The 57,671-nt window shown below is 40.5% G+C and carries 42 protein-coding genes (2 of these 42 cut by a window edge); 24 read left to right on the forward strand and 18 right to left on the reverse strand.

Annotated features, from left to right (window positions below; all coding sequences use genetic code 11):
• The 9 genes from BLS33_RS21355 to BLS33_RS21395 all read right to left on the reverse strand — a co-directional run.
• Positions 1–1,162 carry the 5' portion of a sulfatase-like hydrolase/transferase gene (locus BLS33_RS21355; RefSeq protein ID WP_089894892.1) on the reverse strand. Its footprint begins 344 nt before the window's first position, so the window shows 1,162 of its 1,506 coding nt (coding positions 1–1,162); its start codon is at positions 1,160–1,162; its stop codon lies off the left edge, out of view.
• Between the two features lie 90 nt (positions 1,163–1,252).
• Entirely contained in the window at positions 1,253–3,547 is a 2,295-nt protein-coding gene (locus BLS33_RS21360; protein WP_089894772.1) for a sulfatase-like hydrolase/transferase, read from the reverse strand.
• Between the two features lie 60 nt (positions 3,548–3,607).
• Positions 3,608–4,765 carry a galactonate dehydratase gene (dgoD, locus tag BLS33_RS21365; RefSeq protein WP_089894775.1) on the reverse strand — a complete coding sequence of 386 codons (1,158 nt, stop codon included), beginning with the start codon at positions 4,763–4,765 and terminating at the stop codon, positions 3,608–3,610.
• Positions 4,766–4,770: 5 nt separating this feature from the next.
• Entirely contained in the window at positions 4,771–5,397 is a 627-nt protein-coding gene (locus BLS33_RS21370) for a bifunctional 4-hydroxy-2-oxoglutarate aldolase/2-dehydro-3-deoxy-phosphogluconate aldolase (RefSeq protein WP_089894779.1), read from the reverse strand.
• A 112-nt stretch (positions 5,398–5,509) separates the two neighbouring features.
• The gene (locus BLS33_RS21375) at positions 5,510–6,232 is read right to left on the reverse strand and encodes a FadR/GntR family transcriptional regulator (protein ID WP_089894782.1); all 723 of its coding nucleotides are present in this window, start codon (positions 6,230–6,232) and stop codon (positions 5,510–5,512) included.
• Positions 6,233–6,479: 247 nt separating this feature from the next.
• Positions 6,480–8,159: a sulfatase family protein gene (locus BLS33_RS21380; protein WP_089894785.1), complete on the reverse strand. Its 1,680-nt coding sequence runs from the start codon at positions 8,157–8,159 to the stop codon at positions 6,480–6,482.
• A 164-nt stretch (positions 8,160–8,323) separates the two neighbouring features.
• Positions 8,324–9,427 (reverse strand): twin-arginine translocation signal domain-containing protein, encoded by a 1,104-nt coding sequence (locus tag BLS33_RS21385; RefSeq protein WP_089894787.1) that lies wholly within the window; start codon positions 9,425–9,427, stop codon positions 8,324–8,326.
• Between the two features lie 61 nt (positions 9,428–9,488).
• Positions 9,489–11,000, reverse strand: a complete 1,512-nt coding sequence (locus BLS33_RS21390) for a DUF1501 domain-containing protein (RefSeq protein ID WP_089894789.1) — start codon at positions 10,998–11,000, stop codon at positions 9,489–9,491.
• A gap of 21 nt (positions 11,001–11,021) precedes the next feature.
• Positions 11,022–14,264, reverse strand: coding sequence for a DUF1553 domain-containing protein (locus tag BLS33_RS21395; protein ID WP_089894791.1), 3,243 nt, complete (start codon positions 14,262–14,264; stop codon positions 11,022–11,024).
• A gap of 192 nt (positions 14,265–14,456) precedes the next feature.
• Here BLS33_RS21395 and BLS33_RS21400 point away from each other — a divergent pair, with 192 nt between their 5' ends.
• The 5 genes from BLS33_RS21400 to BLS33_RS21420 all read left to right on the forward strand — a co-directional run bounded on the left by BLS33_RS21400 (position 14,457) and on the right by BLS33_RS21420 (position 20,117).
• Complete coding sequence (locus tag BLS33_RS21400; protein ID WP_089894793.1) at positions 14,457–15,326, forward strand: helix-turn-helix domain-containing protein; 870 nt, start codon at positions 14,457–14,459, stop codon at positions 15,324–15,326.
• A 133-nt stretch (positions 15,327–15,459) separates the two neighbouring features.
• On the forward strand, positions 15,460–16,221 hold the full coding sequence (locus BLS33_RS21405) for an NIPSNAP family protein (RefSeq protein WP_089894796.1): 762 nt from the start codon (positions 15,460–15,462) through the stop codon (positions 16,219–16,221).
• Between the two features lie 31 nt (positions 16,222–16,252).
• Complete coding sequence (locus BLS33_RS21410; protein ID WP_089894894.1) at positions 16,253–17,569, forward strand: PQQ-dependent sugar dehydrogenase; 1,317 nt, start codon at positions 16,253–16,255, stop codon at positions 17,567–17,569.
• A 4-nt stretch (positions 17,570–17,573) separates the two neighbouring features.
• Positions 17,574–18,557, forward strand: a complete 984-nt coding sequence (locus BLS33_RS21415) for an aldo/keto reductase (RefSeq protein WP_089894799.1) — start codon at positions 17,574–17,576, stop codon at positions 18,555–18,557.
• A 273-nt stretch (positions 18,558–18,830) separates the two neighbouring features.
• Complete coding sequence (locus tag BLS33_RS21420; RefSeq protein WP_089894801.1) at positions 18,831–20,117, forward strand: mechanosensitive ion channel family protein; 1,287 nt, start codon at positions 18,831–18,833, stop codon at positions 20,115–20,117.
• On the opposite strand, the gene BLS33_RS21425 is transcribed toward BLS33_RS21420, so the two are convergent.
• Complete coding sequence (locus BLS33_RS21425) at positions 20,078–21,271, reverse strand: CynX/NimT family MFS transporter (protein ID WP_089894803.1); 1,194 nt, start codon at positions 21,269–21,271, stop codon at positions 20,078–20,080. The genes BLS33_RS21420 and BLS33_RS21425 overlap by 40 nt on opposite strands.
• A 268-nt stretch (positions 21,272–21,539) precedes the next feature.
• Here BLS33_RS21425 and BLS33_RS21430 point away from each other — a divergent pair, with 268 nt between their 5' ends.
• From BLS33_RS21430 to BLS33_RS21485, 12 genes are all read left to right on the forward strand, one after another.
• Complete coding sequence (locus BLS33_RS21430; protein WP_176801478.1) at positions 21,540–22,565, forward strand: phosphotriesterase family protein; 1,026 nt, start codon at positions 21,540–21,542, stop codon at positions 22,563–22,565.
• 84 nt (positions 22,566–22,649) lie between these two features.
• Entirely contained in the window at positions 22,650–23,369 is a 720-nt protein-coding gene (locus tag BLS33_RS21435; protein WP_089894805.1) for a class I SAM-dependent methyltransferase, read from the forward strand.
• 566 nt (positions 23,370–23,935) lie between these two features.
• Positions 23,936–24,496: a sigma-70 family RNA polymerase sigma factor gene (locus BLS33_RS21440; protein WP_089894807.1), complete on the forward strand. Its 561-nt coding sequence runs from the start codon at positions 23,936–23,938 to the stop codon at positions 24,494–24,496.
• Positions 24,497–24,574: 78 nt separating this feature from the next.
• Positions 24,575–25,738, forward strand: a complete 1,164-nt coding sequence (locus tag BLS33_RS21445) for a FecR family protein (RefSeq protein ID WP_089894809.1) — start codon at positions 24,575–24,577, stop codon at positions 25,736–25,738.
• A gap of 160 nt (positions 25,739–25,898) precedes the next feature.
• Positions 25,899–29,315 carry a TonB-dependent receptor gene (locus BLS33_RS21450; protein WP_218129624.1) on the forward strand — a complete coding sequence of 1,139 codons (3,417 nt, stop codon included), beginning with the start codon at positions 25,899–25,901 and terminating at the stop codon, positions 29,313–29,315.
• Between the two features lie 9 nt (positions 29,316–29,324).
• Positions 29,325–30,896, forward strand: a complete 1,572-nt coding sequence (locus tag BLS33_RS21455) for a RagB/SusD family nutrient uptake outer membrane protein (protein WP_089894812.1) — start codon at positions 29,325–29,327, stop codon at positions 30,894–30,896.
• 5 nt (positions 30,897–30,901) lie between these two features.
• Positions 30,902–32,209: a Gfo/Idh/MocA family protein gene (locus tag BLS33_RS21460; protein ID WP_089894813.1), complete on the forward strand. Its 1,308-nt coding sequence runs from the start codon at positions 30,902–30,904 to the stop codon at positions 32,207–32,209.
• Between the two features lie 43 nt (positions 32,210–32,252).
• The gene (locus tag BLS33_RS21465; protein ID WP_089894815.1) at positions 32,253–33,221 is read left to right on the forward strand and encodes a sugar phosphate isomerase/epimerase family protein; all 969 of its coding nucleotides are present in this window, start codon (positions 32,253–32,255) and stop codon (positions 33,219–33,221) included.
• Between the two features lie 33 nt (positions 33,222–33,254).
• Positions 33,255–34,028: a 3-keto-disaccharide hydrolase gene (locus tag BLS33_RS21470; protein ID WP_089894818.1), complete on the forward strand. Its 774-nt coding sequence runs from the start codon at positions 33,255–33,257 to the stop codon at positions 34,026–34,028.
• Positions 34,029–34,048: 20 nt separating this feature from the next.
• Complete coding sequence (locus BLS33_RS21475) at positions 34,049–34,663, forward strand: 3-keto-disaccharide hydrolase (protein ID WP_089894820.1); 615 nt, start codon at positions 34,049–34,051, stop codon at positions 34,661–34,663.
• Between the two features lie 57 nt (positions 34,664–34,720).
• Positions 34,721–35,989, forward strand: a complete 1,269-nt coding sequence (locus BLS33_RS21480) for a nucleoside permease (protein WP_089894822.1) — start codon at positions 34,721–34,723, stop codon at positions 35,987–35,989.
• Positions 35,990–36,035: 46 nt separating this feature from the next.
• Complete coding sequence (locus tag BLS33_RS21485) at positions 36,036–37,121, forward strand: amidohydrolase family protein (protein ID WP_089894824.1); 1,086 nt, start codon at positions 36,036–36,038, stop codon at positions 37,119–37,121.
• Between the two features lie 208 nt (positions 37,122–37,329).
• Here BLS33_RS21485 and BLS33_RS21490 read toward each other — a convergent pair whose 3' ends face one another.
• From BLS33_RS21490 to BLS33_RS21505, 4 genes are all read right to left on the reverse strand, one after another.
• A complete protein-coding gene (locus BLS33_RS21490; RefSeq protein WP_089894826.1) occupies positions 37,330–37,914 on the reverse strand; it encodes a peroxiredoxin family protein in 585 nt (194 codons plus the stop codon).
• A gap of 412 nt (positions 37,915–38,326) precedes the next feature.
• A complete protein-coding gene (locus BLS33_RS21495; protein ID WP_143017666.1) occupies positions 38,327–39,466 on the reverse strand; it encodes an NHL repeat-containing protein in 1,140 nt (379 codons plus the stop codon).
• A 648-nt stretch (positions 39,467–40,114) separates the two neighbouring features.
• Positions 40,115–40,330, reverse strand: a complete 216-nt coding sequence (locus tag BLS33_RS21500; RefSeq protein ID WP_089894830.1) for a DUF6500 family protein — start codon at positions 40,328–40,330, stop codon at positions 40,115–40,117.
• Between the two features lie 107 nt (positions 40,331–40,437).
• Complete coding sequence (locus BLS33_RS21505; RefSeq protein WP_089894831.1) at positions 40,438–42,054, reverse strand: glycoside hydrolase family 31 protein; 1,617 nt, start codon at positions 42,052–42,054, stop codon at positions 40,438–40,440.
• 262 nt (positions 42,055–42,316) lie between these two features.
• On the opposite strand from BLS33_RS21505, the gene BLS33_RS21510 reads away from it, so the two are divergent.
• The 7 genes from BLS33_RS21510 to BLS33_RS21540 all read left to right on the forward strand — a co-directional run bounded on the left by BLS33_RS21510 (position 42,317) and on the right by BLS33_RS21540 (position 55,484).
• The gene (locus tag BLS33_RS21510; RefSeq protein ID WP_089894833.1) at positions 42,317–43,771 is read left to right on the forward strand and encodes a hypothetical protein; all 1,455 of its coding nucleotides are present in this window, start codon (positions 42,317–42,319) and stop codon (positions 43,769–43,771) included.
• A 38-nt stretch (positions 43,772–43,809) separates the two neighbouring features.
• Positions 43,810–45,291 (forward strand): hypothetical protein, encoded by a 1,482-nt coding sequence (locus BLS33_RS21515; RefSeq protein WP_143017667.1) that lies wholly within the window; start codon positions 43,810–43,812, stop codon positions 45,289–45,291.
• A gap of 74 nt (positions 45,292–45,365) precedes the next feature.
• Positions 45,366–48,440, forward strand: coding sequence for a PVC-type heme-binding CxxCH protein (locus BLS33_RS21520; protein WP_089894838.1), 3,075 nt, complete (start codon positions 45,366–45,368; stop codon positions 48,438–48,440).
• Between the two features lie 144 nt (positions 48,441–48,584).
• Positions 48,585–51,725: a PVC-type heme-binding CxxCH protein gene (locus BLS33_RS21525; protein ID WP_176801479.1), complete on the forward strand. Its 3,141-nt coding sequence runs from the start codon at positions 48,585–48,587 to the stop codon at positions 51,723–51,725.
• Positions 51,726–51,829: 104 nt separating this feature from the next.
• Positions 51,830–53,191, forward strand: a complete 1,362-nt coding sequence (locus BLS33_RS25085; RefSeq protein ID WP_218129625.1) for a 3-keto-disaccharide hydrolase — start codon at positions 51,830–51,832, stop codon at positions 53,189–53,191.
• Positions 53,192–53,295: 104 nt separating this feature from the next.
• A complete protein-coding gene (locus tag BLS33_RS21535; protein WP_245731585.1) occupies positions 53,296–54,381 on the forward strand; it encodes a Gfo/Idh/MocA family protein in 1,086 nt (361 codons plus the stop codon).
• Positions 54,382–54,485: 104 nt separating this feature from the next.
• Positions 54,486–55,484, forward strand: coding sequence for a 3-hydroxyacyl-CoA dehydrogenase family protein (locus BLS33_RS21540; protein WP_089894842.1), 999 nt, complete (start codon positions 54,486–54,488; stop codon positions 55,482–55,484).
• Between the two features lie 309 nt (positions 55,485–55,793).
• Here the strand turns inward: BLS33_RS21540 and BLS33_RS21545 are convergent, their stop codons facing one another.
• The 4 genes in view from BLS33_RS21545 to BLS33_RS21555 are tightly spaced (at most 36 nt apart) and all read right to left on the reverse strand, a layout consistent with a single transcriptional unit that may run on beyond the window.
• A complete protein-coding gene (locus BLS33_RS21545; protein ID WP_089894844.1) occupies positions 55,794–56,465 on the reverse strand; it encodes a hypothetical protein in 672 nt (223 codons plus the stop codon).
• Between the two features lie 15 nt (positions 56,466–56,480).
• The gene (locus BLS33_RS24975; RefSeq protein ID WP_176801480.1) at positions 56,481–56,651 is read right to left on the reverse strand and encodes a hypothetical protein; all 171 of its coding nucleotides are present in this window, start codon (positions 56,649–56,651) and stop codon (positions 56,481–56,483) included.
• Positions 56,652–56,687: 36 nt separating this feature from the next.
• Entirely contained in the window at positions 56,688–56,936 is a 249-nt protein-coding gene (locus BLS33_RS21550; protein WP_089894846.1) for a hypothetical protein, read from the reverse strand.
• A 3-nt stretch (positions 56,937–56,939) separates the two neighbouring features.
• Positions 56,940–57,671 carry the 3' portion of a hypothetical protein gene (locus tag BLS33_RS21555; protein ID WP_089894848.1) on the reverse strand. The gene runs 48 nt beyond the window's last position, so only the last 732 of its 780 coding nucleotides appear in the window; its start codon lies beyond the right edge, outside the window; the stop codon is at positions 56,940–56,942.

Consider the following 57,671-nt stretch of genomic DNA (forward strand, 5'->3'; position numbering starts at 1 on the left):
CCACAAAAGCATCGGCCGATGGTGTATTTGGCAAATCGGTATAAAAATTACGAATATATTTATGGGTTTTGGTACGGATAGCTCTCGTATAGTCTTCATAATCGTGCCAGTGATCTTCAGCATAAATTTCATCCCTGACATTTTTTTCAGGGTCGGTCAATAGTTCGGAGAAATCAACACCCTCGAACGAGGGAATCGATTTCAAACCCGCCAGTTGCATAAATGTCGGCGCTATGTCTACGGAACTCACCAAACTCTCGCTCACCGAGCCAGGTTTTATCTTCTTTGGCCATTTCATTATCCAGGGTGTTTTTATAGCGCCATCATAAAGCGTGGTTTTATCTCTTGGAAAAGGTCTTCCATTATCACTAATAAAGAGTATTAATGTGTTTTCTGATATATCTTGCGCATCCAACTCTGCCACAACCTTTCCAACATAATTATCCAATCGGGTAATTTCGTTATAATAGTGAGCAAAGTCTTTTCGCACTTCTTCTGTATCTGGAAAATACGGGGGAAGTACCACGTCTTCTAACCCATGAGGATTTTCAATAATACCTTCGCTATACGGGCGATGTGGATCTACCGCGGCCAACCATAGAAAAAAGGGTTGGTTTTCGGGCCGTTCTTGCATAACAGGCACCCAATTCTCGCAGCCGCTACCGTCTCCAATTTGAGCCGTTTTTTTCCCCGTGGGAGATAATTGAAACCCGTGAGTACCCACATCTTTAACGAGGTCGAATCGGTCTTTGACAGCCTCGCCCATATGCCATTTTCCCGCTTGTGCCGTCCAATAGCCTGATTTTTTCAAATGTTCCACAAAGGTTATTCGATCGGCAGGTAAGGGCCAGTGTAATTGTTCTGCATCAGTATTATGCGGATACATACCCGTTATGATACTGGTTCTGCTCGGGCTACAAGAACTTGTCGTTAAAAAAGCATTGTCGAAACGCATACCTTGAGCAGCAAGTTTATCAATGTTCGGTGTCTGAATATATGGATGCCCATAAGCACCACTATCATCCCAAGCCATGTCGTCTGCAATAATAAAAACGATGTTCGGTCTTTCTTCGCCAGCTTTATTTTCTTCCTTTTTCGAGGCGCATGAAGTCATGAACAATCCTTGAAGCACTAAAACGAATGCGACTATAAATATTTTCATTTGATTGATTTTAATTCCATTTAACAATGGATTCTATTTTATTGCTGCCGTCAAATTTTTATGCACCCCACGAGCGGCTATTCCTCCATTTTATTTGGAGTACGGAAGTAAATTTACACGCAATAGATAATCATCAGCCGTAATAAACAAGTGCCTGCCGTCATCACTGAACTCACAATTACCTGTTTTCTTATCTGTTCTGATAGTACCCAAATGTTTTCCTTTTGGTGAAATCACCAGCACGCCATCGGGTCCCGCCAAAAAGATATTCCCATTTTTGTCGATTTTCATGCCATCAGGTGATTGTTTACTGACACTGGCTTCCCGCAATTGTGTAGCATCAAAGAATGCTCTTTTGTTTTTAACATGCCCCTCACCGACAATATCATAGGCCAAAATTTTTGGGGAGCTGACATCGGAATCGGCTACATACAGCGTTTTGTTATCATTCGAGATAGCAATACCGTTCGGGGCTTTTACACTCTCATCCAAAAGGGTCAAGGCTCCATCCTTACTGAAGAAATAAACGCCATTAAACCCTATTTCACTCTGTTTGTCGCCCAACCCGAAAGAAGGATCTGTGAAATACAAATTACCGTTTTGGTCATAAACCAAATCGTTCGGTGAATTTAATTTTTTTCCCTTGTAATGGGATACTAGCGATTGAAATTTTGGATGTAACACATCGGGCAAACTTACTAACTTGCTAATTGTGCGATCGCCTTGCTGGCATAGAATCAAATTACCATCGGAGTCCAATGTCAAACCGTTCGAGCCTTTTCCTCCTTTTTGATTTTTATCGATTGAAGGCCCCGTATAACCTGAAGGAGTCATATAAAGTTCGAGTCCACTTATATCGTTCCATTGGTATATTTTGTTTTCGGGCACATCTGAAAATAGGAGTTTCTGACCTTGTGGCTGCCAAACGGGACCTTCGGACCAGTTAAAACCCTCCGCGACCAATTCGATCCTGGCATGTTCGGAAACAACCGAATCAAATTCAGGAGCCAAACGTTCTATCCAGCCATAGCTGGGATACTTTTTTAAAGAATCTATAATGACCCTAAAATGCTTTTTTGTTATTTTAGTTTGGTCATCGAGTAAGGTAGAGGGTATGGAATCTTGTTCTAATTCATCCTCCTCGATATTATAGAACCTGCCGTCGCCATATAATTTATAGGTGCTATTCATAACAAATTCCGAACGGGCAAATTGATCTTTATCCCACCCCGGTTTCGGGTTGTAATCCATATAAATCCAATCTCTTCGATGTGATGGCTTCCCTTCCAGAACAGGCAAAAAACTTTGCCCATCGGTGTGAAAATCTTCGGGAATCGGTTTTCCACCAGCCTCAAGTATCGTAGGTAAAAAGTCAATAGCGGAAATCAATTCATCGGTTGTAGACCCTTCTTTGATTTTACCAGGCCAATTCGCAATAAAAGGAACCTTAATACCAGCTTCGGTAGTCAATCCTTTACCACCTTGAACTACCTTTCTACCCATATTCGAGTAAATTTCGCGATTGGTGCCATTGTCGGAATAGAATAAAATCATAGTGTTTTCCCGCAATCCTTTTCTCTCGAGATTATCCACAATGTCTCCCACAATTTTATCGGTATATTCCACCATATCCTTAAAATAGCCCGGATTTTCATCAAATCTTTTTGTGGAGTCTTTCCATGTCATACTATTAGGAGTTGGCGAAAAGGGATTATGTGTAAGCACCATCGGATAGTATACAAAAAAAGGCTTCTCTCGCTGACGACTTACATATTCATTCAAATAATCACTGAATATATCTGGACCATATTTATCCTCGGTATTTTTCAAGAATTCCCCATTTTGAAAAATAACGGGATCGGCGTAACGCGAGCCTTTATCTTCTGTATGCCCCACATGCCAAGTGCAATATTGATCAAAACCCGCCATATGGATTTTCATACCCGTATCGCGTCTGAATTCAGAACCCGGATAATCAACGGGATCGTAACTCTGCAACTGCCATTTTCCAATGATACAGGTGGCATAGCCTGCATCTTGCATAAGATGCCCAAAAGTTTTCTCCCTGGGATCTAGAATGCCGAAGGAAGTCCAATTTCGATAGGTATATTTTCCCGTCATAATTTCTAAACGGGTAGGAGAACATAAGGGCTGGGCGTAGGCTTGGTTGAATTGCATACCGCCTGCCGCCAATTTATCGATGTTTGGTGTTTGATAGGAAGTACCACCATAACAACCCACAGCTTCATATCCCAAATCATCGACCATAATCAGAATTATGTTGGGTCTTTCCGAGGTATTGCCTTGGGCGTTTAAGGGACCAAAGCACAAAAGAAAACCTGCTAAACAAAGAATTCCAATCAAAAAGTTAGGGGTTCGTTCCATTGGGAAATTTATTATAGCGCTGGTTCTAAGATATTTCAATTATCTTTTTATAAGATTTAATTACCACTCCGAGAAATTCCCATCTTCGTTACGCCAAATAGGATTGGCCCAATTGTGGCCTACTTTCTGTCCTTCCAATAGTTTTTCTTCGTTGATTTCTACGCCTAGCCCTGGTTTCTTGAATAAATCGATATGTCCGTCTTTGACATCAAAAATTTCAGGATTCAGCACATAATCCAATATATCATACCCTTGGTTATAATGAATTCCCAAGCTACTTTCTTGAATAATGGCATTCGCAGAGACAAAATCTATGTGTAATGCTGAAGCCAAAGAAATCGGGCCCAACGGACAATGGGGCGCGATGGTCACATCATAAGCTTCGGCCATAGTGGCAATGCGTCGCACTTCGGAAATTCCCCCGGCATGACTAAGGTCTGGCTGAATAATATCGACTACGCCTTGATGTAATATTTCTTTAAAATCCCATCTAGAGAACATACGTTCCCCTGTCGCTATTGGAATATTGGTGTATGGGTAAATGTGTTTTAGGGCATCGTTATTCTCCGAAAGAACAGGTTCCTCGATAAACATTGGCTCATAAGGTGCCAGTTCATCGATTAATTTTTTTACCATCGGCTTATGTACCCTGCCGTGAAAATCAAGTCCGATATCTAGGTCATAACCAAATTCTTCCCGCAGCAGTTTAATATTGAGTGCAACTGTTTTAATGTCTTTTAGAGAGGAAACCCACTGCATTCCACCTGTTGCGTTCATTTTAACCGCTTGATAGCCCGCCTTGACTTTTTCATGTGCCTGCTCTAAAACAACATCGGGGTTATCTCCCCCGATCCAACAATACATTTTCATTTTATGGCGGACTGCCCCACCCAACAATTCGAACACGGGAACATTCAAAAATTTACCCTTAATATCCCATAAAGCCTGATCAATTCCCGATATGGCACTCATCAGAATAGGGCCTCCACGGTAAAAACCTCCACGGTATAAAATCTGCCAGATATCTTCAATGTCATTGGCATTTCTTCCGATAACATATTGCTCTAATTCTTTGACACAGGCTGCGACGGTATCGGCCTTGCCTTCAACAACGGGCTCGCCCCAACCTACAATACCACTTTTGGTAGTTACCTTAAGGAACAACCATCTGGGTGGCACTTTAAATAGTTCTATTTTCTCAATTCTTGAATCGTCCATTGCTTTTATTTAATTCGTTCTACAAATTGTCGAGCGGTATGTTTAATGGTTGCAATATCTTGCGCTGTGGTACCTGATTTGGTCAATACGCTTCCGATTCCCAAACCGGAAGCCCCAGCAGCCATCCAGTCGCGAGCATTTTCTAAATCAATGCCTCCAACAACAAAAAATTTGGTCTCTGACAATGGGCCTCGAATTGCTTTAAAATAATCAAAACCCATATTGCCTGCTGGAAAAAGTTTTACGATATCGGCACCATTTTCTACGGCCACACATACTTCCGTGGGTGTCAAAGCACCCATTAAAACAGGAATATTGTTTTTATGAGCCAATTTTATCACCTCCGCATTGGTATTGGGTGTTACCAAAAATTGGGCCCCTGCCTTTATAGCATCAGCAGCGATTTTCGTATTGGTCACCGTGCCTGCACCGATAAGTGCTTTATCATAAAGTTCTCTGCCTTTTGAAATTTCCTCTAAAAAACCAGGTGTATTCGATGTGATTTCCAGCACTTTGATTCCCCCAGAAACAAGTCCTTTTAATACATTTTTCACCTCATCTTGCTTGCGCAAACGAATAATGGCAACAATTTTTTCACGCTCGATAAGCGCGGTTATTTCATTTCTTTTCATCGCAGTATGTGTCAGGAAATTTAACCCTCCATTATAGAACAAATTTGTTTTTCGTTACTAGTATGCCGATCAACATATAAGGTACGCCCTAAGGCTACGGCAAAACTTTTGGTTAATTTATTGACCGTACATAGTTTGCCCGTGTTTCCAATAAGTGATTTTTCATAGCTTCTGATGCCGTTACCGCATCTTTTCGTTCAATCGCCTCTAGTATATTTTGGTGATGCTCGAGCATGCTATTTTTAGCCTCCAAAAGGTTGCCACTAGTAGGTTTGGCGAAGACACTGGTTTTAAATTTTGGCATCAGGGAAAAAATAGGCCCGAGCAGCAATTCTAACACTTCGTTACCTGTTATAGATAGCAGTGTATTATGAAAATCATTGTCTAACTCCGCTTCCCTTTTTTTGTCATCAAGCGCGCAACTACGCATATTCTTCATATTCTTTCTAAGCAAATCAATATGATGCTCGGTTCTACTTTTAGCAGCCCTCGCCGCCAACATAGGTTCTATAATCTGTCTGGCGTCGATTGTATGCAAAACAAGATCTTCGTTAGATGACAACTCAAAAAACATGTTCAATATTTCCGAAGCATTTTGCACGCTTACTTCAGAAACATAGGCGCCACTGCCCTTTCGTACTTTAATAATGCCACGGGCGCTCATTTTTTTAACGGCTTCCCGAACCGCCGTTCTACTCACATTAAATATTTGACAGAGTTCGCTCTCGGTCGGAATTTTTTGACCTGGCAGATACTTGCCAGCGCGTATCGCCGCGGTAAGCTCTTCTTCAACTTGTTCGGTAAGTGACTTTCGTTGTCCTAATTTTGAAAACATGTATAAAAACTATAAACACAAATATATAATTTATCAGACATCATACAAATTTACGACTAGAAATTTATTCAGTGCAAAGTTCAATTGCATTGCAAAACAACAGTAAATTTTGATTTGAAGTTAATCGCGCTTTATCTCGAAAATAAAAATCTGTCGACCCTATCGTCATTCCTGATTGGTGAAAAAGAATTGCTATGAACCCAGTTCTATACCAAAAAAACCATTCTCAACAATAGCAACGAGTTAATCAATCTTCCCAATGTGCATCGATTACTTTCTGAATATGTGGATAATTGGCATCGGTCTCATTAAGATTTTCCCGAAGTTTCACCAACCGGTCCTTTAAATTAGAGATAGTTTCCTGATATGCCGGATCGTCGTAGGCATTGTTCATTTCCTTTGGATCATTTTTTAAATCATAAAACTCCCAAGCTGGGGGCGTATGGTTCGTAAAATCGTTGCCCCAGCTATCTTTGTTCCATTCGGCATTCGGGTCATCTGTATCTACCCAGTACCGGCCGTAGAAAAATATCAATTTATAATCTTTGGTCCGAATTCCGAAATGAGCAGGATTTTGGTGCTTGTGCGCCATGTGCATCCAATACCGATAATAGGTCTCCTTTTGCCAATCGGCAGGTTCTTCACCGGTTTCCAATATTCTTTTAAAACTTTTCCCTTGCATATAATCGGGTGTTTCACCGCCAGCCAATTCTATAAGCGTGGGAGCAAAATCAGTATTGTTAATAATAGCATCGGTACGGCTTCCCGCTTGTATCGATTTTGGATACCTTACGAAAAAGGGCATTCGCATCGACTCATCATACATCCATCTTTTATCAATATAATCGTGTTCGCCGAGCATAAAACCTTGATCCCCTGTATAGACGATAATCGTATTCTCTAGAAGACCTTCGGTCTCGAGATAGTCCAATAATCGCTTTACGTTGTCATCGACGCCTTTGACGCAGCGAAGGTATTTCTTGATATAATCTTGGTATACCTTACTGGTATAATCCTTCTCTTCAGGTGACATTTCCCATTTCACATATTCTTCTGGCCGAATATCCTTCGCTTCCCGGTATTTTCGATATATCGTACTATCCTTAGTATATATATTCATGGCCTGATTACGAATAAGGTTGCGATGCGAAACCGAAGACCCAATGATTCTAGTCAACGAATCGTTTTTACCCCGCATAGCCACCGATCCATTGTTTCCGTTATCATACAAACTTTCAGGTTCAGGAATAAAAGTATCCGCTAAATAGTCGTCGTATCGGGGTGCATTTTCAAAATCATCATGAGGGGCCTTAAAATGATGCATTAAGAAAAAAGGTTTATTCGGGTCTCTATTATTTTTTAAATAGTCTAAGGTTGCATCCATAATCATGTCAGAGGAATGTCCTGTGGTTTTTACCACATTTTTTGGCCAAGGTTTTTCGCCCTGAACCCGAAATTCGGGATTAAAATATTTTCCTTGCCCGGGCAGAACGTGATAATAATCAAAGGAAGCAGGCTCTTCATGCAAGTGCCATTTACCGACAATCGCAGTCTGGTAACCCAATTTTTTCATTTCTTGGGGCAAGTATTGTTTTTCTATCGGTAGTATACCTTCTAAATCAAGCACACCGTTGGCCTGTGAATTCTGGCCGGTCATAATCGCAGCGCGACTAGGAGTACATATGGCGTTGTGAACGAAACAATTTTCGAAAATCATGCCCTCTTTTGCAATTTGATCTAAAACAGGAGTAGGGTTCAAGCCCGCCAAACGACTTCCATAAATACCGAAACCTTGTGTGGTATGGTCATCGGACATAATATAGATGATGTTGGGTTTTTTCTCGACGGTTTCCTGTTTTTCATTACAGGAGGAAAAAGCCATAAGAACCAATAGAAGATAGAGCGACCCGTTTTTATAAGATAACATATAAGAAATGATTTTGTCGGTTGGTGAACATAATTATTTGGTGTGAAAATACATATTATTGTACTACAGGAAAACAAGATATGTGTAATTATATACCACAAATGGTCTTTTTCAACAAGACAAACCACACTAAAGTATAAAACCTTCGCAAATCAAACTTGAAACTACACTCTTTCCAATTTTATCGGAGGCGTGTGGTGGGCGTTCCATTGACAGACATACAGATTCTTATCTTCATCTACAAAAACATCATGCCCGTGATTGAAAGTGGGTATTTCAGCCTGATACATTTTCTGAAGTTTTCCGTTTTTGTATTGCGGAGCTTTACCCCCGGGATTGGAGACCACTTTATTTTCCGCGTCTAAAATTGTCACGAAACCAGAGTCGCCAAACCTTTGTCCCGCCTCATTCTCAGACCAACAAACACCAGAATATATATTACTATCATCCAATACCGGACGACATACATATGCACCAGGTAAGTTGACTGTCTTTATATACTTTCCTTGCAAGGTGAAAAACTTAAAACTATTGGTGGCACGAGAAGTAATAACCAAAACAGGATTGGTTTTATCTCGGTAATCAACGGCCACCCCATGGGCATTGCTTAAGTTGTAATTTTCATCGGAATTGTCGTGCCCTCCCCATTTGCGTATAAATTCCCCTTGGGGACTGAACTGCAAAATAAAATCCGATCCATAGCCATCGGCCACATAAATATCCCCCGTAGGCCCTACTGCAGTCTCCGTTGGCAAATACTCCTGTTCTTTTTTGTACAAGCCGATTGTGTGTGGATCCGGTAGCATAAAAAGCAACCTACCATCGATTGTTGTCTTGCTTACCGTTCCTGCCTGTTTCTTCCATTTGCCCGTGCGGTCTTGAAACCACCCGCAATCAACGATATACAGCATATCTTCACCTCCTTCATCATGCAATGTCAATCCGTGCCCACCGGGATAACGGGTTCCCCAATAGTCCAACAATTTACCGGATTTATCGAAAACCAATATGTTGTTATCGGTATGATCGCCGAGCATAATAAGACGTCCCTTACTGTCCATTTGCATTTCATGGCAATTAAGAATGGGGTTATGCCCCACGCTCATTTTTGCCCAATCTTTAATCACTTTATACCTAAAATCACCATGGCCGATAATTTCATCTTTGGGCAGGTTGTTCTTAAGGATATTGAATCCGAATGATGGAGTTGCGGCTAAAGCGGCCCCCGCAATGGCGGTTCTTTTTATAAAATTCCTTCTATTCCCCATAAAATTTTCGTGCCTTTCAAGGTTAACCTATAAGATAGGTGGTATTTCGTAATGGATTTAACTAAGTCAATAGATCTTTCACTACATGACCATGAACATCGGTCAGACGGAAACGCCTTCCTTGATGCTTAAAAATCAAGCGTTCATGATCTATTCCGAAAAGATGTAGCAAGGTGGCATGAAAATCGTGTACATGAACAGGGTCTTTGACCACGTTGTAACTAAAATCATCGGTCTCCCCATAAATAAATCCTGGTTTTACTCCAGCACCTGCCATCCACATGGTATAAGCCTTAGGGTGGTGATCTCGACCATAATTTTCAGGGGTCAACTGCCCTTGGGAATATACGGTACGCCCAAATTCACCTCCCCAAATGACCAGGGTATCTTCTAACATACCTCTTTGTTTTAAATCTTTGATCAAAGCTGCATTGGCTTGATCTGTTCTTTTACATTGCGCCCTGACCCCACCGGGACAACCAATATGCTGATCCCACCCCTGATGGTACAACTGTACAAATTTCACATCTTTCTCAAGAAGCTTTCTTGCCATTAAACAGTTGGCGGCATAGGTGCCGGGGTCGCGACTGTCTTCCCCATACATATCAAAAATATAATCGGGTTCGTCAGACATATCGGTAACTTCGGGTACCGAAGTCTGCATTCTAAAGGCCATTTCATACTGCGCCATACGCGCATTTATTTCGGGGTCTCCGTAGGCGTCATGCTGAATACCGTTGAGTTTCCCCAAATAATCTAACATTTTTCGGCGATCGGTACCATCATAATTTTCGGGATCGCTCAAATATAATACGGGGTCTTTGCCAGAACGAAATTGTACCCCTTGGTGTTCTGTCGGTAAAAATCCATTACCCCATAGCCGGGAATACAGGGGCTGCCCCCCCATGTTTTTGGTAATCAGCGTAATAAAAGTGGGTAAATTTTCATTATCGGAACCTAGACCATAGCTCAGCCAAGAACCGATAGAAGGGCGCCCTGGCAATTGATTCCCGGTTTGCATAAACGTAATGGCAGGATCGTGGTTTATGGCGTCGGTCTGCATTGATTTTATAAAACAGAGGTCATCAACTACCTCGGCGGTATAAGGCATCAACTCACTCACCCATGCCCTAGATTCACCATATTGTTTAAAATTCATTATGGAAGGTGCAATGGGAAATACGGTCTGCTCGGCGCTCATCCCAGTCAAACGCTGTCCTTGGCGTACAGAGGGCGGTAAATCTTTACCGAACATATCTTTTAATTTGGGCTTATAATCAAACATATCCAATTGCGAAGGCCCACCACTTTGGAACAAATAGACAATACGTTTTGCTTTGGGCATGTGATGCGGCAAACCCAACCGATTTTTATTGTAAGCTTTTAAAACAGCATCGGCACTTGAACTTTTATTCACTGCACCAAATGCCTTTTCGGTATTGAGTAAAGAACCTAAGGCCAAAGCCCCCAATCCCATAGAGGTTTTAGTCAGAAAATTTCGCCTGTCCCACTGCTTCTCTATTTGTTGAAGGTCTTTATTGTTTGATTTTAGAATGTCATGATTATGGCACATAGACTATTAATTTTATTGACACTATCGTTTTGTAATTGCGGCATCGGAGTTCATAATGGCACTTGCTACGACCGCATTTGCTGCGACCATCGCACCATCATCGGCATTTGAGATTCGAAATTCCCCTGTATTGAGCCATCCTTCCGTCTTAGCTTTGTTCTTCTTAAATTTTTGATATTCCCCCTCGCGTAGGTCGGCTAGAAGTTGTAATTCTTCAGTCTCGATCTTTCTTCCTGTTAGCTTTCTAAAAACAGTCGAGATGCCTTCTTTGGGGTCTGAATAGGAGAGCATGCTTCCACCCAAAACACGAGACGCTTCAATATAAGTGGGATCGTTCATCAGCACTAATGCCTGCAATGGGGTGTTGGTCTCTTGTCGACGTACGGTACAGAAAGAGCGCTCGGGCGCATCAAAAGTGGCAATGGTCGGATGCGGCACAGACCGTTTCCAGATGGTGTACATACTTCTTCGGTACAATTTCTCACCCTTATCCTCTTCATAAGCTGCTCCGTTTATCTTCCAAAGACCTTCGGGCTGATATGGTTTTACGCTTTCTCCACCAATTTTAGGATTTAACAAACCCGATGCGGCCAAGGCATTATCCCGCAACATTTCACCCGTCAACCGTTTGGAAGGACCTCTTGCCAACAACCGGTTTCTTTTATCATTCTTCAACATTTCTTCGGAGGCTTTTGAGGATTGTTGATAGGTATTCGACATAACCATTAACTTATACAGTGCCTTTACATCCCACCCAGATTCCATAAAATGGATGGCCAACCAATCTAGCAATTCAGGATGACTTGGCAGCTCTCCTTGATTTCCAAAATCTTCCGTTGTGCGAACGATTCCCGTACCGAAAATATTCTGCCAATACCGATTTACGGCTACTCTAGCCGTAAGCGGATGCTTCTTGTTAGTCAGCCACTGGGCAAGCCCCAGTCGATTTTTGGGCAAGCTGTCAGGATACGCGAATATTCGCTCGGGAGTGCTGGGAAAAACCTGTTCTCCGTAGGCATCGTACTGACCCCTCTCGAGTAAAAAGGTCTCCCGTGGCTCTGGCATTTCTTTCATGACCATGATTTCTTTTATCTGATCCATGCTATCGACCATCGTACTGCGCACTTTCGCCAATTCTTTGAGCGCCTTTTTCACTTTTGGTGAATGCGTATGCACATAATAATCGGTTAGCATGTTTTGCTCTTCCGAAGTAAGATCGTCGGGCGATTTTACTACTATTTCTTTTAGTTTTTCAGGATTGGAAATCTGAGCGACTTCCAATGCTGTTAGTTCCTTATCAAATACCAAAATATCATCGGCTTTGCCGCCCCCGATACCTTTTCCGCGCCAAATAGCCCCTATTTGCAACCCGGGCTCAATAGGGTTTTTATAAATAATATCGGTGTAGCTATTGAAAATGATGTCTTTATATAAATTATCATTCACAATGGTGGTTTTCTGTTCCACACCATCCATGTAAATCTTTACACCTTTGGCCTTACTAGAGCCATCATAGGTCATGGTCAATTGCACCCATTTGTTTTTGGGCATATCATTCAAGGTTCGTTCAACAATGGCATTATCGGGCCAAACATGGGCTAACAAAACCTCTATTTTATTGTCTTTTACACTTACATGGTAGCCCCGATAACTATGTAGCTGTGTCGAATTCTGCTTGTGGAAGATGACCCCGTTTTCCAAATCCTCAGGAATAAATACACGAATACCAATACTGAAGGGATGACTTCGTTGAAAAATTGCCAATTTCCCCATATCGAGCCACGTATCGCCGTCGAACGAAATACCTTTGCCCGTAAAACCTTCGGTCAATATCACTTTTTGGTTTTCGGCGTATTGTTGCTTCATTTCCCCTTTATGATAGGGCGGCACTGAACTGTTTATTTGTCCATCGTTAAAATCAACCTTACCAATAAGGTTTTGGGGTAACGTTTTTGTATCGATTTTCTGATATTGTTGATCAGCAATCCATTTTTTTGCCTCTGGAGTAATATCTTGCTCCACGACCGCAACATTTTTGCTTTTATCGTTGACAAGTGCTTCAATATAAGCTGTAAATTCCTCCTGTTCTTCAGTTGGTAACCTCATGCTGGGCACTGGCATTGACCAATCCCACGGAATTTGACCAGACTCGTTCACGTTATTGAAAAAACTGTACATCTCAAAATAGTTCTTCTGCGAAATAGGATCATACTTATGGTCGTGACATTTGGCACATGCCATAGTAAGTCCCATCATACCCTCGCTCACCACATTTGTTCTGTCAGATACATACTCTACCCGAAATTCTTCGTCGACGATACCCCCTTCCAAATTCTGCGGATGCAAGCGATTAAATGTCGTTGCCAAAATTTGTTCCTTACTGGCATTGGGCATCATATCACCCGCTATCTGCCATCGTAAAAATTGGTCATAGGGCATATTTTCCTTAAACGCTTTTAAGACCCAATCCCGCCATGGGGATACATCGCGATAACGATCAACGGTATACCCATGGGTATCGGCGTAACGGGAAAGATCCATCCAATCCAATGTCAATTGTTCAGAAAAATGGGGTGAAGCCAATAACCGATCTACTTGCTTTTCATAAGCGTCGGGAGCCTTATCCGATAAAAAAGAATCAATTTCACCTATCGTTGGCGGTAGGCCCGTGAGATCAAAAGAAACCCTTCGAAGCAATGTTTCCTTATCGGCTCTTTCGGTTGGTTCTAAACCTTCTTGTTCCAATTTAGCCAATACAAAGTTATCAATGGCATTGCCTACTTTGATTTTTTGGGCCACTTCGGGAATCGTCTGTTTTTGCGGTGCCAAAAACGCCCAATGGTCTTTGTACTCTGCACCATCTTCAATCCATTTCACCAACATGGCCTTCTCCCTATCGGTAAGGGTAAGATGAGATTCAGGTTTAGGCATTATAGCATCGGGGTCTTCGGTAAGAATTCTATCGACAGTTTCACTTCTGCCCAAATTACCGGGAACGATGGCATATTTACCTGGAGAATCGGGCAGCTCGGCATAGGCCATCTCCGGAAGATGTAGTTGTAACCCTGCTTTTATCTTGGCCTTATCAGGGCCATGGCAAATAAAACATTTATCTGACAAAATGGGCTTGATATGCTGATTGAAATCAAGGGTTTTCGGAAGTTTTTCATATTCCCTTGCCACGCTTTCCGGTAAATCCGGACCACCACAAGACAAAAAGACAACGCCCATAAAAAATCCAAAACAATACTTAAGTAGCTGCATAAATCGATAGTAATTGACAAATCAATCAAATATACGTCTTGTTAGCCAATTAACTTTTTCCTAATCAGACCAAAAAATGTACATTTCCGACCTATAATATTCCTGTTTCAAATAAAAACTTTGTTAACTTTCATAAAATTAGGGAAGATATTTAGAATATAAGATGTTTATTTTAGTACAAATCCGATATAAATGAACCATTTACTACGCTCATTACAGGTAAGCCTATTGAACACGGGATATGCACAATTAGGCACCGATTGGAATTTTGACAACGTGTTCAGTCCTTTTACACGCATATACTACATCTCCAAAGGAACCGCCAAAGTATACCATAGCAACCAAGAATTTCTACTCAAAAAAGGATATTTATACTTGATACCGAGTTACACCTACAGCCGCTATAAATGTGATGTGTACCATGAGCAATATTACATCAGTTGTTTCGAAGGAATGGGTAATGGCCCATCGATTTACAATCTCTGTCATTTTGAATACGAGGTGGCGGCACGAGAAATCGATCTATATTATTTCAAAAGACTTTTAGAGCTAAATCCCGGGCGCTCATTGACAAACAACAACCCTCAAACATATGATAACCGCCCTACCTTAGAACGTTATGAACAAAGCAACGACAATTTAACCGCCCAAGATTATTTAGAAACCCATTCTATTTTAAAATTGTTATTATCCCGTTTTATACGGCATAGCAAAATATCTGATAAAGGGGCTCAGACACAACGGGAAATAGGTGATATTCTCAACTATATCGGGGAAAATCTGCATTTGCAAATCGATGTAAAACAATTAGCGGCCTATAGCCATTTGAGCATTGATTACTTCTCGCGAATGTTCAACGAAAAAGTGGGCATTCGCCCAAACGCCTATATTCGGTCTAAACGTGTTGAACGTGCTCAATTGCTGTTGCTCACTACAAATGATTCGCTGAAACAAATTGCATCAAAAATAGGTTTTGAAAACCTTTCCTATTTCTCAAGGGTCTTTAAAAAGCATGCCGGCAAATCACCCGGCAGTTTTCGACGGGAACAACTGAAAAATTGAGGACTAAACTAACCGTACACCAAGAAAGAAAATTTTCGTATTGGCCAATTTTCTATTCAAAAAAAACCATTTTCTAGTAAACCATTACTTATTTTAGTATTTTATTGATTCTATCTGCAACTAAAATAAACCGATGAAAAGACGAAAATTCTTGTATTCCACAATGGCCGCAGGAGCCGCATTGCCATTAACCTCCTTCGCAAATCAACCCACGCAGGAAACGAAAGAGAAAGAACTTTATGAAATCAGAACGTATGAGATGAAATTCGGTGCAAGTCAACAGGTTCTTCAAAGCTATTTGAGCGACGTGCTGGCCCCATCTTTAATGCGTATGGGTGCAACAACATTCAAGTTGTATGGTGAGTTGGGAAATTCAGCCCCGACTAAAATTTACGCACTGATATCGTACCCCAACAGTGAAGTTTACCTGAAAGCCCAAAATTTGAATAATGATGGGAAATACGTCACTGCTGCTGCCAAGTATAATGCCTTGCCCCCTGAAAAAACCTTGTACAACAGATTTTCGTCATCGTTGTTATTGGCCTTTGACGGTATGCCCAAAATGATGGAACCCATTGACGGGGCTTCCCTATTTGAATTACGCACATACGAGGGTTATAGTGAAGATGCCGTAAGGCGAAAAATCAAAATGTTCAATGACGGGGAAATCGATATATTTCTAAAAACAGGATTGCACCCCGTATTTTTTGGGGAAATGATTGTTGGTCCCTACAGGCCTTGTCTGACGTACATGCTCAACTTTAAGGACATGGATGAGCATGATGCCAACTGGAAACGTTTTAGTTCAAATTCCGATTGGGAATCTATGAAAACCAAGGAGGAATATGCGAATACCGTATCGAACATCAGAAAAATATTTTTGAGCCCCCTATAATATGCTATTATTAACTTTTAAACCATTTATCATGGCTAAATTTTTACAAAAAACTGCTAAACTAAAAATTAGTTTTGGTTATTGCATTTTAGTGATATTCCTTGCTTCGGCATGTAAAGAGGAAAGCAAAGATAAGAACGAAGCTCCAAGCTTGAAAATTAGTGCAGACAATGCGGGTCTAACCCTTCCTGAGGGTTTTGGCGCCCTAAAAGTAGCCGATTCACTTGGAAAACCCCGTCATATTGCGGTCAATTCCAACGGAGGTATTTATGTTAAACTAAGGGAACTTGTCGATGGGGAAGGTATTTTATATTTAGAGGACAATGACGGTGACGGGATTGCCGAAACGAAACAAGGTTTTGCCGATTATGGTGGCACAGGAATAGCACTCGACGACAATTACCTATATGCATCATCCGATGAAGAAATATTTCGTTATAAACTTGACGAATCCCAAAAAGTTATCGACAAGGATGCTCCCGAAAACATAGTAACCGGTTTAGTTGCAGGAGGTTCCCATGCTACGAAATCGTTTACCCTCGACGGCAAAGGTAATCTCTACGTGAATATCGGCGCTTATTCGAATGCATGTCAAGAAGAGGATAGAAAAAAAGGCTCCCCGGCCATGATGCCCTGCCCTATTCTTGATTCGGCAGGTGGTATTTGGCAATTCAAAATCGACAAAATGAAACAATCTTATAACAATGGTGTTCACTACGCTACCGGATTGCGCAATGTTGTTGGGTTGGATTGGAACAAAAGTAACGACCATTTATTTGTGGCACAGCACGGTAGGGATATGCTGCACACCTTATTCCCCGATTTGTACGACACAGAAACCTCGGCGATATTACCTGCCGAAACGTTGTACATGTTAAAAGAAGGAGACGATGCAGGCTGGCCTTATATATATTATGATCAAATACAGCAGAAAAAAATATTAGCGCCTGAATACGGTGGCGACGGTAAAAAAACGGGTGGAGAAAACGCCATTGATCCTGTTATTGCCTTTCCGGGCCATTTAGCCCCAAACGCTGTACTATTTTACACCGGAAACATGTTTCCTGAAAAATACAAAAATGGGGCTTTTATAGCGTTTAGAGGTTCTTGGAACCGCGCCCCGGAACCACAGGCCGGTTATATGGTCGCCTTCGTTCCTTTTGAAAACGGTAAACCAACCGGCGATTGGGAAGTGTTTGCCGATGGTTTTTCCGGCTCTGACAATATAAAATCGCCGAATGATGCCAAGCACCGTCCCACTGGTCTGGCCCAAGGCCCCGATGGGTCGTTATATGTTTCCGATGACGCAGGAGGCACCATATTTAGAATAGTTTACAGTAAAAAATAAAGTAATGGAATACAGAAAACTAGGAGAAACAGATTTAACGGTTTCAGCAATAACTTTTGGTGCATGGGCAGCAGGTGGCTGGATGTGGGGAGGAAATGACACCAATGAGGCAATCAATGCCATGCGAAAAGCGTATGACCAAGGGGTTACCTCAATTGACACTGCCCCCATTTATGGGCAAGGCAAAAGCGAGGAAGTGGTGGGTGAAGCCATTAAGGGTTTACCACGTGATAAAATACAGATTCTTAGCAAGTTCGGTTTGCGATGGGATTTGGCCAAGGGAAATTTCAAATTCAAGAGCGAAGATAATGATGGCAATAAAATAGACATTTACCAGTATGCAGGAAGAGAAAGTATAAAGCAAGAGGTTGAAGACAGCCTTAAAAGACTCGGTACCGACTATATCGATTTGTACCAAATTCACTGGCCCGATACCACTACGCCTATTCAGGAAACCTTTGAGACGGTTGCCAAACTAATCAAAGAAGGAAAGGTTCGCTACGCCGGAGTTTGCAATTACGATGTAGCCCAAATGAAAGAGGCCGAAAAATATGTAAAACTAGCTTCAAATCAAGTGCCTTTCAGTATGGTAGACCGAGACATAGAACAAGAAATCGTTCCCTACTGTATTGCGAATAACAAATCGATTCTAGCCTATAGCCCACTGCAACGAGGTTTACTCACGGGAAAAATGAAAACCGGTCAACAATTCGGGGAAGGAGACCATCGGGCGAACAACCCATTTTTTACCGATGATAGTATCTCCAAGACCAATGCCTTTCTTGAAAAAATAAAACCAATGGCAGAAGAAAAGGGAGCGAGTCTAGCACAACTTGTCTTAAAATGGACGATTGAACGCCCAGGAATCACCATTGCCCTTGCAGGTGCTAGAAATGCAAAACAATCGGTTCAGAATGCCGCCGCTGCGGATTTAAGTCTTACCTCGGAAGAAATTGATTTCATCAATAAGGAACTCAAAAAATATTGATAAGAAATTAATGGAGCGAAGGAATTGAAGTTTATAGAATCTCCGAGAGGCGGCCCACAGGTTTTTCTTTATGACGCTTTTGACCATGATTTCCATCAAAGGAACCCAAATAAATTCTAAAAACGCTCCCTTACTATTTGTGCTACTTGACCCATCCTTTATTGTATTGTGATAGGCATATATGAACTTGGCAACGCTTTCGCTTAATCTTGTGACGATAATCATTCTACATGTCTTAATTTTGCCTTGGCAAATATTAAAATTGATTCTATTATGAAAGATGGTTTGCACCGTTTGCTTTATGATTATTTATTAAAGACCGGGGTAAGTGAAAATTTTGCTGCTTACGTAAATGCGTTACTTTTATTGGTCGGGGCTTTGATTCTAGCGGGAGTACTAGATTACATTATTTGGAAAGTGCTACGCTCTGTATCGATAAAGTTGGCCAGAAAATCAAGGAATAATTTTGACAACTTTTTAGTTGCCAATAGGGTACCACGGTATTTGGCACATATAATTCCTTTTTTTGCGTTGTTCGAGCTAGTTCCCATCGCTTTTACAGACTTTGATTATGGTGAGATTATCGTGCTTAAATTGCTCCGCATATTATTTGTTGTACTCACCCTGCTGATTGTCAAAAGCCTATTCAGAAGTACAAACGATTACTTGAAGACCCGCCCAAGGTTTAAAGACAAACCAATGGATAGCTACATTCAGGTGTTTATGATATTTGCGTGGATCTTTGGTTTATTGACAATTTTCGCCATTATTACCGACACCACCATATGGAAGTTCTTTACCGCTCTTGGCGCCGCATCTGCCGTTATACTCTTAATATTCAAAGATTCTATTTTAGGGTTGGTGGCCAGTATTCAAGTCAGCATCAATGACATGGTTCGCATCGGCGATTGGATAACTTTTCAAAAGTACGGAGCCGATGGTGATGTCGTCGAGATTACCCTGGCTACGGTAAAGATCCAGAATTTTGACAAGACCATAACCACCATTCCCACCTATGCCTTGATATCCGATTCATTCCAAAACTGGCGTGGTATGCAGGAATCAGGAGGTAGACGTATAAAAAGAGCATTGATCATTAGCCAAAAAAGTATACGGTTCTTGACCGACGAAAATATCGAATCGTTAAAAAAAATTCAACGTATTGCCCCGTACCTCACAACTAAAAGTCAAAACATAGCCAGTTATAACAAAGAAAACGAAATAGACAAGACCTTGGCCATAAATGGTCTTAACCTTACCAATATCGGGGTATTTCGAAAATATGTGGAAACATACCTGAAAAACCATTCGGCGATAAATAAAGGAATGACCTTAATGACCCGACAACTGCCACCCACACCACAAGGTATTCCACTTGAGGTATATGCCTTTAGCGCTGATAAACGCTGGGAGAACTATGAATATGTTATGGCAGATATTTTCGACCACCTTTTGGCGGCACTACCCTATTTTTATCTTGAGGTTTTTGAATTGCCTGTTTCGTTGTCTCAAGCAGATAGTTACACCTTCCCTGGTTCTCCAGCCCCCAATCCCATGTAGAGTTTCAAAAATGCAATAACAAAGAGGAAGACCAGTGAATGCACCCAGCTTCCTGTAAAATCGAAGATACCACCAAAAATAATCGGTCCGGCGGCAGCAAGAATATAACCGATAGATTGTGCCATACCCGATAGCTCGGTAGCAGAGTCCGCATCCTTAGATCTAATTACAATAAATAGAAGAGCCAACCCAAACGTTCCGCCCAGTACCAGACCGATGAGTGAAACCCATAAAGGAACCCAGCCGACCTGCGGAAATGAGAGTCCCACCAAACCTATAACCTCAACAACGATTAAAAATAGAACCACAGTGCGTTGATTTTTTAGTCTTCCAGCAAGAACAGGAATAGTTAAAGACCCTAAAATACCTGTTGCCTGTGACAAGGAAAGCATCCAACCTGAGAATTCGGCATTGAACCCACGACTCTGCAAAATGGCCGGAAGCCAAGCTAATACCACATAGAATGTCAAAGATTGTAATCCCATAAATAAGGCAACATTCCATGCCAATCTCGATTTACCGAGTGTCTTCATCGCCTTAAGATAATTGCGTTTTTGGTCTGTTTTTTTTAACCTACTCAGTTGGGGCAACCAAATCATTAAGGCAACGGCGGCAAAAACCGCCCATATTCCTAAGGAAAAGCGCCAACCTAATTTATATTCATGGGCCAGCGGCACACTAATGCCCGCAGCCAGGGAAGCACCGGCTGCCATGAGACTGGAATACAAACTTGTAATTAACCCTGATTTAGAAGCAAAATGGCGTTTTGTCAAACTGGGCAATAGCACGTTGCCAAAGGCAATGGAAATACCAAATAGAAGTGTTCCCAGATATAGCATAAATATGCCTCCCAATGAACGAATGACAATTCCCGTTACCAATAAAAGTAATGCCCCGAACATTGTACTGCCAATTCCAAACCTACGTGTCAACAAAGGTGTTACTGTTGAAAAAACACCAAATGCCATGAGGGGCAATGTGGTCAATAGCCCTAACATAGTGTTCGAAAGCCCGGTAGCTTCTTGAATGTCGCCGATTAAAGGCCCCACACCTGCCAATGCAGGTCTTAAATTGAAGGCAATACATAATATTCCCGCAATTAATAAAACATTGATGGAACTTTGACCGTCGTTTTCAGAGTTGAATCTAGTCATCGCAATTCGCCGATTTGAGCATTTCCAATAAAAAACAACGAAAGTAAACAAAGACAGTCAATGAAATATTCTTAATTATTCGGATTATCTATTCCGGGCGCACTAGAATACAATGACATCTATTTTGAAGTACGCCTAAAAACCTTCATAAGTCCTTAAATCACTGTTAAAACCTATAGACCAACTTCCCTCGAAAAATAGTAACTTTAAGTCGCACATCAATAATCATTCGACATTATATGAATTCATGTCGTGGATGCAAATGGTAATGAAAAAAGTTTTTTCTTATTTCTTGATTTTTATAACTTCTGTTTTCTCATCAGTGGCAACGGCTCAGATTATAACGGTAAATGGCGCTATTGCCCCGAAAGAAATGGGTTTGACACTTATCCACGAACATATAATGGTCGATTGGATAGGTGCAGATAGCACAGGCTACCATCGTTGGGACAAGCGTAAAGTTGTAGCGCGGGCATTTCCATATCTCAACGCACTTAAAGAACATGGCGTGACCTCTTTTTTAGATTGCACACCTGCCTATCTCGGTCGTGACCCTTATGTATTAAAAAAATTATCGGACAGTACCGGCATCCATATTCTTACCAATACCCGTTATTATGGATCAGGAAATAACCAATACATCCCCAAGAGCATTCGAAACAATTCACCCCAAGAAATAGCCGCGGATTGGATTAAGGAGTTTCAATACGGAATAGACAGTTCGGGGATTAAACCAGGCTTTATAAAAATGGCTGTAGCAAATGAGGATAAACTTTCTGCAATGCACACGAATTTAATTAAGGCAGCGGCCCTTACTCATCTCGCAACCGGCATGGCGATTGTTTCCCATACAGGAGGTGTTAAACCCGCCATTGCTCAAATTGAGGTGTTAAAGGATATGGGGGTATCGCCGGAAGCATTCGTGTGGACCCATGCACAAAACGGCAATATGCCGGGCTACATTAAAGCAGCTGGTCTAGGAGCGTGGATTTCATTAGACAATCTTCATGATCGGCCCGACAACGAACCCGATAGTAACGGAAGCATTTCCTGGTTTATAAAAACACTTTCTGAACTTAAAAATCATGGAATATTGAACCATATTCTAATTTCACAAGATGCCGGGTGGTACAATGTCGGGCAAAAGAATGGTGGTAATTACAGAGGATACACTATTTTGTTTACAAAGCTAATCCCTCAGCTTAAAAAGCATGGTTTTTCGCAAGAAGATATCGATATGTTGTTAAAGGAAAATCCGAAAAACGCCTATTCACTTCGCATTAGAAGCGAATAGTTTTGCAGTGATTACTTTATCGTTACAATCGGAAACCTACTGGCACATAGCCAGAATACCTGTTGACCCAATAAATAACAGACAATGAAAAAAACAATTCACCTACTAATTTTGTTCGCCAGTATGACGACGTCTTTCCAATTTACGGGTCAGAACACGGACTCAGACGCTCAATACATTTATAAAAATGGAGATCCGCACGGTATCGGAAAGTGGTATATGGGTAGGGAAATTGCTAATGTAATGGGCTTTCAGGGGATGGATTGGCTGGAACGCCCCGAACGCCAAGAAGAAGAAAACACGAGTAGGTTACTTCTTAATATGGATATTGATATCGAGGATGAAATTGTAGACATTGGCGCCGGATCGGGCTACCATGTATTTAAGATGGCTCCAATGGCAGAAAAAGGAACCATTTATGCTGTTGATATTCAAGACGAAATGTTAGCTGAACTCCGCAGAAAAAAGGAAAAAAATAAAATCAAGAATGTAACCATCGTAAAGGGAGGTGGCAAAAGCATAAACCTGTCTAAGAATTCAATTGATAAGGCGCTTTTGGTCGACGTATATCACGAGTTCGATTATCCTATTGAAATGATAGCTTCGATTAAAAATGCCTTGCGCCCAAATGGAAAAATATTCTTGATCGAGTACCGAGGCGAAGATGACCAAGTTCCCATCAAAAAGGTTCATAAAATGACCGAAAAACAGGCAGTAGCAGAAATGATAGCGGCAGGCATGAAACTGGAGCGCAATATCGACAACCTGCCTTGGCAACATTGTATGGTCTTTGCCAAAAAATGATTTTAAAAAAACCTTGGCAATAGGGTTAAATGTTTTCATAAAAGTTATACATCAGAAACTTCTACTCAAAAAGCCTTTACACCTACCAATTTAAAAAAGACTTGAATTCTAGCCTTTAAATATTATAAAGACAACATACCAAATTAGTATCCGGCTATGGCAAACCAAAGGCCAGACCAACCTACCGACCGCTTAAACAAAGGTTTTTTAAAAAACATGTTCCGCCTTTCGTAAAATTTAAGGTTTTTCTTTCCACTTTAACAGTTCCGAATGCAATATGCTCTTGGACAAGAAAAGTGAATTACACTACAAAAGTATCCATGTATTGTAGTCCTTTCAATTTAATATCATATTTATGTCAATCTCATTATTTCTGCAGTAGCTGGATAGATTTCGGGCAATTGATTTGGAATTTAGTAGCAAAACCACTTAAATTTATAAGGTGTTGATGTATTTAAAGATATTGTATTGATGATGCATTGATATCATAGTTGAACAACAAAACCTTGTTCTAAAGTGGAAGTGTTAATATTCCAATTTTAGAACTACAAAATTGCAGGAAGATTATGACAGAAAATCTGCAACAAAATATTGAACTTGTTTTTAAGAAACATTATAAAGAGTTTTGTCTGCTATCCTATAGTTATGTATCGTCTTCAGCACTTGCAGAAGATATAGTACAAGATATTTTTGTTGAAATACTGGCCAAGAAAGGCTCAACCCCAATAACTAATCTAAAAGGATATATTTGGAGGTCAGTCAAATACTCAAGTCTTAAACAGGTAAAAAATTCAAAAAAATTAATTCCAATTGACGACACAATTGGATTTACTACACTTATTTCGGAAGAAGACAACAGATTAGAAATAGATTTAGGGCCTAAACTTCATGGTGCAATCGCAAAATTGCCCACGCAATGTAAAAATGTATTCATAATTTGTGCTTTAGATGGTCAGAAATACCAAACCGCGGCAATTTCATTGGGAATCTCAGTAAACACCGTGAAAACACAAATGAAAAAAGCCTATAGTATTTTAAGAAAAAACTTACATAATGCTTACTTATTTCTATTCATACTCGACATTATTACTAGGTTTTTAATATTATTTTTAATTTTCTCATTTTAGGCATCACCCTTTTCTACTTTTTTGGCACTTATAATTGAGCAGGTCTTCCAAACGACCGTTAAGCTTATATAACGAGCTATGGATATAGCCAAGATTATAGCAAAAAAATTAAATGGCAGCCTTTCTGACCAAGAACAGGGATATCTTGATCAATGGCTAAAAGAATCTGAAGAAAACAAGTCATTATATCTTCGTTTAAAAGAATCGGGCAATCTTAAAGATATTACCTCCATTACTGATATTGATGAAAACAAGCAATGGCAGGAAGTTCGGGACAGAGTCAAGAAAGCCAAGTTTAAGACTCGTTCGATTTTTCGGTTCAGATCGGTAATTAAATATGCAGCAATTTGCATTGGGGTCATCGGGTTGGGTTATGGGTATCAATATTTCGATTTTTTCGTTCAAGAACCCGTTGAATCAGAAGATGTCATCACTCTTAAATTAGAGAACGGGGAGGTACGCACCATATCATCTGAGAGTCACGAGAATATTATTGACTCAAAAGGTCGTGTTCTGGGCAAACAAATCGGAAATCAAATAAATTACTCAGACCATGCCGAATCTAAAGAGTTGGTCTATAATACGCTTTCGGTGCCTTATGGCAAAAGGTTCAGTGTTATATTGTCAGATAGTACTATTGTTCATCTAAATGCTGGCTCGTCCCTAAAATATCCTGTAAATTTTATTGAACATCACAACCGTCAGGTCTTTTTAATTGGCGAAGGATATTTCGATGTCGCCAAAGACAGCGCCCACCCCTTCGTGGTCACTAATGGCACTATGGATGTTAGGGTACTAGGTACCAAATTTAATATTTCGGCATATCCTGAAGATCGTGATATAAGCACCGTTTTGGTCGAAGGTTCGGTTAGTCTTTACAACTCAGAAGATGTATACGACCCCAAAAAGGCCAATGTGCTTCAACCCGGGTACAAAGCGGCTTGGGACAAATTTCATGAAAAAATAGAACTTGAAGAAGTTGACACTGATATCTATACAGGGTGGGTCAATGGTAAGTTGGTGCTTAAAGAAATGTCATTTAAAAACATAATCCCAAAATTGGAACGCCATTACAAGGTAACTATTGACAACAATTATGAAGCCCTGAACAACGAAGTATTTACTGCCACTTTTGATGTAGAGACTATAGATGAAGCCTTAAAAATATTTTCCGTAGAAACCCCCTTCGAATATAAATTCGAAAACAATGCTATTCTTATAAATGAACTGAATATTTATTAATTTAAAACAATTGCCCATGGAATAACAATGCTATTTGAATATGAATCGAACAAACAAAAATTTGTCGGCTGTCATATGGAACAAAAATCAGAAATGTAGCACCATTTCCCGATTCATGATAATCGACGCGTATTGGTTAACCAATAAAACTACACAAAATATGGAAAAAAGTGAAAGAAAGGGCTTCTTAAAGCCTTATTCGCTAAGTCTTAAACTGTCTTTGAAATTAACCGCACTTCTTCTAATAATTTCTATCTTCTATGTTGAAGCTAACGTTTATTCCAAGAAAGACATGTTGACCCTAAATCTTGAAAGGGTAGAAATGAAAAAAGCACTGGAAAGGATCGAGTCCCTTACCGACCTAAAGTTTTTTTACAATAATAAAAAGATTGATTCCGAAAGATTGGTATCGGTAAAAGTTACTGACAAACCAGTAAATGAGATATTGGACATTTTATTTGAGGGTACCGCTATTTATTACATTCTACGTAAAAATCAGGTAATTCTCAAACTTGACGATACCAAAAATTTATCAACTAATGGTACAACAGGTAAATTGTCAACTGAAGATGAAACTCCAATTATAGAACACGAAATTGTTCAACAGACTGTCACGGGTTCCGTAATCGATTCGAACGACGTACCATTGCCTGGTGCCAATATTGTAGAAAAAGGAACTATCAATGGTACCCAGACCGATTTTGATGGCAATTTTTCCCTCGAGGTGGGCGATAATGCTGTTTTAGTAATTTCTTACCTGGGGTTCACGACCAAAGAAGTTAACGTCAACGGACAATCGAGTATAACCATAAGTTTGGAAGAAGATGCAGCGGGACTCGATGAAGTGGTCGTTGTAGGATATGGTACCCAAAGCCGGGCAAAAGTTACCGGGGCAATTAGTACAATTCCTACCGATGAAATTACGCAACGCCCTGTAACAAGCACGGCTAATGCCTTGCAAGGTCAAGTGCCAGGCTTAACAGTCTTTAATTCTGGAGGAGCACCAGGGGTTGAAGACACTAAAATTCGAATTCGGGGGGTAGGTACGCTCAACAATTCCAATCCATTAGTATTGGTTGATGGTATTGAGCAGGCCCTTAGTACTGTAGAACCTCAAAATATAGAATCAATATCAGTTTTGAAAGATGCTGCTTCTGCTGCTATTTACGGATCTAGGGCAGCAAACGGAGTTATTCTTGTGACAACAAAACGCGGAGCTTCAACTGGGGTAACGTTATCCTATAACACGTTATTCGGTTTTCAGCAGCCTAGTTTCTTTCCGGAAAAAGCGGATGATGAGTCATGGATGAGGTTAGAAAATGATGCGCAGGTAAATGCTGGTGGTAGTCCCACCTATTCCGAAGAGTATATTTCCAATGTACTTGCTGGCACCAACCCTTTACAATATCCTTTTGCCAATTGGGAAGAGGGTATCTTCAGAAACGGTGCGCTAATGAACCAACAAAGTTTTTCCATTTCAAGTGGAGGTGATATTGGAAAAATCTTTGCTTCCCTGAATTATAACGATACCGATGGTGTCATTAAGAACTTTAACAACAAAAGAACTACCATGCTTGTCAATGCAGATCTGTATGCTAACGACAAATTGACTTTTAAGGTAGGTCTTATGTATAGAAACGGAGATTTTACTGGGCCAGGACATGCCATAAATTCTTCGGGAATCGCAGGACAACAGATTGTTCAGGCGCTTCTACATATGAATAGAAACGTAGTAATGGAATATCCCGATGGCACGTATGATTTGATTTCAGGACAGTGGAATGCCGATGCAATGGCTACTGAAGGCGAAACGGTTCGGACTCAGAATGATGTCGTAGCCCAGGGAGGGTTTGATTATGCGTTCAATGATGCACTGACCCTTAAAGGAAATGTTACCTACAAATCGAATTATCAGGGCACGTCTACGTTTATGAATAGTTTAGCGGGCATGAAAAATTATCTTACCGGTGAGCCCGTTACGGTGTCGGGGTGGTTTGCAACAAATAAACTGACCGAAGCAACGATTACTGAAAAGGAATTGAGCCAAAGATTATATTTGGATTACAACAAGACTTTTGGTTCTCACGACCTTGGAGCGCTACTGGGCTATGAGGAGATACATTACAATTACAAAAACGTTGCAGCTACTAGGGAAGGTTTCTTCAACAATGACCTTAGAGATTTGAATGCCGGAGGAGTCGATAATCAGCAGATAAGTGGATATCGGGAAGAATGGCGCCTTCGCTCCTTTTTTGGTAGGGCAAATTATTCCTTTGATGACAGATATCTGCTTCAAGCCAATTTAAGGATTGATGGTTCGTCCAGATTTGGAGACGGTAATAGATATGGTTTTTTTCCATCGGTTTCAGCCGGTTGGAATATATCCAATGAATCTTTTATGGAGAACTTGTCAGATGGCTCGGTCCTTAGCAATCTTAAATTAAGAGCGTCTTGGGGACAATTGGGAAACCAGAATATTGGACTTAATAAGTTTAGAAGTACATATGATCTAAATCAAGGCTATCAATTTGGTGGGAACCCCGTTTCCGGATCAGCTATAACCCAAGCTGGTAATCCAGATATTACCTGGGAAACGGCTACAATCACAAATGTTGGGCTAGATGCTTCGTTCATGCAGGGCAGACTAGAATTCGTCGCCGAGTATTTCTGGAAATATACAGATGATATTTTATTGCAATTGCCTATTTCAAGTACTATCGGTGTGAACCCTCCTGTTCAAAATGCAGCAGCCGTCTCGAATAACGGTTACGAACTTAGTTTAAATTACAGTGGTGAATATAAACCCGACAATGGCTTCAATTACTCCATAGGTGTTAACTTTTCCGATGTAATTAATAAGATCGAAGATTTAAACGGAGCAGGACCTTACTTCCCTGATGCCTTTACTGTATGGCAAGAGGGGTACTCTATAAACACACTTAGAGGATTGGATTCGCCCGGTCTGTATCGTTCCCAAGCTGATTTGGATACGTATCCTGCGCGTTTAAGTTCCAGTGCCGGAATTGGTGACATAATTTATAAAGACGTTAATAACGACGGGGTAATATCACAATCCCTCGCGCCTGGAGGAGATCAGATTATTATCGGAAATGAGGATCCTAGATATGAATTTGGATTCAGGTTCAATGCTTCCTATAAAAGCTTTGACTTTTCAATGTTTTGGCAAGGTGTAGGAAAACAATATCATACGCTAGATGGTGCATTGGTGGAGGGGCCGGCTTATCAGAACTTTATACCTAAGGAAATGACCGATAACGCTTATAACCCAGTTAGCAATCCTAATGGAACTTGGCCACGGGCAATAGCAGGTGGTAACTGGAATATTGTAAAATCGAATTTCTGGTTGATAGATACCAAATATGCAAGACTAAAGAACTTTCAAGTGGGATATACGATCGACCAGAGTGTTTTTTCAAACTTCAGAATTTATGTAACCGGAGAAAACATGTTGACATTTTCCGCCCAGAAACTTTTTGATCCAGAAACCCCTAGAGGCAGAAGTCAGTTCTTTCCACAAACTAGGACTATGAGTTTAGGTTTAAACATCGTATTTTAAAAAAAAATTATGAAAAGATATAATAACATAAAAGGTGTAATATTCTTCGCTGCTATAACCTTCTTATCAGGATGTAGTGAGGGGTTTGATGAAGGTCTCGATATAGAGCCGACCGGAGCAGTTTCGGAAACTACCTATTGGTCTACCGTAGAAGATGCAGAGTTGGCAGTCAATGCGGTATACGCTGAATTGGATGGTACGCAAATGGTTATAGCACTTGACGGGGTTACTGATCTGGCATATCACAAGTATTCTAACGCTCCTACGTTTAATGATGTCCGCTTTGGCGAAATCGACCCTTCCAACGGTAGCATTACTGGTATTTGGAACCGGTACTTTAGAGGCATCAGAAAAGCAAACAATGTGCTTGCAAATATTGATAAAGTGGTAGGTGGTGATCAAGCCAAATTAGCACGGTTAACCGCAGAAACCCAATTTCTCAGGGCTTATTACTATACACAACTTTCTAGTTTATGGTGTAATGTACCTTTAATAACAGAGGTTCTTGATATAAACGATCAACGGCCTACAAATCCCAAGGAAGATATTGTCAGCTATGTAATCGGCGAACTGAACGCTATTATAAATTCAAATGCCTTGCCTTTAAGTTACTCGGCAGATGATGTGGGTAGGGTCACGCGGGGAGCTGCTTTGACTTTACTGGCGAGGGTGGCCATTCGTAATAATAATTTTGTGGTTGCACGCGACGCGGCTAAGGCGGTAATGGATTTGGGTATTTATGGACTTTATCCTGATTATGAAGAATTGTTTCATGTGGCAGGACAAAATTCCCAAGAAGTAATTTTTGACAGGCAATTTGCAGCCGGTGGAGATACGTATAATGCGTTTGGGTATTCTGCAGCTTCCTTGGGGGGAAGCTCGGGAGTGGAGCCAATGAACGGTCTTTTTGAGAAGTACGAATACACAGGCCCTGTGAATCCTGACAATCCATTTGAGAACAAAGACCCAAGATGGAGCTATATTGCTTTTTATAACGGGCAGCCGGTAGGAAACAGCATATATGATTCTTGGCCGAATAGCACGACCCCAGACAAGATTAGTAGTACTGAATTTGCCACGACTAATGGGTATAACCTAAAGAAGTGGATGGACTATGAATCTTTTGCTGCAAATTCCAATAATGGTGACATAAATATGATTTTGATGCGCTACGCAGATGTTTTACTAATGTATGCAGAGTCTAAGATAGAATTGAACGAGATAGATACATCTGTGTATGATGCTATAAATGCAATTAGACAACGACCAACCGTTGAAATGCCTGCAATCACTGAAGGTAAGTCGCAAGCGGAATTAAAACAAATGGTCAGGGATGAACGAGCAAGGGAATTGGCTTTTGAAGGTTTGCGTCTATTCGATATTAATCGTTGGCAGATTGGTAACATAAAGGCCGGGCCGGTCAAAGGAATGTATTATAAAGACGATTCCGGCCAATGGACACTTATAGATAAGGGAAGAATCGCTACTTTTAATGAAAGTAGAGACTATTGCTGGCCTGTTCCCCAGGCAGAAATGGATATTAACGACGTAATTACCCAGAATCCGGGTTATGTAAAATAGAAATTATGGTCAAGAAAAAATCTAAAATTGAAGAGGAAACAGACCGAAGGGCATTTATAAAAAAAGCGGGAGCTGCAACCCTGTTTAGCGCAACAACGCTAAACATGGGCTTTGCCGCTCCTTTGGCCTTCAGTACTAAAAACACCTTAAAAGTAGGTCTGGTCGGTTGTGGCGGCAGGGGCACCGGGGCGGCGGCACAAGCGCTGCAAGCTGACCCCGATACAGTCTTGTACGCCATGGCAGATATATTTGAAGACAGACTAAAGAGTTCTTTGGAGGTGCTTAAAAAAACGCACGGACAAAAGGTGCAGGTAGAAAAAGAAAGGCAGTTCATCGGGTTCGACGCTTACCAAAAACTAATCGATTCAGGAGTCGATGTGGTCGTGTTGGCTTGCCCTCCGGGGTTTCGGCCAAATCATCTTACCGCTGCAATTGATGCCGGAAAACATGTATTTTACGAAAAACCGGTAGCCGTCGATGCGCCCGGTGTCCGCAAGGTTTTGGCAGCCGCCAAAAAGGCCAAGGAAAAAAACCTATCAATGGTATCGGGATTTTGTTTTCGGTACGACCTGCCGAAACAGGCACTTTATGGTAAGGTACTAGCCGGGGAAATAGGAGATATCAAATCGATTTCCGCTACCCGAAATGGAGGTGAACTCTGGTACAAAGAAAAACAGCCGGATTGGAACGATATGCAATACCATATGCGAAATTGGTATTATTACAACTGGCTTTCAGGAGATTTTCTTGTAGAGATGTTCGTACATAGCCTAGATATGATGACTTGGGCCATGGGCGGCAAGATGCCCCTAAAAGCCACTGGAACCGGAGGAAGACAATGGAGAACCGATAAAAAATACGGTAATATTTATGATCATTTCGCACTAGAATACGACTATGACAACGGAGTCAAGGGCTACGCCTTTACGCGACAGCAAAATGGGGGCTCATCCCAAAATTCCGTTGATATTATGGGTACCGACGGTAATGCTCATTACGGAGGCAACCGGCACGAAATAACGGGCAAAAACCCTTGGCGGTATCGAGGGGAAGGGAACGACATGTACCAAGCCGAACATGACGCCCTATTCAAATCAATTCGAGAAGGAAAAGGAATCAACGATGGTGAAATGGCCGCCAACAGTTCATTATTCGGCATCATGAGTAGAATGGCCGCCTATAGTGGTCAGACCATTACTTGGGATGAAGCCATGAATTCTACAAAAAGCCTAGGCCCGAAAGATTTTAATTGGGATTTAGAATTTAAAGGACCCGAAATCGCGGTTCCCGGAATTACTCAGGTGCTAGGGTAAAAGAGTTTGAAGTTTAAGGCTGTAAACGTAAAAAATAATTTCTATGCCGCGAAAAAAAAGTGAAGTCCGCTCATCAAGAAGAAATTGGTTAAAAAATGCGGGGCTGTTAAGTGCTGCTTCGATGGCCCCTTCGTTAGTTATGGCCGGCACAAATGAAAAAAAAAAGAACTATATCTATGATAATCGGCCCATAAGGCTCATCGTATCTACCTACTCTTATTGGCATTTTAAACCAGAAAAGTATCCTATTGAAAAAGTTATCGAAAACGCTTCCCGGATTGGGTTTGATGGGGTAGAAATCCTTCACCGCCAAATGGAGAACGAAACGGTGCCGTACATGAATAAATTGAAACGCATGGCTTTCGAAAGGGGGTTGGCACTTCCATTTCTTTCCATCCATCAAAACTTTGTGGAACCTGATGCGACCAAACGAAAAGAGCATGTTGAACATACCCTAAAATGCATTAAACTCGCCGTACAGATGGGCATACCAGCCATACGTATGAATACCGGCAGTTGGAAAGGGAAAAGAACCCCTGACTATTATCAGACGGGTATTCAAAAACCAATCGAGGGCTATACCGACCAAGAGGCCATAAAGTGGGTGATAGACAGCATGGAAGAATGTTTAAAGGAAGCTGAAAAAGAAGGGATTACACTTTGCCTAGAGAACCATTGGGGTCTTTCATCGAACATCGATTACCTGGAAGAGATTTATAAAGCCTTGGCTTCTTCACCGGCAATGGGATTAAACCTTGACACAGGAAATTATGTTGGGGAACCATACCCACAGTTTGAAAGATTGATTGGATATGCCGATATTATCCAGGCTAAAACCTATTATGGCGGAGGTAAATATTATGATTTAGACCTAGACTATAATCGTATTGCCAGAATTATGCGTGCTGCTAATTTCACAGGTTATGTTTCATTGGAGATGGAAGGCAATGAAGACGCAGAAACGGCAGTTCCAAAAAGCTATGCGATGTTGCGGAAAGCATTTGAGGTTTAACCTAGTACGTTCACCTAAATAACTTATTTGAAAATGAAAAAATTAAAAAAGAGTATTGTTTTAAACGTATTCGTATTATTCATAATTGCTACGCACAGTGTTTGTTACGCCCAGCACGAAGCTTTCGAGTTCGAGTTCGGTACATCTACTACCTTGGAAAACTCGTTATCGGGTAGTTCGGAAGAGGACTCCAAGATCAAATGGATAAATGTCAATACCGTCAAAAAAGGCTGGACAGTCAATGATGAAGGCGTGTTGGTAAATTTAGGCCATCCAATCGGAGTTGTAAGATCGGAAAAACAGTATGAAAATTTTATTCTGCACGTAGAATGGAGACATATGGAAGCGGGTGGAAATTCAGGCGTTTTTGCCTGGAGTAATGGCAACCCCGAAGAAGGTAAGGAGTTACCGGACGGGGTCGAAATCCAAATGCTCGAACTCGATTGGGTTAACATCAACGCGAAGGACGGCGTCCAGCAACCCATAGCCTATGTTCATGGCGAAGTATGGGGTGTTGGCGGCGTAGTGACCGTACCCGATAATCCCAGAGGCGAAAGAAGCAAGTCAATAGAAAACCGTGCCTTGGGAAAAGGTATATGGAATACTTACGACGTTGTTTGTGTTGATGGGGTTATAAAACTGTCTGTCAACGGTAAGTTTGTCAATGGCATCTCCAAATCCACCCAAAAAAAAGGATATTTATGTCTTGAATCGGAAGGAGCGGAGATTCATTTCAGGAACTTTAAGGTTATCGAACTACCTCCTGGTGTAACCTCGTCGGAACAGACAGCTCCCATACTTAAATAGTATAAAACTACCAATCGATTATGAAACAGCTGATTTTTATTCTATCATTTTCATTGTATATGGGGTTTGCCTTTGCTCAAGAAAGCAAAAGTTTATTTAATGGCAAGGACTTATCGGGGTGGACCAAACACGGTACTGAATACTGGTACGTAGATAATGGGGAACTTGTTTGTGAAAGTGGCCCTGATGAGAAGTACGGATACCTCTCCACGAACAAACCCTACAAAAACTTTATACTAGACCTTGATTTCAAACTAGAGGCTAATGGCAACAGCGGTATTTTTATACGGTCGCAATTAGGCGGTCCAGATGATACGACCATAAAAGGATGGCAAGTAGAGGTGGCTCCCCCTGATATGCATACCGGAGGTATTTATGAATCTATTAAAGATGGTAGGGGTTGGGTAATCAAACCTGACCCAAAAGATGAAAAACATCTCGACGCAAGTAATTGGAACCACATGAGAATCGAAGCTAAAGATGATATTATCGTTACTTGGTTGAACGGAAAGCAAATGGTAAAACTAAAGGATGAAAAAATTGGGGAAGGCCAAGGATCCATTGCACTTCAAATTCATAGTGGAGGCGGAATCAAAGTAAGGTGGAAGAACATTAAAATTCAAGAAATTGAATAACACCAACTCTTTGCTAGACTTACTTTATTCTTATGCCACTATTTGCAAACAATTACAATGAGAAAATCGGTCAGACTACGTTTATCCGTTTTAATGCTGATGGAATACTTTATTTGGGGGGCTTGGTATGTTACGATGGGCACGTACCTTCTAACCTATCTGAAAGCTGATGCTTTACAGGTTGGTGCCGCTTATGCCAATCTTTCCATTGCTGCAATTATTTCGCCATTCTTCGTAGGTCTTATTGCCGACCGTTTTTTTTCTGCTCAAAAGGTTTTGGCCGTATTACATCTAATAGGGGCCGTAACATTGTACCACGTTAGTACCGTCGAAAATTTTCAAGATTTTTGGTGGCTTATCCTTTTGTACACTTTGCTGTACATGCCCACCATGTCATTGACAAATTCCATATCTTTTTCACAGATGGAAAACCCCGGTAAAGAATTCCCGCGTATACGGGTATTTGGAACATTGGGATGGATAGCCGCAGGACTCTTAATCGGCTTTATGGAACTCGAAGCTTCCTATATGACATTTCGCATTGCCGCTGGATGTTCTCTTGTTTTGGGGGTTCTAAGTTTCTTTTTGCCGAATACGCCAGCAACGAAAAAATCGGCCAGCGTTGCCTCTATTTTAGGATTAGATGCTCTCGTATTATTTAAAAGCAGATCTTTCGTCGTTTTCTTTATCAGTTCGATAATAATCTGCATACCCCTAGCCTTTTACTACAGCTTCGCCAACCCTTTTCTTAACGATATAGGAGTTGAGAACGCAGCAGGCAAAATGACTTTGGGACAAATGTCAGAATTTCTATTTTTGCTTCTGATGCCATTGGCCCTTAATAAATATGGAATCAAAAAAGTAATGCTGATAGGCATGTTTGCCTGGGCCGCACGCTACCTGTTTTTCTCTTTTGGCAATGTCGAATCGGCAATGTGGATGATTTATTTAGGGATTATACTACATGGAATTTGTTATGATTTCTTTTTTGTATCAGGTCAAATTTATATAGATAAAAAAGCCAAAGGTGCCTTTCGAAATTCTGCCCAAGGTTTAATAACCTTCGCTACCTATGGTGTCGGCATGCTCGTAGGTTCATATATTTCGGGTTCGGTAACTGAAAACTTTCAACACACAATCAACGGTTCACCGAGCTATATATGGCAATCGATTTGGTTGGTTCCGGGGGCAATTGCTTTAGCAGTAGGCATACTCTTTATGTTCTTTTTCAGGGAAAAGTCGGTAAACACATCAATGAAAGAAATAAATAGTGAAGAAGCCCTTGACAGTAAACTGGCTTCGGTAATAAAAGAAATCAAAAGTTAATGATTGATTTTAAAAAACCAACTACATATTCTAAATTTTGAAGACTATGAAAATAATATGGAACTCACTTATTCTAGTACTTGCCGTTTCCTGTGGAGAAGGCGAGAAATATTATACTTATGATGACTTTTCGAAAGTTGAAAAGATAGATGTGCATACACATGTATGGACAGGTCGTACCGATTTTGTGGATGTTGCGAAAGAAGATAATTTCCGACTACTGAATATCGTCGTTGATCTTTCCAAGGGCGATGAATTCGTTAAAGAACAATATGCCCATTGTATGGATCAAAAAAACAAAAATCCAGAAAATTTCGAAGTTGCTACCGCTTTTTCTATGGATGATTGGGACAATCCGGACTTTGCTAAAAACACAATCGCTTGGTTGGAGAAATGTTTTTCAGAAGGGGCAATTGCAATAAAGGTATGGAAGAATATCGGTATGGAATTCCGAGATAAGAACAACGAGCTGATTATGATCGATAATCCTAAGTTCGATACTATTTTTAACTATTTGGCGGAAAGAAAAATACCCTTGTTGGGTCACTTAGGAGAACCTAAGAACTGCTGGCTTCCAATAGATGAGATGACCGTTAACAACGACAAAGAATACTTTAAAGAACACCCACAATACCACATGCACAATCACCCCGAACTGCCCTCATACGAGGATCAGATTGCCGCCCGTGACCGGATGTTGGAAAAACACCCCGACCTGGTTTTTATGGGTGCGCACATGGGCAGCTTGGAGTGGGACACGGACAAATTGGCGAAACGTTTGGACAAATTTCCGAACATGTGTGTAGATCTCGCGGCCAGAATGGGACAAGTTTTTTACCAAACAATCGAGGAACGTGAAAAGGTGCGCGATTTTTTTATAAAATACCAAGACCGCATCCTCTATGCAACCGATAAGGCCGATGATGGTGAAGACGAGGGTGTCGAAGTTCAAAAAGACACCCATGAAAGATGGCTTCAAGATTGGCGCTTTTTTGTGACTGACGATACCATGAGCAGTGATCGTGTAAACGGGGAGTTTAATGGATTGAAGCTTCCGAAAGAGGCAGTTGACAAAATTTTCTCTGAAAATGCAAAAAAGTGGCTAGGAATGTTCAGCGATAAAGATGTATAATCAATATCCTTTTTAACCATTAAAGTTTAAGTAATTATGTAAAAAACTGTTATATAATTACTTAAACTTTGAAAATTGCCCTGCCATCCAAAAAAAGAGTCGTCTTATTCTTTCTGTGCCATTTATCTATCGAGCATATCAATAACTTAAAAAGCTAGTTGGTTTAATCAGGAATGAAGCTTTAAACTCCGAATCAGGGTTTCGACCGTTACTGATCAGAAGTCTTTGTTGTCACTTCTTTTAGTGCAATCAAAATTTGTTCCGGGGTCATCCTTTCCGTGTAATTTGCCTCAACATGGCAGGCTTCAATAATTCCTTCCTTATTGATTATAAAGGTAGCGGGAACAGGTAGGTTTTTTGAACCATCACCATTTAACAAGCTTAAGTCACGGCGTTGATGATAATCTTCTCCCGGGTCGAACTGTAAATTATAAGCTTTAATAACCTCTTGGTCTGAATCGCTAAGCACCTCAAAGCCCAAACTATTTTTTTGGATGGTGGTCAATGCATTTTCAGGTTTTTGAGGACTGATTGCCATTAGTCTAGCGCCGAATGCAGTGATTTGAGGCAGGTGTTTTTGTACCGCCATCAAATCTAGGTTACAAATGGGACACCATTCGCCACGATAGAATTTTATAATCACAATATCAGCCTTCAACGCTTCGGAAAGTGATACTTGTTTACCAAAAGCATTTGGCAAGCTAAAATCAGGTGCCTTGTCCCCTACCGAAAGACCTTTTACCTGAGAAGCATTGGCTATTACCAATTTCTGGAATTCTTGCAGACCGCTCATTCAATATGTTTTTAAGAGTTAATTTAATCCTTTTATCAATTTCCTTTCAATAATAAGAAAATCATCATTACCGCGGGCAATAGTAAATACCAGTAGAATTCTGAGACTTTGAACTAGCACTTGAACACGATTTTTTAATCCGCCAAGAATACGACGATATTTTGCTCCATATACTTACCAAAAACCGCTTAAGAATCATACTGCAGAAATTAGCATTTTCGATATCCTACACGATAAGCCAAAGGCAACCATTCAGTGTCAAAATATTTGTATTGCACTATTCCTTAAAATAGAGTTCGCCCATACCTTTTAAAGGGGTAAACAGGTAGCTATATCTTCATCAATACTACTATCAATGTAGTCCGTCAGAAAAAAAATAAAAATCGCTAAATACAAGAAATATAAAGTGTACTTATTCCTCCAGTTTTAAGACGGCAAATTTCCCTTTATTCCACCCATGTACAAGTAGGTAAAGTTGCTTTGATCCATTATTATCTTCTACAAAATGGGGCCAAACTTGATGAATATTCGTTAAGACCGGAATTTCCAAATCTCCAGGAACTATCGTCGATACAAGCTTTTCGCCTGTATGCACATATATAGGGGCCGATTTCTGTTCGCCGATCGCACTCAAGGCATTCAAAAAGAAATGCTCTGTTTTATATGAGACATTACAAACAAGGCTACCCTCTGGGATATCTTTAAATGTTTCTACAAACTTGCCCTTCTTCGTAAATTTCACAACCTGGCCTGCTGCACGATTGGCAACGAGAACGTGATTATCATGGGCATATACGCCATGTGCCGTCTGAAATTGTCCGGGATTATCTCCCTTGCCTCCCCAGGCAAGTTTTCCCCAACTCCAAACACCTTTCTTTTCTTTTATCGTCATTACAAAATCGCCTGCGGAGTAACCATGGGCGACATATATCGTCCCTTTTAGGTAGGTAACATCCGTTACCCCAAAATTGCTATCCTTAGATGAAAAGAATTCATTGGCCGGAGCAAACTTGAACTCGTTTCCAGTAGGCTTCAAGATTTCGCTTACTATCGTTCCATCCAAAGTCAACACAAGTACTCTTTTCCCCTCTTGTGCAACGGCAAGGTGTTTTACTCCTTTATGTATAAAGAAAACAATTCCATGGATGTTATCCTTTAAACGTTCATCAGTACCTATAATGTTCCAGTTTTTAAGATCAGGACTTATCGAACAAAGACCATACCCCGGAATTCCTGTATAAACGATTCCTGTTTCGGGGTCTTCATTAAATCCGCCATGCATTTTTGGTTCAAATTCATGGGCATTTTCGGGAAAAGCACTAGTCAATTCTTGGTCAAAGGAAAAAATAAACTCTCCTTGACCGGTTACCAGTTTTGCCAACCCTGTATTCTGATCCGATGCCATCGGGCCATGTTCGTGGCTATGCGCTGTGCCGGCATGCTCATGCGAATGATGTGTATGATCGGAATTTACTCCCTGTGCCATTGAGGTATATGAAAATCCCAAAAAAGATATGATTAGCAATACGATAAGTGGTGTGCTTTTTGTCATGGTTGGTCCAATATTATTTTTTTGAAAAGTAATCATTTCTATCTTAACATTCAACAAGAAATAACTTTGCTGATTTTTAGCCCTATTAACATCTTTGGACCATTTCAGTTAATTACGGCATTTTGCTTCCAGGTATCGGCACATTTCGAGGATACTTTTATCTATATATTTATATCTGTGAAAAGTTCAAATAAAGAATCTTAATTATCAACTTTTAAGAAAAAGTAAGTGTTCAAAGCGGCCGCTGGCGTACATAGATTCTTTATTACGCCATAAATTTTGAAATCAACGGATACCGTTTCTCGCTAAAAGTATCATTTTGCCCAATAAGTAAACCACATTATCCATACAGCATAAAATATCATTGGACAAATAATGGCGTTTGCAAAAAATAATTGGCCCAGGCTTTTTTCTTAATCTAGAGTAGCAATCCTATAACCAAATTAATTCCGAATAAAATTGGGATAACCATGAAAAGGTCAATGGAAGTCTTGGCCTTTGGTTTTGATTGGTAAAACCAAAGACTGATAATGATAATTTGAAAAAATAGAATGGCATATGTCAATAAGCTACTCTGCTTCATGATTTCAAATATGTTTATGGCAGTTGAATTCGACCAATAGTCACCGCTATTGTATTTTCAATCGTTTATTTAAACTTTACCATTTCCTTTATCTTCAATGCTTTTTCAAAATGGTCCAATTTGTTATCCAAAATCCACCACTTGGCCACCTCCATCAAGAGTTCAGGGTTATCATTCTTATTTTTAAAGAAGGCATAGAAAGAAAGACCAACATTCTCTCCCTTATTATCAATTTTGCTTTCACAAACCTGGATAATTTTTAATCTTAGCTCTTTATTCATCTTTTATTTAAACACTTAAATCTATTGTTTTAAGAATAGGAATTATTTTTTAAGCTCCATAAAAGGTTGTTTTTATGGATAGTTGAAATATTACAATTCTACACTTGTTATTTTTTGGTAAAAAATGGTAAACGACTCAGGGGAACTTCAATTTCAACAGTTCTATTTCCACTGAACACTTTTCCATCATCAGCTTGCCATTTACCTTTTGGCAAAACCACCTTTCGTTTACGTTCTCCTTTTTTAACTACTGGCGCAACCAATATATGGTTTCCAAGCATAAACTGGTCTTTAATCATTTCGTATCCACCACTAGGGTATGCCAATGCCATAGGCTTTACGATTGGCTCTCCGGTTTTTGAAGCTTCTTCTGCTAAATTTATAATCTGGTTACCCATTTTTGTATGCAGTAAAGCAGCTTCAAGACATAATTGATTATTTTCTTCGGATAAAACCCGCCAAGGCGCCACTGAGAATTGCATCATTGGCATTAGGGCATGTACCTGAGCCGAACGCACCACTAATTCTTCATCTATAGTCGTTGAATTTTCGAACGATTGGTATTCACCACCTCCGATCATATCAGGGCACGTATACGCATACCCCATCATACTTTGTGACATTAAATCAGGAATAAGTTTTTGTAGGACTGCCCAATTATGGTTCTTATCTCTTAGTCGCTGTGCCAAGGGTAAACCAGCCATTTTCCAAGAAGCGCGATATTCATTCAACGGAAATTGCAATCCTAGTTTCGCAAAGTAGGTAGTATGGTCATTAGGACTAATATCCGATTCAAACGATACAATATTGCCGGTATAAAAATCGGCGTCTCCCGCATCAAATTTAAAACCATCAACACCATACGCATCGACCAAGAATTTTAATCTTTCTTCGAACCATTTTTGTGTTTTCGGATTGCTTAAATCTAGACATGCACTGGCCCCGTTCCACCATCGAATGATCGCTGCCTTATTTTTTGTGTTGGCCCACAATATTTCTTGTGTTCTATCGGCATCTAACAATAACATTCCTTCTTTGGCCAAATATCTAAAAATTTCTGTGTCCGAACTTACAAATGGACATATCCACACCATGACCTTAAAACCCATATCATGAAGTTTTTTTATCATTCCCTTTGGGTCGTTGAACCTTCGCGATGAAAACTCCCAGTTACCATAGCTCTCCTGCCAATTATCATCTATCATAAGAACCCCGGGTGGGTAACCCTTATCAATTATTGCTTGGGCATACTTTAAAATATCATCTTCATTTTGATTATAGGTCAACTCTATCCACGTGTTGTATTGCGGTTTTGTAAACAATAGTTTATCCGGTATTTTTCCGTTCGGAGAGAAAAAGTTTGCAACGGCATAATCAAAGGAATCGCGCAAATTTTCACCAACTTTTGCAAATTTTATTTCACCCGCTCTTGTAGTGACAATTATCTTTCCCCTATCAAAGGAATATTTAATTGGAGATTCACTCCACACATATCTTCCTTTGCTTGACAGTAGCAAAGGTTGCGCTTGATTTCCTCTGTTATCCCCCCAAAGATCATGACTTTCAATGGTTTCCGAATCATAAGGTGTATCATGACCAATAGCACTAAGTCCGCCCCACCAATATTCCCCAGACAGTATATCTATTTCAACTTGTTCTTTATACTGCGAATGTGCCTTAAAAGCTATTGCTAAAATAAATGTAATTAGAAGTATTTTTCTCATTCTCTCTTTATTAAAGTCTTAGGCAATATGGTAAAAAATGCCTGTGCAACTTTAGTCTATCTTCAAATATATCATAATATACCTGTATTAGAGTATGCTTCATTTGTCTTCTGTACTAATAGCTTCTTAAACAATGCCTTGGTGGGCCATTTTTATTTTGCAACTTAGGAAGAAAGCGACCTCTAAGATATCTTCCATTGTATAAGTTTCAATAAAAAGAATTAAGTTTAAAACATTGAATAGATAAATAAATTTGAAAATTATGAAAAGAAGTATAGTCTATCTGCTCACTGTGCTTTTTGGAACCCTTATAATACATGCGCAAACCAATATCAATTCTGGCAAAAGCAGCGTCTTTCGCGCAGGTGCTTCCACCAGCAATATCACTCCACCACTCGGCACACCCATAATCGGTAATTTTACGGAACCACCGGCAATAAATATCCATGATGAGTTGCATGTGCGCTGTCTGGCGCTAGATGATGGGACGACGAAATTGGTATTTGTAATCGTGGATAATGTGGGAATTGAGCGGATGGTATTTGATGAAGCCAAACGATTGATAAATGAAAAAACAGGGTTACCAAAGGGAAACCTGCTAATGTCTGCGGTTCATACGCATTCTGCCACTAGTGCGGGGGGATTGGGAGAAAAACGAAGAGGATGGAATGTGGATGAGCCATTAGACGAATACCAAACCTTCGTAGCCAATAGAATATCAGATGGGGTACAAATTGCGCTCAATCGTCTTGAGCCCGCTCGCATAGGATGGGGAGCGGGCGAGGTTCCTCTGCACCTATTCAATCGCCGATGGATGATGAAGAAACCTGTAATGAATCCCTTTGGAGGCATCGATCAGGTAAAAATGAATCCCGGAATTGGGAACCCGGACCTTTTGAACCCGGCGGGTCCCATTGACCCTGAAGTGTCGTTCATTTCCGTTCAGTCTATTGCCGGACATCCCATCGCATTGCTTGGAAATTATTCCCTCCATTATGTGGGAGGTGTACCAAATGGTGATATATCGGCTGATTATTTCGCGGTTTTTGCTGATCGCATCCAAGAGTTATTGAAGGCAGACAGGCAAGATCCGCCATTTGTGGGAATACTGACTAATGGCACATCGGGCGATGTAAATAATATCAATTTCGGAGGGAAGTCTGAAAAACATGCGCCTTATGCCAAGATGCGAATAGTAGCTGATGATCTAGCTCAGGAAGTTATTCGTGTTTATCAAAACATACATTATCATGATTGGGTAAAGTTACAAGCAGCTGAATCTGAGCTGTCGCTTCAAGTGCGACGTGCTACTCCTGAAATGCTTACCAATATACAGAAAGTGCTTTTGAGACCGGATACGGCAAAGCCATTGTACAATAAATTGGAGAAATTTTATGCCAAAAGGGTACTACAGATGCAAAAGGAGTGGCCAGATGATGTGTCTATTATTCTTCAAACTTTCCGCATAGGGGATTTGGGAGTGGCTGCGATACCCTTTGAAGTCTTTGCTGAAACAGGCCTTGAAATAAAAGAGAAGAGTCCCTTTAAGTCCACTTTTACAATTGAACTGGCCAATGGTAGTTATGGGTATTTACCAACCCCTGAGCAGCATAAACTGGGTGGGTATGAAACCTGGCTCACCACCAACAAAGTTCAAATTGATGCATCAGCCAAAATTGTAGAAGAACTTATGTCTTTATTTTCCACGTTGAAATAATTGATTTGGATACCATTCACATAATAATTAAATATCACATGAGTATTAATTTTAGGATTCAAATCAATTGGAATCATTATATATTCCTTTGCTGTTCTTCACTGTTATTGTTTCAAAGTTCTGCATTAAACGGCCAAGTTACTTCAGAGGGCGTTTTCTTGGCAGGAGCGGCCACCAGCAATATTACTCCTAAGATAGGAACCTCGATCAACGGAAATTTCCGTGACGTTAAGGTTCAGAATATTCACGATGAAACTCATGCACGCAGTATTGTACTTGATGACGGTAATACCTGTCTCGCTTTCGTGGTTATGGATCTATGTATGGTTACCAGAGAAATACTTGACAAGGCCAAGGCCCGTGCTCATGAAGAAACAGGTATTCCTGTAGAAAACATGCTCATGTCGGCTATTCACACCCATTCCGGCGGAACTGCCGTTTCTGTTTTTCAGAGTGATCCAGATCCCGCGTATGTCGACCTACTAAGCGAACGTGCGGCAGATGCGTTGATCAGTGCTTATCGAAACCGCAGACCTGCACGTATTGGCTGGGGAGTTGGCCATGAACCTAGCCAAGTCTTTAACAGGAGATGGAGAATGAAGCCCGGCACACTGATGCCAAACCCTTTTGGAGGACAAGACCAGATAAAGATGAACCCTGGTGTTGAAAATCCTGATTTGGTTGAGCCTGCCGGGCCCGTCGATACCGAAGTTCCAGTTATTTCTGTTCAGGCGCTTGATGGAACTCCAATAGCATTGTTGGCCAATTATTCATTACACTATGTAGGTGGAACTGTTTCCGGAGATGTGTCTGCTGATTATTTTGGAATGTTTTCTGCCCGGATCGGTGAATTACTTGGTGTGAACGACAATAATAAAACGCCCCCTTTTGTAGGAATAATGACCAATGGAACGAGTGGGGATATAAATAACATTCATTGGGCAGGAAAGAAAAGTACTCCTCAGCCACCATATGAACAAATGCGAAAGGTCGCGAATATACTTGCAGATGAAGTTCATAAAACAATACTGGACATTGATTACAAAGACTATGTTTCTTTAGCTTCCCTTCAGAAAGAAATATCCCTTGGTGTTCGGCGCCCTGACAATCAAGAGGTAAAGCGCGCTCAGGAAATAGTTTCCAATGCAAAAGAGCCGGTTATGATGACTGCCGAGGAAGTATATGCACGGGAGACGTTGTTTATGAAAGATTATCCAGAACGGGTATCGGTAATCCTGCAAGCATTTCGAATAGGTGATTTGGCCATTACCGCCATTCCGGCAGAAGTTTTTGCAGAGATCGGATTAGAAATCAAAGCAAAAAGTCCTTTCAAACCAACCTTCACTATTGAGTTAGCTAATGGCTATAATGGTTATTTGCCAACCCCCGCACAGCACAAGCTTGGGGGATACGAAACATGGAGGGCCCGTTCAAGTTATCTGGAAGTGGAAGCTTCTCCTAAAATTACCAATATACTTTTTGAGTTATTAAACAAACTCCACAGTTTACAGCCCAACTAACGCAAATCATAAAGACGTAATAGGATGAATATAATAATGAGTCCAATTTTATTCAAAATCAAAGTGAGGTAAAAATGAATTTTATTAGGAGCCATTCTTTCTCATTTCTTTTCGTATTCCTTTCTTTGATGATCACTTCATCCTGCAAGCAAAAGAATCAACTTCCACCTTTTTCGCCGAAGGATGCAATTTCTACTTTTCAATTACCTGAAGGTTACCGAATAGAATTAGTAGCATCGGAACCATTAATAAATGATCCCGTTGAAGTAGCCTTCGATGAAGATGGAAAAATGTATGTTGTGCAAATGGATGACTATCCCTCGGAAGACATGAAAGACTATCCTGAGAACGCAGACCCAAAGAGTAAGATAATGTTATTGGAAGATAAGGACGGGGATGGATTTTATGAAACGGGAACTGTTTTTGCTAGCGGTTTAGAATATGCCAATGGGGTGATGCCATGGAAAGATGGGGTTTTGGTTACTTCGGCCCCTGACATATTTTTTTTAAAAGACACGGATGGCGATGGAAAAGCCGATGTTAAAAAGGTAATGCTTTCAGGTTTTGCGGTCACTAACCCTCAACTACGCATGGGAAGCTTGCGGTATGGCTTGGATAACTGGATTTATGGTGCTTATTCTCGGGCAGGAGGCGGAAAATGGCGTGAAGAGTTTAAAGGGAAAGGAAGTCCGTTAAATTTTCCCGAAAAGCCACATCTTGATTTACCACAAATGTTTCCAGGCACCAATTTCCGGTTTCAGCCCGATGAATATAAGTTAGAGCCTTCCGGGGGAATGTCGCAGTTCGGTTTGTCTTTTGATGCTTCGTGGAATCAATTTACAGTATGGAACAATGTTCATATTAGACATGTGGCTATCAATGACAACTATTTAGTAAACAATCCATTTTTGAGTGTAAATAGCACGATGGCCAAGATATCTGACCATGGAAATGCTTCTTCTGTACAGGCCATTACCAAAAACATGTTGAACCTTCACGAATCTGAAATGGGGCATTTTACTTCTGCCTGTGGTATTTGCAAATACACGGGTAATCTTTTTAAAGGAAAATATGCTAAGGCATCTTTTGTTTGCGAGCCGGTTTCAAATTTGGTGCACGCCGATATTCTAACACCAAGTGGGGCCACTTTCAAGGCTGAAAGAGCAGAAGAAGAAAAAGAGTTTCTTGCGTCCACCGATAGTTGGTTTCGCCCTGTTAATTTAACCGTTGGGCCTGATGGCGCTCTGTATGTGGTAGATTTTTATCGCAAGTTAGTGGAGCACCCAGATTGGCTGGCGATGGCCGATTCTACGGGATTCTATACCCATGCGGGAGCGATAAAGGAATCCGACTTTTTAGAAGGGAATGACCGGGGCAGAATTTATAGGATTGTACCCAAAGACTTTAAAGCTGAAAATAATAAAAAGCCGGAATTGAGTAAAATGGGTAGTAAAGGCCTGGTTGCGAGTTTGAATAATCCAAATATGTGGTGGCGAATGAATGCCCAAAGATTGCTTGTAAACCGTAAAGATGCAGCAGACCTATCATTGATAAAAGATATATTGTCCGAAGATATAAGTCCCGAAGGCACTATAAATTCTTTATGGACACTGGAAGGATTAGGCGCTTTATCAGATACTTTATTAAAAAAGGCCTTCCAGCATGCCAGCCCCCTCGTAAGAAGACAGGCAGTTTTACTCTCAGAAAACAGGTTGGGCGACAAGAATATTTTTGATAGTGTTCTCAGCGCCTCTTCTGACTCAGATCCATTAGTTCAATTCCAGGTAGCATTAACATTAAGTAATATAGCAAAACCAAATTCAGCTATTTTTCAGGCTCAGAACCGCATTATTTCCACACATATCAATGATGAATGGTTCCAAACTGCTGTTTTGTTAGGTGCTTCTGAGAATACCATTCAATGGTACGAAGCTTTTAAAAACTTTGAGGTTAAAGTTGATTCGCAAAAAGTCGATAAGCAGGAGTTTTTAAGAAAGATATCATCCATTATTGGAGTTAAATACAATGCAAATGAAATGTCTTCGCTTGTAAAAATAATATCCGCGGTAAAAGACACGGGCATAGTTGTTTCAAGTTTGCACGGGATGATAGCTGGAATGAAAAGAAATACCAATAAAGTCAAATTAACCCCCGATGGGCAGCATGAATTAATTTCAATAATTTCGGATAAGTCGCCAAAAGTCAGAGAAGCAGCGATTGAACTGGCTTCCAGAATACAATTGAAACCTTCGGATGAATTGACCAGTATTTTCAATACCGCAAAATCTATAGTACTTGACGGGAGCCAGCCATTGGAAAACCGCATCTTGGCCATTAAATTAATAGGATTGGATACTAGGGGCGATTCTTTTACTTTATTAGAAAAAATGCTTGGGCCCAATGAACATTCAGATATTGAGCTTGCAGCAGTAAATGTTCTCTTAAGAAATCAACAAGACACGGCCACCAATCTATTGCTCAATAAATGGAATCTGCTTAACCCTAAAATTCATGACGCAGTAGAGACTGGCTTTTTGGCACGGTCCGCTAGGTTGAAATCTTTGATGACAGCTATAGAAAGTGGTAAAATAAAACCATCTTGGATAAGTAGAAATGCCCAAAATCGCTTATTAAAAAATTCGGATTCTACCATCAGAAAAATAGCAAAAAGCATGTTTAAAGACCTTGCTGGGGGAGACCGCGAAAAATTGATTATGGATTACAATGTGTCTTCTACCGTTACGGGTGATCCGGTTAAAGGAAAGACTGTCTTTAGAAATGCATGCGCTGTCTGTCATAAACTAGACGAAGTGGGAGTTGATTTTGCCCCTGACCTTCATGCACTAAGCAACCAGACGAAGATCAATCTTTTGACAATGATCTTAGACCCCAATAGTACTATCGCAGCAGGCTATGAAGGCTACACTATCGAAACCACGGATGGCGGAACATTTACCGGCATAATAGAAAACGAGAACGATTCAAGCCTCATCCTGAAAAGTGCGGGGGGCGCTGTGCAGACAATTTTAAAAGGCAATATAAAATCAATGGCGCCCATGTCGGTTTCCTTAATGCCCGAAGGATTGGAAACTTCCGTCAGTAAAGATGATATGGGCGATTTGCTTGAATATTTGAAGACAATAAAGTAGTAGATGTATTTCGGTGAATAAGTTCGATTATTAATAAAAATCAGGAAGAAAAGTTCTGGTTTTGAATAAGATTATAAGCATTTGGAAGCTGGTCAGATGATTTTTTACGTGAAATTTAAGAAGAAAAATAAAAGCTTTTACCCTGTGAAATCTCTATTAAAAAAGCAACATTTTAAATCTGTCCTTTCTTTATCGTGCATTTTGTTATTGTTTACTGCCTGCCATACAAAAGAAAAATTGGGTAATGAATTGAACGGTATAAAGGTACCAGTGGGGTTCACTATTGAAAAAGTAGTCGATTCAAATTTGATCGACTATCCCATGTTTGCTTCATTTGATAACCACGGACGGCTCTTCTTGTGTGAATCTACAGGTGAAACATTTTCTACAGAAGAACATTTAAAGAAGCCGCCCTACCATATTCGACTTTTACAGGATCTTGATGAGGATGGAAAATTTGAAAAGAGTACCATTTTTGCTGACTCCCTCACGTACCCAAAAGGGGCTGTTTTTTACCAGGGCAGTCTTTATGTTGCCTCTGCACCTGATCTTTTAAAACTAACCGATACTGATGGCGATGGTGTTGCCGATAAAAGGGAAGTGCTTCTCACAGGATGGGTATTAAACCATAATGCGGCAACATTCGGCGGGCCTTTCATAGGACCTGATGGATGGTTGTATCTTACGGATGCGCGTCGTGGATTTGATATCACAACCAAAGAAGGCAAAGAGCTCAAGGGCAAGGGAACCCACATCTGGCGCTGCAAACCTGACGGAACCGAGCTTGAAACAGTAAGCGGCGGCGGCTTTGATAATGCCGTTGAATTGATATTTATGCCCAGCGGAGAAACTCTTGGTACGATGACCTATTTCACAGAACCTATGAATGGTTTCCGTGATGCACTGATGCACTGGGTATACGGCGGTGTTTATCCAAAGCCCTATCAAACGATTGAAGATGACAGCTTAAAACTAACAGGTGATCTCATGCCCGTAATGACCAAGTTGCCTCGTATTGCACATTCAGGATTAATGAGGTATGAGGGTGCAGCTTTTGGTTCTGATTTTAAAGGAAATCTCTTTAGCGCTCAATTTAATACAGGCCGTATCATGAGACACTTGATTACACCAATAGGCGCTACTTATCAAACAAAAGAAGCGCCTTTTATGACTTCTTCTCATCCGGATGTACATCCTACCGATGTTTTGGAAGATGGTGATGGCAGCCTTTTAGTAGTAGATACCGGGGGATGGTTTATTGCAGGGTGTCCACTTTCCGTAGTAGCTAAGAAAGATGTAAAAGCTGCCATCTATCGCATTAGAAAAACGGGTGCCAAAGAAGTTAAGGACCCCTGGGGCAGGAAATTGAATTTAATTAAGATGCCAAAACAGAAATTGGTTCGACTTGTAATGGATTCGCGTCCCTCGGTGCGAAGACAGGCAATTGAACAATTGGTAATTGAGGGAGCGCCTGTCATTGGCGAAATCAAAAAAACACTTCTTTCATCTCAGAACGAAGAGCTACGTTTAGCAGCAGTATTTATACTTTACAGGATTAACGGTGCGGCCGCAATGGGTATGTTACGGGAAACATTGGATGATAAAAGCGCCATGGTACGAACAGCCACAGCTCGGGTATTAGGACTTGCAAAAGATCAGCAATCAGTTACCAAATTAACGGACATGGTGCAGAACGACAAAGCACCCGTGCGACGTCAGGCTGCTACTGCTTTGGGTCAAATAGGGAACAAGCAAGCTATTGATGCGCTCTTAAAGGCATCTTCCAACCCGAAAGACCGTTTTGTTGAGCATGCCATTATCTATTCGCTGATTACACTTAAATCGCCGGAACCGTCAGTTCAGGCTTTAGCCGATAGCTCTGCGACAATCCGCAAAGCTGCGCTAATAGCACTCGATCAAATGGAGGGATCACCATTGAAAAAAAATCAATTAGCACCTTTCCTTAAAAGTAAAAACAAGCAATTACAACAAACGGGAATATGGGTAGCGATGCACCATATTGATTGGTCAGATATCGTTGTTGACTTTCTTAAAGGGAATCTAAATCTTAAAGAACTTACAAAAGAAGACGAAGTTGTTCTAAGTAACCTTATGATAAAGTTTAGTTCTAATGTTCAAATCCAAAATTACATCACCGATCAATTGGGCAATAAAAATTTAACCTTATCAAAAAGATTATTATTGATCGATGTCATCAATCATTCAGACATCAAGAAGTTACCTAATTCTTGGATTAAGCAACTTGGAAATTTGCTTCGTAGTAATGATTATGAAATCAGGCCGGCCCTTTTGAATTTAATTAAATCTCGCCGTGTATCAGTATTAAATAACGAGTTAAATCAAATCGTAAAAGATCCACAAATACCAACTGACTTCAGGCTTAAAGCGCTTAGTGCACGATTAATGTCAATCGCTAATTTGTCAAAAACTGAATTTGGGATGGTCCTAAATTATTTAGGCCGTGACCATGAAACGCCTATCCGTCAGGCGGCGGCACGTCTTTTGACACAGGCAAAACTTAGTGAACCCCAATTGGTCACCCTTGCGAAAGAAGAGGTTGCCACGGCAGAAGTCTTCCTTCTACCCGACCTTGTAAATGCCTATAAAGGCAGTAATAGCGAAACAGCAGGAAACGCGCTGATAACCGCATTGAAAACTTCGAAAGACCGATTAGAAAATCTTTCTGTCCCTGATATGGAGAATCTCTTTAAAACGTATCCGGAATCTGTTCAGACAGCTTCAATATCATTAATCCATACTTTGAAAGAGCAGCAAGCCTCACGATTTGAAGAGTTGGAAAAATTACAGTCACAACTTAAAAGAGGAGATGTGGCAGTTGGAAGAACAATTTTCTTTGGCAAAGGTACTTGTCTGGTTTGTCATGCTTTGGGTGGCAAGGGCGGGGATTTTGGTCCAGATCTCTCCAACATTGGGGAAATTCGCTCGCGTCATGATATTATTGAAGCAATCATGTATCCGAGTGCAAGTTTTGCAAGGGAACATGAGACCTCCAAAATAATAACGAAGAACACTTCCTATCTCGGTATTATTACGGAGCAGTTACCCGACGTTATTATTATAGCAACAGGACCTGGATCTAAAGTACGGGTTCCAAGAAATGAAATAGTATCCATAGAACCGGAGCGTGTATCATTGATGCCTCCCGGACTCTTTAAATCATTAAGTATCCAAGAAATATCAGATTTGATGGCCTATCTTGAATCACTACCTTCCGGACTAGGTCAAATAAAAAGCCATGAATAAAAGAGATTGACTCATTGCTAGCAGTTCTTATATTTTCGGGTTCTGTTTATGAGTTTGCTATTGATTGTTTAATATTTAGTTTTAACAATAAAAAAGATTTGAAAATGAAAAGAATCACCTTGGTAATCCTCACGTACGTTTGTATTATGTCTGGAGAAATTGATAGTGTAGTTGCACAATCGACTCAGCCGCAACAAAACACAATTCATCTTTTAAATGGTAAAAATCTAGATAGCTGGTATACCTTCATCAAAGACCGAGGAAAAAATAGTGATCCTAAAAATGTGTTTACAGTAAAAGACGGTATCCTACATATTTCAGGTGAAGAGTGGGGTTGTATCACGACCAATGAAGAATATAGTAATTACAAGCTGGTCGTTGAGTATAAGTGGGGCACCAAAACTCTTGGTTCACGAGCAGGGAAGGCACGTGATAGCGGTATTCTATTTCATTCAAAAGGAGATGATGGTGGCTATTCAGGTACTTGGATGCATTCGCTTGAATGTAATATAATCGAGGGTGGTACTGGTGATTTTATAGTGGTTGGCGATAAAAGCAACGACTTTTTACTAACTAGTTCTGTAGCTCCTGAAAAGCAAAACGGATCATATATCTATCAATCTGGAGGGGAACCAGTAACTGTAAACGGCGGAAGAATCAACTGGAACGGGCGTGATCCGAATTGGAAGGATGAAGAAAATTTTAGAGGCGTCAATGATCTGACCAATCCTTTCGGAGCGTGGAACAGGTTAGAATGTATCGTAAAAGGTCGTGATATCTCAATATATCTCAATGGCACATTAGTCAATCATGCAATATTTTCCAGGCCTGATGAAGGACGCATTCAAATACAATCAGAGGGCGCGGAAATATTTTACCGCAAAATTGATCTTACGCCACTACCGGTCACTCCTTACTATATTCCCGAAGGCTACAAAAGCATTTTTAACGGAAAAGATTTGTCAGGATGGAAAATTCACGGAACAGAAAAGTGGTATGTTAACAATGGTGAGTTAATTTGCGAAAGTGGCCCTGATAAAAAATATGGATATCTTTCCACAGATAAAACCTATAAAGATTTTACACTTGATTTTGATTTCAAACAGGAGGCCGATGGCAATAGTGGAGTGTTTGTACGATCCAATATAAAGGGAACCGCTATTACAGGATGGCAGGTAGAGGTGGCACCGACCAAAATGCATACAGGAGGCGTTTATGAATCAGGGGGGCGTGGATGGTTGATACAACCCAGTGCTGAAAATGAAAAAGCACTAAGACAGGGCGAATGGAACCACATGCGCATTAAAGTGGAAGGAGATGAAATAACATCGTGGCTTAATGGGATACAAATGGTACATCTAAAAGATGTGAAGTTCGGAACTGGAAAAGGGCATATCGCTTTGCAGATACATAGTGGCGGAGGAATTAAAGTACGCTGGAAAGATTTGTACATTGAGGAATTATAAACCGGCCTTCGGCACCGTCAAAACTCCGTATAAAAGCGGTCGATACTACAAGTCAGACTGGTAAAAAAGAGAGAAAATAGATTTAATAACGCTTAAAATTATTCATGATGGAACAAAACACAAATAATTTACGTGTCCTTGTAGTGGGATGTGGCAATATGGGAGCATCGCATGCAATGGCTTATCATACGCTGGATGGCTTTGAAATTTGCGGGCTTGTTTCCCGTGGTACAAGTAAAGAAGTTTTAAACAAAAAACTAGGTGGCGGCTACCAATTATTTGATGATTACGAAGAAGCCCTGACGATTACAAAACCTGATGCGGTCTGTATTTCCACCTATCCTGACACTCATGAAGACTACGCTATCAAAGCGCTGGAAAAAGATTGTCATGTGTTTATAGAAAAGCCATTGGCCGATTCCGTAAAAGGAGCCGAGCGAGTACAGCAAGCAGCTCATAACACCAATAAAAAATTAGTAGTGGGTTATATCCTTCGTCATCATCCCTCTTGGCAACGATTCATAACGATTAGCCAAGAATTGGGAAAACCATTGGTGATGAGAATGAATCTCAACCAGCAAAGTGATGGTGATATGTGGACACTTCACCGAAATTTAATGAAAAGCCTAAGCCCTATTGTTGATTGTGGGGTTCATTATATTGACGTAATGTGCCAGATGACACGCTCAAAACCTACCCAGGTCTATGCAATCGGCGCGCGTCTTACAGAAGAGATTCCTGATGGTAATTATAACTATGGCCAATTACAGATACGTTTTGAAGATGGTTCTGTGGGCTGGTATGAAGCAGGCTGGGGACCTATGATGAGTGAGACCGCTTTCTTTGTGAAAGACGTAATCGGGCCTAAAGGTTCTGTTTCTATCGTGGCGAAAAAAGCAGGAGGCGAGGGTGAATCGGGCTCAATTGAATCCCATACCAAAACTGAATCACTCAGACACCACCATGCCGATTTAGACAAAAATGAAAAGTTTGCAAAAAAAGATACTTGGATCAACCTTGAAGATGAACCAGACCATCAAGAACTTTGTAACCGGGAACAACTTTATTTTCTTGATGCTATTCGGAACGATAATGACCTTACCGATCATATAGAAGATGCAGTGAATAGCTTAAGGATTGCATTTGCCTGTGATGAATCTGTGCGAACAGGAAAAGTAGTTATACTGTAAAAATGATCAGGCATTCGCAACAAAAGCTCGTCCAGCGGACATAAAAATCGAAGTTATCGACAGCTTTCCGGTAAAAAAATAAATTTTAAAATCACTCCTCTATAATGACTAAATCAAACCTGAATCCAGAAGATGTACCTGCTGCTGTAGTGGGCCTAGGCATCATGGGATGCAGTATCACGGCCTGTCTACTAATGGCCGGCCACACTGTCGTGGCAATAGCTCCGATCCCCAGTGATATGATAACCGCTAAGCCACGTATTCTTGAACATCTTAAAAAGTCTTTGCAGGAAGGGATTACTACCAAGAATCCGGAAGACCTGCTTGCCAATCTTAGTATTACCGAAGATTATGGCAAGTTAAAAGAATGTAAACTGGTAATTGAGTGTGCACTGGAAGATTTGGACATCAAAAAAAATGTGTATGCTAAAATCGAAAACCATGTTAGCGATAACGCCATTATTACCAGTAATACATCTGCCATTCCTATTAGTATTTTGCAAAAGGTTACAAAAATTCCTTCTCGCTTTTTAGGATTGCATTGGGCAGAACCTTCTCATACAACCCGTTTTCTTGAAATTATCTGCGGCGATCATAGTGATATAAAACATGGGGAATGGCTTTATGAGCTTTCTTCTTTTTGGGGGAAGGAGCCTACCTTGGTACGAAAAGATATCCGCGGATTTATTACTAACAGGTTGATGTACGCGATGTATAGAGAGGCATTTAATTTAGTAGAGAATGGTTATGCCAGTGTAGAGGATGTAGATCGTGCCTGTCGCAATAATGCAGGTTATTGGATGACATTGGTAGGCCTTTTTCGTTGGATGGATCTGACCGGAATTGCCGCTTATCACAATGTAATGAAGGATCTATTCCCTACCCTTACTAATAATACTGAAGTGCCACAACTAATAGATGATATTGTAAAATCAGGAGGAAAAGGTGTGGCCAATGCACATGGTTTCTATGAGTATACACCTGAAGAAGCTAAGTTATGGAAAGAGACTTTCGAAGAATTTAGTTATGAAATACGCGAGTTGGCATTGAAATATCCAGCCGATATAGTAAAGAAAAAAATGGCTGCTAAAAAAGAGAATTAACTAAGGCATTTAGTTACTGACCTGAATGCCGTCTTAAAACAGTGCGATTTGACCAGACCTGATAAAATCATACTTGATAGTCAGCTTTCTCAATATCTTCTCTGGCCTCCTACGCGTTTTGGCTATGGTCGAAACATTTGAGACATTTTGCTTGACTTGTTATGGTTTTTCTTTTGCCTTTTCCGCACAAGAGACCAAGGCCAAGAACAGTAAAATGATTGGAAAAGAAATAAAATATCTTATAACCCAAAAGTTGCCAATTTTAATATGGTTGTCATTTCAGTCTTTTTTTAAGTAATATTATGAACTTTATTGAAGTGTTGCATGAAAACTGCCTTTAATGGGAGCTAATGATCTTGAGCTACTATTATCACCTCCGAACCCTTCATATTCAACGTTTATCACCCTACTTCTAAGGCTTGCCTTTATAGCGCCATTTTTGAATACTATAGTATCTTTTGCTTGCACGAAATAGAGGGTAATGGGTTCCCTGCCATCTACTGAATTAAAATCGGGAAGTTTAAAATCATATTGACCTATTGCACTCCATCGTTCAATGGTCGGAAACTCAAAGATGATTTCTGGCAATTTGTCTTGACGCAATTCTATCCATATTCCTTCATCATAGAAAACCTTACTTTTATCCTTATCGATAATGTCATAATTATACCTTTTTCCATCTAAAAAAAGTATGGCAGACCACTTATCCTGTCCACTTTCTTCAATATTGGAAGGTGATCCCTTTTTTTGTTGGCTTTGCTGCTGTCTTTCATTATCATAATCTTCCTCCAATTCTTCCATATTTGCCATTATATTTCTAATTTGGGGAGTGTTCATTAAACTGTCGGCTATACGCTGCACTTCAGCGGCTTTTTTTTCGACCTCATCCATCATTTTTTTCTGTTCTGGGGTAATTTGAGCAAAACTAATTACGGTGAAAAACAGTAATACGCTGCTTATTTGCTTTCTAATCGTTTTCATTTTTGAAGTATTTAGTTATTCTTTAAATATGCCTGCAGTAATCAGCCCAGTAATCCCTTCAATCGCTTTCGGTGGTTTTAGCCCTTCAAATTTTATCGCATAAAAATCGGTTTCTGTAAAAACGGTCAAGGTACCGATGGGTCCGTCATCACATCCGGGACAACCTATGATACTGGGAAGTTCCATTATTTCGCTTAAGGAAAAGGAGTTCAGAATCTGTTGTCAATCTTCATGATCAAAATCGCATATCTCACTTTTGACAACCAACACACTAGGTTGCCCATTAGCCGTGCCAGGTATTCTTGTTACGGACTTTACCGTTTGGTCTACTTTAATATTTATAGTACAGTAGCCTTCGCACATACCAGAAACGTATTGCAGTGATATTACGGTAACTTTATCAATTCTTTGGGTGATGGCGAAGCCTAAACCCAGATAAAGCACTGTAAAGATGATGGTAAAGGTTTTCATAACTTATTTGGTCATGGTTGTTTCCATGGGCCTAAAGACCCACGTAGTATTATTTGGAAGTTCGTTGACCACTTTCCATTCCCTCTCTAGATAGTGTTGGGTCAATCCTACCCAAATATTGTCCACATTTTCTACCTGCACAATATTCCATCCTTTTTTATAGTGGAGGTCAAATCTGTCTTCGACAGGCATATTCTTATACGAAAAACTTTTTCCATCGGTCATGTCCATCTTTTTATAACAATCTATGGTGGCGGATGCATTACCATCGGCATATATCCATAAGTAAAAGTGTCCTAAGGTGCCGTTGTTAATGCCTCCCTGATTCAGATTGTAGGCTGCTTTTACCGGGTCAGCAGGCATAAGTTCACCTATATGCTTACCATTTTGGAACACAAACATGCGGTTCCAGGCTATTTTGACCCCAGGATTTTTGATTACCGCCTCCTCGGAATTTTCACAATCCTGACCATAAACATTTATTGGCACCCAGGTTTTTATACTATCTGGCATTTGAAAATCAAAACTACCGTTCGCTTTTATTGTACCTATGTTTTGTCTATCTTTTTGCAAATCGTTAGAAAAGACCGAGACAGCAATAATTTGTACCTCGCCTATATTCCAATTCCTGAACTTTTGGTCGAGACCACTGGTCTTTTCCGTCGGAACTGTTTGTGTTTCCCCCACGACCGCATTCTTTAGTTTTTTTAGGAATTGGGCATGACCGGTTTGTAC

Source organism: Kriegella aquimaris (assembly GCF_900103215.1).
Classification (GTDB): Bacteria; Bacteroidota; Bacteroidia; order Flavobacteriales; family Flavobacteriaceae; genus Kriegella; species Kriegella aquimaris.

Excerpts from the sequence above, each read along its gene's own strand:
- BLS33_RS21360 (WP_089894772.1), bottom strand. The coding sequence starts at position 3,547 with ATGGAACGAACCCCTAACTTTTTGATTGGAATTCTTTGTTTAGCAGGT.
- dgoD (WP_089894775.1), bottom strand. The coding sequence starts at position 4,765 with ATGGACGATTCAAGAATTGAGAAAATAGAACTATTTAAAGTGCCACCC.
- BLS33_RS21370 (WP_089894779.1), bottom strand. The coding sequence starts at position 5,397 with ATGAAAAGAAATGAAATAACCGCGCTTATCGAGCGTGAAAAAATTGTT.
- BLS33_RS21375 (WP_089894782.1), bottom strand. The coding sequence starts at position 6,232 with ATGTTTTCAAAATTAGGACAACGAAAGTCACTTACCGAACAAGTTGAA.
- BLS33_RS21380 (WP_089894785.1), bottom strand. The coding sequence starts at position 8,159 with ATGTTATCTTATAAAAACGGGTCGCTCTATCTTCTATTGGTTCTTATG.
- BLS33_RS21385 (WP_089894787.1), bottom strand. The coding sequence starts at position 9,427 with ATGGGGAATAGAAGGAATTTTATAAAAAGAACCGCCATTGCGGGGGCC.
- BLS33_RS21390 (WP_089894789.1), bottom strand. The coding sequence starts at position 11,000 with ATGTGCCATAATCATGACATTCTAAAATCAAACAATAAAGACCTTCAA.
- BLS33_RS21395 (WP_089894791.1), bottom strand. The coding sequence starts at position 14,264 with ATGCAGCTACTTAAGTATTGTTTTGGATTTTTTATGGGCGTTGTCTTT.
- BLS33_RS21400 (WP_089894793.1), top strand. The coding sequence starts at position 14,457 with ATGAACCATTTACTACGCTCATTACAGGTAAGCCTATTGAACACGGGA.
- BLS33_RS21405 (WP_089894796.1), top strand. The coding sequence starts at position 15,460 with ATGAAAAGACGAAAATTCTTGTATTCCACAATGGCCGCAGGAGCCGCA.
- BLS33_RS21410 (WP_089894894.1), top strand. The coding sequence starts at position 16,253 with ATGGCTAAATTTTTACAAAAAACTGCTAAACTAAAAATTAGTTTTGGT.
- BLS33_RS21415 (WP_089894799.1), top strand. The coding sequence starts at position 17,574 with ATGGAATACAGAAAACTAGGAGAAACAGATTTAACGGTTTCAGCAATA.
- BLS33_RS21420 (WP_089894801.1), top strand. The coding sequence starts at position 18,831 with ATGAAAGATGGTTTGCACCGTTTGCTTTATGATTATTTATTAAAGACC.
- BLS33_RS21425 (WP_089894803.1), bottom strand. The coding sequence starts at position 21,271 with ATGACTAGATTCAACTCTGAAAACGACGGTCAAAGTTCCATCAATGTT.
- BLS33_RS21430 (WP_176801478.1), top strand. The coding sequence starts at position 21,540 with ATGAAAAAAGTTTTTTCTTATTTCTTGATTTTTATAACTTCTGTTTTC.
- BLS33_RS21435 (WP_089894805.1), top strand. The coding sequence starts at position 22,650 with ATGAAAAAAACAATTCACCTACTAATTTTGTTCGCCAGTATGACGACG.
- BLS33_RS21440 (WP_089894807.1), top strand. The coding sequence starts at position 23,936 with ATGACAGAAAATCTGCAACAAAATATTGAACTTGTTTTTAAGAAACAT.
- BLS33_RS21445 (WP_089894809.1), top strand. The coding sequence starts at position 24,575 with ATGGATATAGCCAAGATTATAGCAAAAAAATTAAATGGCAGCCTTTCT.
- BLS33_RS21450 (WP_218129624.1), top strand. The coding sequence starts at position 25,899 with ATGGAAAAAAGTGAAAGAAAGGGCTTCTTAAAGCCTTATTCGCTAAGT.
- BLS33_RS21455 (WP_089894812.1), top strand. The coding sequence starts at position 29,325 with ATGAAAAGATATAATAACATAAAAGGTGTAATATTCTTCGCTGCTATA.
- BLS33_RS21460 (WP_089894813.1), top strand. The coding sequence starts at position 30,902 with ATGGTCAAGAAAAAATCTAAAATTGAAGAGGAAACAGACCGAAGGGCA.
- BLS33_RS21465 (WP_089894815.1), top strand. The coding sequence starts at position 32,253 with ATGCCGCGAAAAAAAAGTGAAGTCCGCTCATCAAGAAGAAATTGGTTA.
- BLS33_RS21470 (WP_089894818.1), top strand. The coding sequence starts at position 33,255 with ATGAAAAAATTAAAAAAGAGTATTGTTTTAAACGTATTCGTATTATTC.
- BLS33_RS21475 (WP_089894820.1), top strand. The coding sequence starts at position 34,049 with ATGAAACAGCTGATTTTTATTCTATCATTTTCATTGTATATGGGGTTT.
- BLS33_RS21480 (WP_089894822.1), top strand. The coding sequence starts at position 34,721 with ATGAGAAAATCGGTCAGACTACGTTTATCCGTTTTAATGCTGATGGAA.
- BLS33_RS21485 (WP_089894824.1), top strand. The coding sequence starts at position 36,036 with ATGAAAATAATATGGAACTCACTTATTCTAGTACTTGCCGTTTCCTGT.
- BLS33_RS21490 (WP_089894826.1), bottom strand. The coding sequence starts at position 37,914 with ATGAGCGGTCTGCAAGAATTCCAGAAATTGGTAATAGCCAATGCTTCT.
- BLS33_RS21495 (WP_143017666.1), bottom strand. The coding sequence starts at position 39,466 with ATGACAAAAAGCACACCACTTATCGTATTGCTAATCATATCTTTTTTG.
- BLS33_RS21500 (WP_089894830.1), bottom strand. The coding sequence starts at position 40,330 with ATGAATAAAGAGCTAAGATTAAAAATTATCCAGGTTTGTGAAAGCAAA.
- BLS33_RS21505 (WP_089894831.1), bottom strand. The coding sequence starts at position 42,054 with ATGAGAAAAATACTTCTAATTACATTTATTTTAGCAATAGCTTTTAAG.
- BLS33_RS21510 (WP_089894833.1), top strand. The coding sequence starts at position 42,317 with ATGAAAAGAAGTATAGTCTATCTGCTCACTGTGCTTTTTGGAACCCTT.
- BLS33_RS21515 (WP_143017667.1), top strand. The coding sequence starts at position 43,810 with ATGAGTATTAATTTTAGGATTCAAATCAATTGGAATCATTATATATTC.
- BLS33_RS21520 (WP_089894838.1), top strand. The coding sequence starts at position 45,366 with ATGAATTTTATTAGGAGCCATTCTTTCTCATTTCTTTTCGTATTCCTT.
- BLS33_RS25085 (WP_218129625.1), top strand. The coding sequence starts at position 51,830 with ATGAAAAGAATCACCTTGGTAATCCTCACGTACGTTTGTATTATGTCT.
- BLS33_RS21535 (WP_245731585.1), top strand. The coding sequence starts at position 53,296 with ATGATGGAACAAAACACAAATAATTTACGTGTCCTTGTAGTGGGATGT.
- BLS33_RS21540 (WP_089894842.1), top strand. The coding sequence starts at position 54,486 with ATGACTAAATCAAACCTGAATCCAGAAGATGTACCTGCTGCTGTAGTG.
- BLS33_RS21545 (WP_089894844.1), bottom strand. The coding sequence starts at position 56,465 with ATGAAAACGATTAGAAAGCAAATAAGCAGCGTATTACTGTTTTTCACC.
- BLS33_RS24975 (WP_176801480.1), bottom strand. The coding sequence starts at position 56,651 with ATGGAACTTCCCAGTATCATAGGTTGTCCCGGATGTGATGACGGACCC.
- BLS33_RS21550 (WP_089894846.1), bottom strand. The coding sequence starts at position 56,936 with ATGAAAACCTTTACCATCATCTTTACAGTGCTTTATCTGGGTTTAGGC.